Origin of the sequence: Haloarcula amylolytica JCM 13557, assembly GCF_000336615.1 — an archaeon.
Classification (GTDB): domain Archaea; phylum Halobacteriota; class Halobacteria; order Halobacteriales; family Haloarculaceae; genus Haloarcula; species Haloarcula amylolytica.
The window spans coordinates 221,856-268,215 of record NZ_AOLW01000010.1 but is presented as its reverse complement, the minus strand read 5'-3'; the positions used below and the strand labels follow the sequence as shown (position 1 = coordinate 268,215).

Genomic DNA, 46,360 nt, shown 5'->3' with positions numbered 1-46,360 from the left:
CCCCCGAGTGCGGGCTGGAGCGCCGTTTCGAGTTCGTCCAGCGAAGCGCCGTCGCCGAACTCCCTGCTGACGCCTCGCAGGACGCGTTTCACCAGCACGCTGTTCTCGTCACCCCACTCGGCTACCGCGGAGAGCCACGCGTCGGGGTCGGTCCCGTCCGGCTCCTCGCCGATCAGCGTCTCGACGGTGTCCCGAATCTGCTCTGGATCGATCTTGCCTATCGACTCGAAGCGGATCTGTACCTCGGTCAGGTTCGTCTTGTTTCTGACCGCTCGGCCGATCTCCTCCGGTTCGGTAATGTACTCGTCGTCCCGCCGGAGTGCGATCTCGTTGGCCGTTGCGAGCGTGATCAGCAGTGCCGAGATCGACTCCTGGGGCGTCCCGCGATACGCGCCGCCACGCTGGACAGTCTGGGTAAGCACGTCTTCCGCACGAAGCGACTGGGTGTCCGCGTACTCGTCGAGGAATTCCTGACACCGGCCGTCGGCGAGTTCGGCGCGGTCTGTATCTACCCCGAGCGTGACAGCGTCCTCGCTCGTGAGCGGCCAGTCGGCGACACCGCGGAAGAACTGTGCCATCCGCTTGGCGTCGTCGACTTCCGTGATACCGTTCGTCAGGACGAACCGCGTTCCGCTGAACACGGACTGAACTTCCGTTTGAACGACCTGCTCGAATGCGTCCTCGTACCGCCCTCTCGTCCCGCCCGTCCGGACGTAGACGTCCGCTTCTTCGAGCTGCTCGCGAATCGTCGATTCGAGTGCCCGCTGTTCGTCGCGGTGATCGGACTCCAGGTCCGGATACGTGTCCGTCTCTTCCGAGAGCACTTCCTGCATCCCCATCACGTCCCGCAGGCGGTCGATTGTCGATTGCTGTAAACTGACGGCGACGAGGATATGCTCACCACCGTCACACCCCTCGTTTGTTGCCTGCCACGCAGCAACCTGGTCGCTGATCTCGGCGTCGCGGTTCGCGACCAGCCGAACACGAACAGCGTCGAACTCCGGCGTCGGTGCTTGCTCGATCGGATCCAGGACGGAGTAGCCGAACCGGAGCGGGACTTTGCGCTCTCCCTGGAAATCCACCTCGTGTCGACTGCCAGCAGAGAGCAGGCGATCGCTTCCCTCTCGGATGGAGTTCTCCAACTTGGCCGACAGCCGATGCGACGGAATCTGCTGTGCGCGAGTCTTCGCCCGCGTCAGGATGTCCTCCTGTTCCTCGGAGACCAGCAGGTACTCCTCGTCGCCGCGGTCGTTCGTCTCCGTCAGTACTTTCCGATCCTTGAGGAGGGCAGACAGCGCCGATTCGACATCGTCCCGGACGGACTCGAACGACTCGTCGGTCGACGTGACCATCAGTCGGGCGAGGTTCGCCGGCGTCGACGGCACCGCGGACCGAACCTGATTCAGCAGGTACAGCGCCTTTGCCACCCGAACTGAGAACGCGTTCTCGTCGCCGCCGGCCGATGGGACGAGTTTGTTCTCGACCATCTCCTGTACCCAGAGCGGGACGTACGTCGTCTCCTCGACCAGCAGGTCGTACAGTTCGTCCCATGTGACGAGAGCACCGACCCGCTTGTCGCCCCACTCGAACCGCGTGAACAGCGAGCGGACGAGGATGAGCAACGCCCGACCCTGCACGTACTCCTCTTCAGTCACGCGTCCACGCGGCATCAGTTGCTGAATCACCGTCCGGAGCAACCCGAGGTCGTACTCCCGGAACGGGTACGACTCGACCGCGTCCGGATCGGCCCCGGCGATATCTGTGTATGCGTCGAGTGTCAGGTCGGGCATCTCCCGGAGCGCGGTCTCGACGGCCTGTCCGCCCTCGACATCCTTCTGCAGCCACCGTTTCCGAACGATGATTTCGGTGTCGGCACCCTCCAACGGTTCCTGGGCACCGTACCACGGTTGCTCCGTGACTTCCGTATCGTCGAACTCGCCGTGGATACGCTCGATCGGATACTGTCCTGTCCCGATGACCGGGGGATTGGGCCCGACGCCGAGCTCGGTCAGCGCTTCCATCGTCTCCTGGAACTCCCTGTAGCGATGGCGGCCATCGCCGATGAACAGCGCCACCTCGTCGAGCCCGATCAGCAACTCCGTCTCGGTCTCCGGCGTGCTCAGCGACGCTTGCGCCGCTTCGACGCGGTCGACGAGCTCCTCGGGGTCGAACTCGTCGGGATCGACCTCCGCGATGGCGTCGTCGATCGACTGCTTGACCTCTGCCCGAGACGCGAACGGTGAGTCATCGAGCGTCGGAACGGCGTCGTAGAGCCAGCTCCGTAGCGACGCCCGCTCGTCGTACACATCCTCGAACGTCTGTCCGTCGTGCTCGACTTGCTGTAGCCGCTCCCAGCAGTCACCGTGGTTCATGTCGAGCTGCCACGCCCACTCGAGCAGCCAGTTCGGATCAGTCGGATAGCCGAGTTCGCGGCCGATCGCCTCGTAGATGAGATACGGGAGCGGCGGCTCCTGTGCTGCGTCCCGGTTGAGGAGGTTCAGGAACACGGGTTTCAGCCGGTCGACGTGCGAGTCAGCGACGCTCTGTCGGAACGACTGGAACCCCGGCCACCTGTTCGCCAGCTCTTCGCCGAGGTCGGTGAACTCCGATTCGGTATCGGCGGCGAACCCGATGAGTTTCAGGAGGTGTGTCTTCCCCGACCCGAACGTCGCGGAGATGTAGAGGAAACGCGGTTGCTCGTGTGGATACTTGTCGACGAGGTCCCCCAGCGTGGTGAGCACGTCGCGAGCGCTGTCGGTCTCGTAGAACTCGCGGACGTCGTTTTCGGCCTGCGCTCTGGCGTTTACCTTCTGGACCTCTTCGAGTTCGCGAGTCGGTGATTGCTGGAAGATGTCGTGAATATGTGTGTCGCTCATTGGAGATGCACCCCCTCAACCCGGCCTTCGATCTGGTGGGCCGGGTAGTAGTTACGCGATTCCTCGCCGAAGAAACTCAGCTTCCCACCGACGATATCTCCGGGGAACGGAATACCGATAGTGGACTGGACGTTGCGACGGTCGAGTTCGTCGAGGAGCTCCGACGCACGCGTGAACGGGTAGAGGCTGCCGAGATGCGTGAGGAGAACGACGTGTCGCTGCTCGCCCGGTGCCTCGATCCTATCGAGCATAATCCCGACCAGTTCTGCCGCTAGCCGGTCTTGCATCGTCTCGGTGATCGTCGCTGGTTGGCTGTGCTTCCCGAGGTCAACTGCGAGTTCGAAGACTTCTGTTTCGACGAACGCCTCGTCTAACCGGAGGATCTGGACGGTCCCGTCGTCCGGGAACTCCTCGGTTCGATGCGGGTTCGTCGCCCACTCGGTGAGCCGTTCGGCGACGCGTCGCTCGTACTTCGGCTGGACGGGAACGATGACGAACGGGTTTCGGATGCCCCGTCGCCCGTCGGCGAACTGTGCGACCCGGTCCGTGAAGTCCCGGAAGGGACGGTTGGTCGTCATCGGATGACCACCCCCGTCTCAGTCCGTTCGACACTGAGGTCGTGGTGTTCGACGAGCCGTTCCAGTTCGGAGTCAAGCGATCCGCGATCCGACGGGAGCACCCCGATCGCCGTGACGTCCGCGGGAGACTGCTCCCCAACGAGTGTCTGTAGCTCTTCGAACGTCGCTCGTAACTCGCCGATGTCGCTACCGGTAACCACGGCGAGAGGGTCGCTGTCGAGGAGTGTGTTCGTCGCTCGAATGAAGTCGTCAGCTTCGGCGTTGGTCGTTCCGCCAGTCACCGTCGACACTGCGTTCGAGACGTCAGCGTACCACGATGCGGCGCGGCGGAGCGGTGTGATGTATTCACTCTCGAAAGCCGGCCGAACGTTCGATTCGAACTCGCTCAGGGGCTGGATCCACGGATGCGCCTGTAACTCGTCGACGAACGCATCGACCCCGGTTTCTTCTCGGAACGAGTCCCACGCGGTCCCGATCGCGTCGTCGAGCGCTGGTGCGGTGGTTTGGGCGTCGTTGAACCGATCCCACCCATCGTGTGTCCACCACTCGCCCCCGTAGCCGTCGATACTCCCACGGAGCGTCTGGCTGGCCGTGTCACACTCCTCGGTCAGCCAGTCGTACGACTGCTGGGCGAGCGTTAGCTGCGCGTCGATTCGTGTGAGCGCGGGCAGGCGCAAACTCCACACCTCCTCGGCGTCGTCGTACCATCCCTGTGCGTCGTTGGTTGCTTCGACGACTGCCGCCCAGTCGGTATCGCGTGACTTGACGGCCTCTCTTCGGTCGATAGCGCTCTGCTGCTCGGCTTCGAGCGCCTCCGCGAACGACTCGATGAGGGTGCGAACGGCGCGCGTTTGGATGTCACTCTCGGCGACCAGTGTGACGTCTTCTACGAGACTCCCGAGTCGGCCCGCGAGCGTGTCGTTCGCGGACTGGAGCCTGACGATTCCGTCCGGTATGGTCTCCGTCGAGTCGATGAAGCCGCCCTCGCGGAGAATCCCTCGGACACCGCCACTCCCCGAAATCTTGAGACGCGTCGTCGTCAGTTTGTTCAGGTCGATGACGGCGTCGAGTTCGAGGGAGTCGCCCGTTTCGTCGACGGGCAGGAAGTCCCCCTTCCGGCAGAGCCCCCAGATAATCGCACACAGCGCGGGGCGAGCGTCCTCGTAGATCGGCTTCTTCTTCACGATGCCGTCGAGGATCGTCGCCATCGCGAGGTTCCCGCCGCGTTGCTTCAACTGTCGGCCGGTGAAGGCGCGTACGTTGTTCTGGATCGACCCGCCGTGCGTTTCGGGGTCTTCCGTCGCGACATCGATCTGCCGGGCCCACGCAGGGAGCGGGTCCTGGGCGGAGAGCCCCCGGAGCTCCTGTAAGTGTTCGTCGCCGACCTGCAACATTACGGGATGGAAGTCGTCGGGATAGGTGACGTCGAGATACTCCTCGACTCCCGAGCCCATTCCCCCGATCTGATCGCCGCGATCCTTGACGTCGAATGCCCCACTCTTGAGAGCCCCAACGAGCTTGCTCTGAACGCGAGCCGCGCGATCGGAGAGATCCCGTTCGACAGACTGTGGGAGCGTGTGGTCTCCGACGGCATCTCTGAGCGACCACCACTCGACGAGGCTATCTCGGAGGTCGTCGAGCCCGTCTTGACCGATCGTCCATTCGAGCGGGTCGCCGTCGTGGTCGACGTCTGTCGCCGCAGGTGAAATACCTCTGACGGCGACCTCGACATCGAGTGCGTCCGCAGCGTCGACGGTCGTATCGAGTTCTATCCCGTCGATACTGAACCCGTAGCGAACGGGGTACTGCTCGCCAGTCTCTCCGTACTCGGCCGACGTCGGGAGCGAGAGGTCGCGCACGATGTCCTCCCAGAGATACCCGTCCACGGCTTCGATGATGGACTGCCAGTCCGGGTTGTCGAGGTTCCGCTCTGCGGCTTCGATGATCTCGCGCTCTTCCGGATGCGTGAACGCGTACTTCGGCCCGGTTTCGTCGTGCGTCGGACGGATGAATTTCCGAAGCCGCTGGAGCGAGTCCTCGACGCGGTTCTCCATCTGGAACTGAGTCGGGCCGTCGAGGTCGCTCAACACGGCGACTGCGAGATTCCGCTCGGACATCGGAATCGTGTCCGGGATGTGCTGGAGGAGCAACACGGCCTTCGCGACAGCCACGTCGATCTCCTCCAGTTCGCCTGCCTCGTGTTGTTCCTCGATCTCCTCGATGACTCCCACGTCCTGTGGCGTAATGTCATCGAGTTCCGGCTCGATGAGGTCGTAGAAGTCGACAAGCGAAATGACGTGAGTCTCGTCGCCGGCCTCTAGCCACTCTTGCAGGAGGCCGTGAACGAGGGCCAGAATCGCCCGTGCGGTTCCCGAGAAAATCGACTTCGCCGGATCGTGGGCCTCCTGCCGGAGGTTCGAGAGAATTTCGAGAAACAGCGGTGGCTGATACGGGAGGAACGGATAGAACTCGATGAGACGCTCGCGATCGATGTTGTCGAGCGGCGGTTCGGTGTTCTGTTCGATACCGGAGTACACGAGCAGTGTCTCGGGCTCGTTGCTGGTACGGTCGAGGACGCGCTCCGTGTCCTCCCTCCCGGCTTCCGACTTTTTGAGTAGCCGTTGCGTCGATATTTCGCCGACGTGTCGGCTCGGCAGGCCAAACCGATGCGGGAACCGGTCCTTGACGATGCTGAAGTCGGCCCCGCGAGCCGCGAACTGCGGCTGGACGTCCTCGATTTTGGCCTGTGCTGTCGCCACCAGTTGGATGTCGCCGTCGCCGGTCTCGTCGACGCTCTCCGCGAGCGTCTGCAACTCGGTGAGGCGGTCGAAATCCGTCCCGATGAAGAGACTGACCTCGTCGAGCAACAGCACGAGTTTGACCGGGCGGCCGAGTTCCGATTCGCGATCGCTCCGCAACTGTTCGAGGCGCTCGACCATCGCCTGCGGGTCGAGATCCGACGGCATCAGGTCGTCTAGACCATCCGCCGTGCCGGTCTCCTGCTCGAAGAGTGTCGGGAGAACGGCATCGGCTAGAGCGTTGTACTGCTGCACGTCCTCCCAGTTGTACTTCTCGGGGCTGTCAACCGTACCCCGGAGTGCCGTGTGGGTGTTGGCGGTCCGGTCGTCCCACGCGTCGGTCGTCCGGTACCAGTCCTCGAAGAAGGCAACGTCGAGTTGCGAGGAGAGCCCTCCCTCTGCACCAGTGAGTCGTTCCGACGTGTGGGCGCTTCGGAGGACGATCTCGCTGAAGCTCAGTTTCTTCTGGCCCTGATGCTTCAGGAGGTTCACCGAGACCGGAATGACCTCGTATTCCTCGTGAATCGATGACCACGTTGACTCGAGCGTCTCTAGCGACCGACCGTCGGGTAGCCGTTCCCAGACATCGTCTCGCTGTCGCAGCCATTCGCTGTCAAGAAGTCCGCGGAGCACGCTGAGGAGGTGGCTCTTTCCGCTCCCGTAGTACCCGTAGAGCCAGTAGTTCGCGCCCGACCGCATATCCTCGGACCGACCGAGTAGCCGCGAGAAGAAGTCGGATATGAACTCCTCGGACTCCTCCGTTACGTGGTAGGTGTCGATCGATTCCAGCCGATGATCCCGACCGTCGTCTTCGCGGTCGATGCGCACGGACTCCTCGAAATCGCTCCCGACGTCGGCAGCGAACCAGCCCTCGTCCGTCACACTTCGCCCTCCCACGGTTCAGCCCAGCCGTACGTGTCATCGACCGGCTGGAGCCGCAACTCACCGTGAATCCCGCTCGCTTCCCAGTTCGGATCGTCGCTCACGCGTTCGGCCAGGGCGTCCCAGTACTGGTCCGACTGGAAGAGGTAGAGCCAGCCGGTCGGCTGGGAGAGCCAGTCGTCGCCGTGGATCTCCCACGAGTAGCCTGATGCGACGAGTAACGGCGTCGACCCGAGGTTTGGGATCTGTCCCTGCAAGGTCTGTTGTGTGTCGAGAACACCGATATCGCGCAGCACCGACCGGAGCCCCTCTCCCCACCGGCGCGTCGTCGATTCAGCATAGTCAAACTCGCTCCCGTCCTCGTAATGGAACTCGCTCAGGAGGCGCTCTATCGTCTCCTGCTCGAAGCCCAGCCCGTCGACACCGGACTCCTGCAGGCGGTCGACGTATCGATGCACCGTGTACTTCACGAGGGGGTCGTCTTCCAGCAAATAGAAATACAACACCTGCGCTTTGTCACGCACCGTCTCACACCGGTCGAGTACAGAGGGGAGCTGGACAATAGAGGGAAGTTCGCTGCCAGCGGTCTTGAACCGCGAACTGAGAGCTCGGTAAATGCCCTTCGAACTCCCACGCGTGCTGCGCTCGTCGAATCGCTCTTCGATCCACTTCTCTTCGACAACCGTCCAGTCCCGATGGTGGGCGTACAGTCGAGCGAGCGTCTCCGCTCTGTCAACGAGAAGCCCGCATCTAGTAAGAACCATCGTCACTTCGTCGTCAGAAAATGTCGAGTCGAGCGACGGTAGAGAAACACCCCTCCCGTCGGTGCGGAGAGTCATATATCATCTCGAACCGGCCACACCACTTAGTTGATAGGGAAAACCGAATCGGAGGCGTCCGGTAACCCGGGTGTTCGACCGTCGGTTAGCAGGGTACGTCTTCGGCTGGGTCAGGGGCGGTCTTGGATATCTGTAGCGCCCACACGCCGGACCGCTTCTGTTCTACGGCCACCCGTGGCGGTGCCGAGGTGAGATCTTCGAGGGCTCCGCTGACGTCGCCCGGACGGGTGTCTGTCACGAGATGGAGCGACTCGCCGGGAGCGAGCGCGCCGAACTCCGCGCGAACCTGTTCGATACGCGCCCGGTCGGGGACGCCGCGAAGGTCGAGCGCAGTCTCGGGAACCGTCACCGTCGTCCGGTCCGTAAAGGCTTCGCGTACGTCGTCGCCCAGGTCCCGGAAGGCTGCTGGGACGTCTCCCTCGGTCGAGCGAAGCGAGTCGTCGATGGGGAGCTCCGCGAGTACGTCCGTACTGAGGTCGGGGTCGCTGCCGAACGGCGCGTGGTCGTCGCCACAGGTGGGACAGGTGAACCCGGCCATGTTGACGACGGCTCCGAGTACCGGGACGCCCTCCTCGCGGAACAGCGCCGTCGAGCGCTCCGTATCACGGGCCGCGGTCGGAAACGGCGTCGTCACGAACACCGCGCCGTCGACGGGGAACGACTGCAGCGTCGTCAACACGATGTCGCCGGTCCCCGGCGGCAGATCGAGCACCAGCGTGTCGACGTCCCAGGCGGCGTCGGTCAGCAGTTCCTCGACGGCCTCGTGGGCCATCGCGCCGCGCCATGCCATCGGTTCGTCGTTGGCGATCAGGCCGACACTGACGACTTGCAGGCCGTCGACCTCGACCGGCTCGGCGCGGCCGTCCTCGGTCGAGCCGAGTGGCCCCTCGATGTCGAGTAACTCCGGCGTGTTCGGACCGTACACGTCGGCGTCGAACAGGCCGACCCGCTCGCCGGACGCGGCCAGTCCGCGCGCCAACTGGGTCGCCACGGTGGTCTTGCCGACGCCGCCTTTCGCACTGGCGACGGCGATGATTTGGTCCACGCCGGGCACGACGGTCCCGTGGTCCGGCTCTGCGATGTCCGTCTCTATGCGGACCGCCTCGACACCGCCACACTCTAGCACCGCCGCCCGCATCCGGTCGGCGAGCGCGTCCGCCGTGGCAGGGTCCATGCCGGACAGCGCCGTCTCCACGCTGACGGTCCCGTCAGTGGTAGCCACGGACGACACCAGCCCCGCGGCGATCACGTCCTCGTCACTCTCGGGCGTGGCCACAGTCCGAAGCGCGTCCCTGACAGCGTCTTCCGTTGGTTCGGGCTGCTCTCCGGACATTTACCACGTCTCCCCGTGTTCGGTTTCCGGTTCGGGACCATCGTCGTCGTCCATCAACGTGCCGCCGTAGGGGCGGTAGTCGATTTCGAACACGCTGTCGATACGCTCTATGAGGTCCTCGCGCCTGGCGATGATCTCAGTATCGAACTCCGCGGCTTCCAGGGCGTCGACGAGGCCGTCGTCGTCGAGCCGCCCGCCGCCGTAGGCGGCGGCGACGCCGTCCCGGAACGTGTCGGCGTTGCGCCGACACCGCAGCCCCTCGTCGATGTCCGTCTCCGCTTCGCTCCGGTCCCCGTCCAGCGGGACAGATTCGAAGTACTCGATGGCCCGCCGGTCGAACTCGGCCGCCTTCGAGAGCACTTCGGTGGCCTGCTCGACCGGGCTCAGCGCCGCCCAGGCGTCCCGTGCGGCGGGCGCGACCATCGTGTCGACGACATCATCCCAGGTCGTCGCTCGTTCGGGGTCCTCCAGCGCCTCGGCGACGAACGCGCCGACGTGGTCCTCCGGGATGGTCATGCCCAGCGACGACTCAAGACCGCCGCTATCGTCGTTCTCTGACTTGTTTTCGCCCTGTTCCGCTGCCGGTCCGGTCGAGTCGAGTTCGTATGGCATCGTCAGGTCCTGTCCTCCGGGTCGGTGTTCAGGTCGTGCCGGGGCTCGAACCCGGGCGCGCCGCCGGGGGCCGGCGACCCGCTCCCGGATCGGGCCGAGCCAAAGGAGCCGGCGGGGTCGTACCCGTCGACGGACTGCTCTGCAGGCGTGTCCGGTCCGCTTCCGGGAGCCGACGGCGGCCCGATTTCGACATCTAGCGCCTCGGGGTCGGTCCCGCGAGCGCTCGCGAGCGCCTGTTTGGCCGCGCGGGCGACGTCCTCGCTCTGGTCGGTGATACCGTGGGCTTCGAGGGCCTGCTCCGCGCGGTCGGTCGCGAGTTCGCCGAGGCTCTCGGCGGCTTTCGCCCGGGCGAAGGCGTTTGGCTCCCGGGCCAGCATCGCGGCCAGAATGCGTTCGGCCTCCGGTACGTCCTCGGCGACGCCGCCGAGGAACTGCGCGGCGTACTCACGGACCGCCGGATGGGGATCGGTCTTGATACACTCGACCAGCAGCGGCTGGTCGGCGTCGCCGCGCTTGCCCATCGCGATGACGGCGTTCCGTCGGACCCAACCGCTGTCGTCGTCCAGTGCCCCCCTTAGCTGGTCGGCGTCGCCGCCGGTCCGCGAGAGGGCGACGACGGCTTCGGCCCGAACCCACGGTTCGGGGTCGTCAAGCGCCTGCCGGACGACGGCCGGCGCGGCCCCGGCGACTCCGAGCGCCTCGACGGCGAACTGTCGTACTTCGGGGTCGTCGTCTTCCAGTGCGCGCTCTCCCAGCGCGTCAACCGTCTCCCGGTCGAGGCCGGACTCGGCCGCATCCACAAGTGCGATGGCGGCGTCCTGCCGGGTTCGGACCCGTGAGGCGTCGAGTGCGCTGCGGACCTCTGTCTCGGTCTCGCCCGGCGTCCGACCGCGTGCGCTCCAGTTCTCGTAGCTCATCGCGCCAGCCTCCAGTAGAGGACCGTCCAGCCGGCGACCGTTGCCGCGATGAGCGTCCCGAGCGACGTGTACAGCGGGTTGCTACTGCCGCCCGAACCGCCGTCGCCGCTACTGGAGTCGCCGCCGCTGGCGGCGCTACCTGAACTCGAACTGTCCCCGCTGCCGCCGCTCTCGGGTGCCGTGAGTTCGCCCGATTCGGTGTCGAGCGTGCTGTACTGCATCGTCAGCGACTTCTTGCCGTTGACCTCGTCGCTACTCCCGTTCCAGACGGCAAAGGCGAGGTACATCGTCTCGTTCTGGCGGAACGCCGCGTCGTGTTTGCCCTCGCCGGTGTGCTCTCGAACGAAGACGACGGACCACTCGTCGCCGTTGCGAGTCCCCTGTGCGTCCACGTTCTGCTGTGGGGCATTGCTCAGCGACCCGTAGCCGGCCGCGTAGTAGTTCTGGCCGTAGTTTTCGTACTGGCCCTGTGACAGCGGGTTCCCGGCCGCACGCCCCGGCCTGGTCTCTTCGTCCGGGTGCGGGTAGGCGTACATGTCCCCGCTCCATTCGGCCTTCTGGTCGGTCCCGTACTGCCACTGGGACCGCCAGTACCAGATGTTGACCGGGTCGCCGCCGGCCCCCATCGTGATGGGCGGTTTCTCGCCGCTGTGGAGCATCACGGCCGCCGCGTCGCTGTAGTTCTTCGGCGACCGGATGTTCGTGTCTTTCGTCGGGTCCGTCCAAGTCAGCCGGAAAGCGACGTGGGTGTCGTTGGTCAGCGCCTGTACCTCCATCTCGTCGATGCTCCCGCCGCCGTATGGCACGGCCATCTGCTGTTTCGACAGCGAGACGGTCCGTGACGGGGCCTCCGACCAGCGGTCGCTGTCGGCGGTCTGTGGGACCTCGTCGGTCGCGACAAGGGGTTGCTGGCCGCCGGTGACGGCCGCCGCGACGGCCATCTGTCCGGCCACCAGAAGCGCCATGACGACCGCCGTTGCTGTCGTCGCCCGGCGGGCCGCCTCGTAATCAAGCTTAACCATCGGCTCTCACCCCCGTTCCGGGCGAGACCGGGTCGGGATGGCTCGCCTCGTCGAACTCGATGAGGGCCGCCGCTAAGTCCGCGGCGGCGGCGTAGACGGCGCTCGCCTCGGGCACGTCTCGGTCGGAACTGCCGCCGCCGTTCACGGTCTCCCGGACCCGATGGGCGAACGCGGGGATGAAGTCGCCGAGATGCTCGTCCAGCACCGTCGCACCCGCTCGTGCGAGGCGAACGGCCGTCTCGTCGTCGCCGCCGTCGAGGGCGACCGCCCGCTGTGCGGCCAGCACCTGTAGCAGCTCCAGTTCGACGGTGACGTGGTCGTGGCGCTCGTCGAACTCGTCGCTGATTTCGAGGCCGAACTCCTCCAGCAGGCCGACGACCGTGGCGATGCGGCGCTGGCTCTCGTTGACCTCGTCGCCGGTGGTGTAGTGGGCCTCGTAGGGGACGACCGGGTAGGTCCCGCCGTCGCCCGGCAGGCCGAACAGCCGGTTGTACGCCGGTTCCAGCGAGTCGCGGTCGACACCGTCCAGCGCGTCCAGCAGTGCGTCGACTTCGGTTTCAAGGCCGAGTTCGGCCCCGGCCTGTCGAACGGCGTCCTGTACCTCATCGTCCTGCAGATCGGCGATGACGGCCTCGTCAGGGTACTGGAAGACCGTCGCGGCGAACCCGTACAGTGCAGCGCGTCGCGTGTGGTGGTGTGGCGTGTTGTTCATTGTACGCACCTCAGGGCTGGTTGGTCCACTGTTCGCCCTCGCGGACCTCCATGGGCTCCTCGATGGGCACGTCGACGACCTTCTCGCCGTTGCGGTCCCATCCCTTCACGCGGTTCTCCTTGACGTTGTAGGTCTCGATGAGCCGCGTCGTCGCGCCGAACAGCTGGAGGATGCCCAGCACCTCGTGGCTGGGGTTGCGAGCCCGCTCCTGGACGATGCGGACCGACTCCTCGTAGGTGTCGCCGGGCCACTCGTTTTCCTTGACCTCGGTGTTGGGCGTGAACATCTGGGTCAGGAACTCCGGCGGGACGTGGTAGGGGGGCATGTAGAACACCTGCGGCTGGGTCCCGAACTGCGGGTACAGCGGCAGGGCCACCTTCTCGTCGGAGTGGACGAGGTAGTTGATCGGCGAACGCCCCGACGCGGCGGAGGACTTGCCCCCCGCCGGCCCGGCGTCCGGCCCGCGGTTGATGTTGCCGTGGAGCCGCGTCTTCCCGATACAGGAGGAGACACACCGCGGGACGTTCCCCTCCTCGATGCGGGGGTAGCAGCCGACGGGCTTCTCGGTGACGCCCGTTTCGGGGTTGTACATCGGCTTGTGGTACGGACAGGCCTTCACGCAGCGGCGGTAGCCGCGACAGCGCTCCTGGTCCAGCAGGACGATGCCGTCCTCTTCGCGCTTGTAGATGGCTTTCCGCGGGCAGGCCGCCAGACAGGCGGGGTTCTTGCAGTGGTTACAGAGCCGCGGGAGGTAGAACTGCCAGATGTCGTGGTACTCGTCGTTCTCCAGGTCGGACTCGACGACCTCGCCTTCGGGGTACTCCCCGTGGACCTGGTCGTCGCCCAGCGCGGGGTACTCCCAGGCCTGCTTCTCGGCGATGTAGCCGCGGACCTTTTCGCCGTTCTCGGCGGCGTCGAAGATGGTCTGGTCAGCCTCCAGGTCGTCGAGCAACCGCATGTCCCAGCCCATCGGGTAGCCGCCGTAGGGCTCGGTCTCGACGTTCATCCACCACATATACTCCTCGCCCTCGCCGCTGGTCCAGGTGGACTTACAGGCAAACGAGCAGGTGTTGCAGTTGATACACCGGTTCGTGTTGATGACCATCCCCCAGTGGTAGTCCCGCTCCTCCTCGCGGTGTTCGTATGGATAACTGTGCTCACGGCCGAGTTGTGGGTTGTACGTTTGTGCCATCAGTCGTCGCCTCCTGGGGTCGATGTCCCGGTACTACCAGAGCCGCTGCCGCTGGGCTGCAGTGACCCGCCGATGTAGTCCTCGACGAGGTCGTCCCGGCGGGCGTCGCCGGGCCACCAGTCCGCTTCCTCGTACTTCTCGACATCCACGAGGTCGTCCCGGTTGGTCCCCGTCGGGGCCCACACCGTCTCCTCGTAACCGTGTTCCAGTTCCGCCCCGTGCCAGGCGATGTCCTCGTCGACGATGTCGGAGACGTTCGGGTCGCCGAACACCGCCTTGTGGACGAGGTCGTCGGTCTCCTGCAGCGGGTCGAGCCAGATGTTGGTAATCGTGTTGTACCCCTTGACGCCGTCCTCGTCGGCCTCGTCGTCGGGGAAGTGCTGGGGCCACCAGCCGTGCCACAGCGTCAACTGCCCCATGTCGCCGGCTGACCGCGGACGCTGGCGCTCGCTGACCATCGCTCTGACGACGAGGTCGCCGCGCTTGCCGGTGATACGGACGTAGTCGCCGTTCTCCACGTCGATGTTCTCGGCGTCGCTGGGATGCATCTCGACGAACGCCTCACCGAGCGGCGCGACGTCTTCGGACTCGCCGTCGCCGGTGGGGAACGAGAAGTCGTCGACGAGGCGGTCGGTCCCCTCCGGATCGCCGCTGACGCTGCCGAAGTCACGCGAGGCCCAGATGAGGTTCCAGTCGGTCATCCCCCACGAGGAGTGGGTCCGGTACTTCGGGTGTGGGGTGTTGTAGTAGAACTGGTTGCCCTCGTCGTGATACAGCGGGTTCTCCTCGTCCTTGGCCTCGTCCCACTTCTTGTTCACGCCGTAGGGAGTCCCCTCGACGCTCTCGACGTGGTCGATGTCGTCCCGGCCGAGTTCGATGAACCGGTCTTCCTCCTTGTGGAACTCCATCCGGCCGGTTTTCGTGTAGAACGGCCGGTCCTCGTGGACCTGCGAGTAGAACGGAATCCGCGGATAGGTCTTCAGGTCAAGCCGTTCGGGGCCGTCCTCCAGGTCCTCGACGTCGATGCTCTGGGTCGTCATCCCGCGGTCGAAGGTCTCCTGAATGTAGTTGGTCACGTCGCCGTCTTCCTCCAGGAACTCCTCGAAGTACGACCGGTAGGAGTCGACGTTTCGCTCCTCGGGCGGAATCTTCTCGTCCAGTTTCTCGGCCACCATCGCGACGGCTTCCCCGTCTTGTTTGGTGTCGTAGATGGGGTCCATCACGCCGTGGTCCATCTGGACGAAGGGGTTCTCCGGCCCGACTGTGATGTCGGGGTAGTCACACTCCAGCCAAGACGGCACGGGGAGCACGATGTCGGCGTGCCGGGCGGAGTAGGTCATATGCATGTCCGAGACGACGAACAGGTCGTTCTCGGTGTCGGGGTGCTTGACGAAGTTCTCAATGACGTGCTCCTGATGCTTGGTCTGGTTCAGGAGGTTGCAGTTCATCGTCCACAGGATCGACGGCTTGGACATCGTGTACGACCCCGCGTTCTCCGGCATCACCGGCTCCTCGGCGTCGCCCTGCGGGACGAGGTCCATCTCGCGGTCGAAGTCGCCGCGAATCTCGTGGGGATCGAGTTTCTCGCCGCCGAAGAAGGCGAAGGCGTAGCCCGGATACATCCCGTGGGCGGCGTTGCCGTCCGGGTTGACGTAGTGGGGGTAGCCGTCCAGCAGTTCGATCTTGTACTGGCCGGAGTAGTTGTAGTATCCCTGGCCGGCGTCGCCGATGTTGCCAAGCATCGCCTGGACGAGGAACACCGCCCGCTGGAGCGCGTCGTTGGAGTGGAACCAGTGGTTGATCCCTTCGCCGGTGAACCACTGACCCTTCTCGGCGTCGGCGAACTCCCGCGCCGTCTGGGCGAGCTTGTCCGCCGGAATCGTGGTGATGTCCTCGACCGTCTCCGGATCGTAGTTCTCGATGATGTTGTCCCGCTGGCGGGCGAAGTCGCTCCTGACGGCAACGGTCGAGCCGTCGGTCAGTGCCACCTCGCTGTCGACGTCTAGCTGCGGCGTGGTCGGCATCTCCTCGCCGACCTCCTCGCGGGTCATCGCTACGGGCTGGCCGTCCTCACCCAGCACCACGAAGTCGCCCCAGTCGTTGTGCTCGTGCTGCTCGTCGAGGTCCTCCGCGGGCGGTTCGACGTCCTCGAACACCTCGTGTGCGCGAAGGTATTTGCCCGTGTCCTCCCGGATGAGTAGGGGAAGACTCGTGAACTTCCGCATGAACTCGGCGTCGTACAGTTCCTCGGCCATGATGACGTGGGCCATGCCAAGGGCGAACGCCGGGTCGCTCCCGGGGCGGATCGGGAGCCACCGGTCGCACTTCTGGACCGTCGGCGAGTAGTCGGGGTAGACGCCGACCATCTTCCCACCGCGTTCGCGGGTCTCCTGCAAGAAGTGGTTGTCCGCGAGTTTGTTGTGGATGAGGTTCTTCCCTTGAATGATGGTATAATCGGCCTTCCGCCAGGCGACGGCGTCGGAGTCGGAGGTCTGATACCCCGTTGTGATGACGTGGCCCGGCGGCAGGTCGGCGTACCAGTCGTACTCGGTCCATTCACAGCCGCCGAAGATGGACGCCAGTCGGCGGCCCGAGCCGTGCCGGGTGAACAGCCCGTCGCATTTGATGGCGTTGAAGATGTGGAACCGCTTGTTGTCTTCCAAGTTCGCCATCTTCTCGGCGATGAGGTCGATGGCCTCGTCCCAGGAGACGCGCTCGAACTCGTCCTCGCCGCGGCCCTCGGGGTTGGGGTCCTCGGGGTCCCACCCCTTGCGGACCATCGGGTACTTGATGCGCGATGGCTCGAACGTCCGGCGGTGCAGGGAGAGCCCCTTCATACAGCCACGGGGGTTCCAGTGCTGACTGACGCCGGCGTCCTCGTAGCCCGACGGGCCGACCGAGGGCTCCTCGTTGTGATACACCTGCTCGGCCCGTATCGGGACCCCGTTTTTCATGTAGAAGTTCAGCGCACACGACTGGGTGCAGTTGGGGTGACACACCGTCCAGTCCACCTCGTCGTAGGCGTAGATGTCGTGGTACACCTGCTCCCAGTCCCGGTTCGGATAGGACTTGAGCGGGTTGTCCACGCTCGTTATGGGTTCCGTGGACTGTGTCGCGCCCCATGCTCCTTCGGCGAGCGCACCGACCGTCCCAGCGCCCGCTGCGGTCAGGAAGTCGCGCCGTGACAGCTTCACCGGACATCACTCCGTTGGACAGCGCGTATCTGCATGTCGGGTACCCACGGCTATTGCTAAATGAACAATACCACAGGTTCCCAATTGGTGAGACGGGGCACGAAGATATTCGGCGAAAAAGGGTCCAAGGACGGGCTTCTGTTTTCAATACTTTACTGTCGGCTGTAAGTCTGTAAAGAATTTCGCCACCCGGGGTGGCGAATATCTTAAAATAGTTACAGCCAACAGTATTGACTTGTCGAAGACTATCGGTACCTACTCCGGGAGATAAAAATCGGATTTCGATTGTCTGTGCGGAGACGTGTTCCTGAGTTGAGCGATCTTGGACGGGTTCCGATGGCGGACGATGACGACGTCGTAGGCGTCGTCCGAGGCGATCGACCCGCCGACACTGCTGATGCTCGTGACGAGATGGCCGGCGTTTTCGCTCCCGATGAATACCATTGATGCGTCTTCTCTCTTGGCCATCTTGCGGATGGCTTTCGCCACCGACCCGGCCGGCGCGTACCGATCCACGACTGTATGTCGGAAATCCGAACTCGGACACAGATCCGTCATCTGCTCGTGCAGCGAGGTGACGACTGTCTCCAGATCGAATTCTTCGTTCGGCCCGATCCAGCCGTGTTCCCGGGCGTACTCGGCATTCCCCTTTCGAATGACACTGACGGCCAACACGTCCTCTTCGAAGACAGTGCCGAACTCCGTCGCCCGAACGAGTGCTGCCTCGGCCAGTTCGGAGCCGTCGAACGGCACAACGAGTGTCATACGCTGATTACCGGAGCCGTAGACAAGTAACATACCGTCCGTTCTTACGACGCGAGAAGACAGCCCGCAATCGAAGAGCCAGTACTGCACCCAGACCCGAGACACGCAGAACGGTAGTCCATCAACTCCCGAGGGATAACCGTTCGTCGCCCATTCGCTTGCCTTGCGCAACGAGACGCTCTCCGTAGTCGGTCCGGGCGTCGTCCCATGACGCCAGCGCATCTCCGAGCGAACTGTGGCGGTCGAGAGCGGCTTTTAGTTCAACGGCGTCGCTGGCCGCCTTCGCAGTACCAGCGGCAGTGTGTGGACGGGCGACGAACGCCGCATCACCGAGCAGACAGACCCTATCGACTGTCATCTGGGGGGTCTTGAGGTCGTAAATCGCCTGCACGAAGGGGGCTGCTGTTGTTGCCACGAGGTCGGCAAACACGGGCGGCAGTATCTCTGTCGCCCGCCCACGCTGGCGCGTTTCGACCGGGTTTTGGAGGTGCCCCGGCGACACGCTGAACTGCTGGCTCGCTCCTGTCGTGTCAGTGAAAATAATATCCCGCTCGCGCCCGCGGAGTGTGTCGTACCAGACCCAGTTGAGACGGCGGTCACCGGGAGCCGTGCTTCCGTCGCCGCCGGGGATACAGTACGCGAGGATGAGCGTCCGCTCCCCTTGATAAAACGTGAAACGGCCGTCGAACGCGTCGATGACTGCGTCCGAAACGTCAGTCTCCGGGACGACACCACGCCACGCGACGTAGTCGGCAAACTCCGGTTCGGTCTCGGGAAACAGTTGCGCACGGGCCGTCGACTGCCCGCCGTCGGCAGCGACAACCAGATCGGCCGCCGTCCGGTCCCCATCGGCGAACCGAACTGCGCCGTCTGTGGCCCTGAGACCGGTGACAGTCCGGCCGGTGTGGTACCGGTCGTCCGGGAACGCCGCCCGCAATTGACGGTAGACCGCGTCCCACGAGGTGAACACCATCGAATCCGATGTCGACGTCCGTACATCGCCGTCAGCAGTCAGAAACCGCCGCTCACTGGCTCGGGTGGTGATGGTCGCCGGGTCGACGATGTCGTGGCGTGAGAGGAACTGTCGGATCGACTGCTGGGCGACGATGCCGCCGCCGCGACTTCGGAGGTCGCCGGCCGATTGCTCGGCGACCGTCACGTCGTGGCCTGCATTGTCGAGAGCGATGCCGGTAAACAGGCCGCCCATCGACCCGCCGGAGATGGTGACGGACAGGGAATCGGATGGTTCGTTGGCGAGGTCCTGTGACACGGCCCCTCTCAGCGCTTGCCGTACGAAAGGCCTCTGGTCCACCGACCGATGACAGTATCGCTCCCGAACACCAGCCCCGAGAGGCGCTCCTGAAGTTCCCCTGTCGCTTCCGCTGTAACTCATCATACTACGAAGTCCCAGTGGTTGCTTCGCACCGAGTCGGACTATTAATGTCAGCCGACACTAAACACGACGTATGCGAGTCGCGGCAGTCGGAATCGGTGGTGCCGGGGGACGGATCGTCGAGCGGCTGTGGCAGGACAACGAACGCCGCGAGACGACGTATCTCGGCGCGGCCTGTGCCGTCGATACGGACACCGAAGCGCTCGACGAACTCGACGCACTTCCGGACGACCGGCGGCATGCCTTCGGACTCTCCGAAACAAACGGGGCCGGAACGAACGGGGACCGGACGAACGGTACTGCCGCCATCGAAGACGAACGGCTCGAAGTGCGCCGGCCGATAGACCAACTGGTAACGAGCGATATCGACGCTCTCGTCCTCGTGGCCGGACTTGCGGGCGGGACGGGCAGTGGCGCTACGGCCAACATTGCCGACGCCCTCAGAGAGATTTACACGATCCCGGTCTACTGCCTGTCGGTACTACCAGCCGGCAGGGACGACGAAGCAGCCGCCAACACCATCCAAGCACTTCGAGCGCTGGAAGCGACCGTCGACGGGCAGATACTGTTCGACAACGAAGCGTGGCTCGGAAGCGGACAGACGGTCGAGACGGCCGCCGAGACGCTGAACGAGACTGTCGTGACACGGCTGGGTGCCCTATTCGCAGCGGGTGAGGCGACGGCATCCGACGCAGTCGGCCAGAGTGTCGTCGACGCCAGCGAAATAATCAACACCCTCTCGGACTCGGGTTTCACTACGCTTGGCTACGCCAGTCAGGACCTGCAAGCGGACGATGGCGGCAGTGACGGGACAGTCATAGACCAGCTCAAGAACCGTTTTCTCGGCGACAACTCGGACGACGTCGACGAAATCGAGGCATACAACGCCGTCGAGACGACACTTCGCCGCGCTGTACGCGGCAAACTGACGGCCCAGTGCGAGCTGGATTCGGTTGATAGAGCCCTTGCCGTGTTTGCCGGACCGCCCGCGTGGTTGATCCGGGATGCCGTTACCGACGGGCGGCGATGGCTCACGGAGGAACTCCAGTCACCGGAGGTGCGGAGCGGCGATATGCCGACGCCAGACCGGGACACGTTGTCTGTCCTGGTCGTACTTAGCGGCGTCACAGAACTGCCGCGGCTGGTGGAACTCAAAACGCTGGTCGACGAATCGGAATGAGACGGCCCGTTAGATTCTCGTGGGACTGGAGCCAGACCGTCTGAAGTGCGGAAAAAACGAGACAAAGCGGATTATACTCAAATAGATTTATAAGTGACAGTTTTCAACGAAACCATACGATGACACGGACTGTCATATCATACGAAGACGGCCACGTCTACGAGTTCTCCCCGAATATGGAACCGCTGTATACGGCTTCCGACGGCGAGCCGATCACGTTTGAAACCATCGATAGCCTGAACAAAGCCGTTCAGTCAGACGCTGATCTGATGGATGCGATCCCTGAAGAAGTGAATGCGGCTACAGGGCCGGTTGCTGTCGAGGGAGCCACACCCGGCGATGTCCTCAAGGTTGAGATCGAAGACGTCCGAGTCACCGAGGATCTGGGTCGCGTAATTACGGCACCGGGGTTTGGACTCCTTCAAGATCACGAGGACATCGAACACCCAGCGACGCGCGTGACGGAGATAACCGACGGCGGGGAGTCACTCTCGTTCAAGGATATGGAGGTACCAGTTGACCCCGTCATCGGGACCATTGGCGTGGCAACGTCCGAGGAATCGATGTCGACCCTGACGCCACACGACCACGGCGGAAATCTCGATACCACGGATATGACCACTGGGACGACGGCCTACTTTCCGGTGTTCCAGGACGGTGCGATGTTAGCGATGGGTGACTCGAAGGCCGCGATGGCAGACGGCGAAATGTGTGGCACTGGTGCCGAAATCGGAACCGAGATCGACGTCACCGTCTCAGTAATCTCGGATGCCGCTGTCGACCTTGAGCGCCCACTCGTCGACACCGGTGACGCGTGGAAGACGATTGCAAGTGCCGAAACGATGGAAGATGCGGTCAAGACGGCAAACGAGGACCTCATCGGATTGCTCGCTGCCGAACACGAGTACACGCTGACCGACGCCTACCTCTTTTCGAGCCTCGTTGGTGGCCTCGAAATCAGCCAAGTCGTCGACCCACTCGTTACTGTGCGAAACTCCATTCCGCGCGAATACCTCCCAGATCCATTCTAACTATCGCGGCGAAGCTGTCAGTTCTGTTGGCACTTAGCGGGACGACAATTTCAACGGGGACACTCATCTGGATAGTGGATCTCTGCTCGTCCTGCTGCCGGCATTCCGCAAATTGGTGGCTCTGAATCTGGCGTACACCGCTGAACGAACGCACGACCTCCCAGAATCGACAGCTTCTGCTATCGGCCACCTGCCAAGAAGCCACAAACGGTATCCACTTCTATGCCCCGCTGGAATCGGCTCCGAAAGATGTCGATCCGGTTGCTCCACTACTCAGACATTGAGAACGCTTGCGACGACCCCGTGCGGATGGGTCGGCTTGCCGGAACGATCCAGTCAATCCGCGGGGAGGATACTGTAGTCGCTGGCACCGGCGACAACACTGCACCGGGTGTCCTCGCCCATTACTACGAGGGGCATCAAGCGATGCCGTTTTTCCGGGCAGTGAGTACCGACGTCGAGACGGTAGGGAACCACGATTTCGACTTCGGGACTGCTCCCATTCTGGACGTGGTCTCGAAGAGTCCACAGGAGTGGGTCGTCGCGAACGTTTACGAAGGCGAGAGTGAGGGCGCCCGTGGCGCTCCCTTCGCTGGATTAGACGGGACGACAGTCTTGCATCGAGATGGCCGGCGAGTCGGATTCGTCGGCGTAGTCGATCCCGCGACTCCCCGGATTGCTTCCGGCGCGTCAGAGCTGAACGTGACCAATCCTGTCGAGAGCGTGCGGAAAGCGGTCAGCGAACTCGGCAACAGTGTCGATCATTTCGTCGTCCTCGCACACTTGCGAGACGACGTAGAGACCGACGTTGCGGCCGTTCAGGGCGTCGACGCGGTCCTCGGCGGCCACGTCCACAGGGAGCGCCACGAGGCTGTCGACGGAACACTGGTTGTCCGCCCCGGAGCGAACGGGCAGGTGGTCTGGGAAGTCGAACTCTTCGACGGGGACCGCTCGCCGATTGCCACCCGTCATTCGACATCCGAGGGACCTATCGACGAGTCCGTGGCCGACATGACCCGCGAACGGCTGGCCGATGTCGGTCTGCTGGAGACTGTTGCCACTGTCGACGATCCGATCCATCGAGGCCTCGACGAGCGAACCCGCGGCGAGAGCCGCGTTGGCAACCTCGTGGCTGACGCCTATCGCTGGGCGGCCGATACTGACGTCAGCTTCGTCCACAATGGCGGCCTTCGAACGGGGCGACCCCTGTCCGGCGAGGTCACTGCTGGCGAGGTGGCCAGCGTACACCCCTTCGGCGGTACGGTAGAAGTCCTCGGCGTCTCCGGTGAACAACTACGAACCCTCTTGCAGGCGGCCTTCCGTCCCCACCGCGAGGACGGACGGCTCTGGCACGGCGACGTCAGCGGGATGACCGTCGAGTACGATTCCGAGGCTGGACGGCTAATCGGTGTGGCTGTCAACGGCCAGAGTCTCGAAGCCGGTCGAGAGTACAGACTTGCCACCAACTCCTACGTCGTCTACAGCGATGACTGGCCGATTCCACACGAGGCAACCATCGACTCGTTCGGTCTCCCGTTCGAGACCGTCGCAGACTACGCTCGCGAAGAGGGCATCACTGTCCGGGTGGGTGGCCGACTCCAGGACTGCTGACCGGGTCCCGCCACGGATGGCCTTCTGCAACTGTCTCCTTCAGGTACTGACCGTTCCAGAACTACCCTGTCGTAGTAGCCAACAGTACTTGCTATCGACGGGCCTTGTTTCGACGCGGTGCAGGTCGGCCGAGCCGGTAGCTATCGGAAAAACGAAATCGACCAGAGACTCCCACAGACCGGTCCTGTTCAGTCGACACAGACACCACCCCACGTTATTGGAGACATCTAAACAGGGCCGTATATAGTATTACGAGTCACGGTGGACGGTTCATAGTAGTCAGTATACATATTATAAATGTTCAAACACGTCATCAGTATGCGTTCCAGTGTAGCATGAGCACACTCTCGGCTGATACGGAGAGTTGGTTATCGTTTGGTAAACAGGACATGATGGTGTTCATACTCGTTATGTCCCTTACCGGGTTGCAGAACGCGTTCACAGAAATCATGCCCGAGTTCACGGTCGGACCGCTAGAACTGGGGGTTGGTGGCTTCATCTTTATCCCGATCGTGCTGGTGCTACTTTTCAGGACCTACTGGGCTGCAGTAGCCGTTCCTGTTGGCGAAATCGTATTCGGAGAAATACTGCTCGGTGAGTTCGATGGACTGGGTGCCATGGAGGGATTGCTCCTCATCCCGGTCTGCTATTATTTCGCCGCGAAGCTGCTTCAGGACCCGGAAAACACCACACAGTTGGCAATTGTCGTGTTTCTGGCTGAGGCACTCGAAGAGTTCTTCGCTACGTTCATCGATATTGGGAAGGTGTATGTCGGGGTTGAAGAATTGGAAGCCGTACCCGGCCTCCCCGAGAGCATTATCGTGCTCGAAGGGGTCGACTTCCTCACACAGATGCTAATCACGGGGACTCTTTTCGGCGTAATCCCCGCACTGTATCTCTACCCCAAACTCCACGGTAAAGTCGAACCGCTGCTCGGTATGGAACCGTTTGAGGGTGAACGCGGCGGGTCGATGTGGCGTGGCTTTTCGCCGAAGGCGCTGTTGGCGGTGCTTATCGCCTTCCCGCTCGCCTTCGTTGCCGAAGCTGCCAGCGAAGTCGGTGGGGCGGTCAACGTAGTCTGGGAGCCGGAATTCCTCGCGACGTTCGGCCAGAGTTACATCGCAGTTCCGATCGTCGTCTCCGCTATCGTCGCCACCATCGTCTGGTACCGCGCAACGCAAACGGCGTAAGATGATGACAGCGACACACGACTCTCAAATTGCCGTTGACGAACTGCAGTTCCGGTATCCCGGTGCTGACGAAGCTGTGTTGACCGGGGCGGAGCTGACGATAGAGCCCGGCGAGTTCGTCGCCATCATCGGTGGGAACGGTTCCGGCAAGACGACGCTGTGTAAGTCGTTTAACGGAATCATCCCGCATTTTTACGAGGGTGATATGCGAGGACAAGTTACCGTCGCTGGACACGATGTCTCCGAGAGCTCTGTTGCAGAGCTCTCACAGCACGTCGGCTACGTGTTCCAGGAGTTCGATAACCAGCTCGTCAGTCCGACTGTATTCGAGGAAGTCGCTTTCGCCCCGATGAACTATGGACACGAGGACTACCGCGAACGAGTCCACCGGACACTAGATCTGCTCGATTTGAGCGGACTGGAAGACCGCTTCGTCTGGGAACTCTCCGGCGGGCAAAAACACTTGGTTGCGCTGGCGGCAGCGTTATCGCTAGACCCAGACATCCTCGTCGTCGACGAACCGGCGGCACAACTGGACCCAGTCAACGCTCGGGAGACCTACGACCGTCTCGCCACGCTCAACGAAACCCACGGGAAAACCGTGGTCACTATCGAACATCAGACAGAGTTCATCGCCGAATACTGCGATAGCGTCGTCCTCGTCGAGGACGGTATTGTCCGTTGGAAATTACCGGTCGAGACGGCCCTCAATCAGCTGGAAGTCCTCAGAGGACAGGATGTCCATCCCCCACAGGTCACGCGGATCGCCGAGCGCGTCCTCGATGATGCTCGCCCGCTCCCGGTGACGCTCGCGGACGGCCTCGATCTATTCACCGATTACGGCGACACCACTGTGGCTCGAACTGACGGACCACCGGAGGTGAACCGGAAAGGGAAGCCTGTCATCTCCTTCAACAACGTCTCGCAGTCGTACGATACACTCCGAAGCGGGACAAAAGACGTTCTCGATACCCTCTCACTGGAGGTCTACCCAGACGAGCGGGTCGTCCTCGTCGGCAGCAACGGCGCTGGGAAATCCACGCTCATGCAACTGGTGACTGGCTTGGAGACGCCCGACGAAGGGACGGTCACCGTCGGCGGAACAGACACTGGAGATGTGCTCCCGGAGCAACTGGCCGAGGAGGTCGTCTACGTCAAGCAGAACCCCGAAGAGATGTTTATCGACGATACTGTCCGGGCTGATGTCGCTCACTACCTCGATGATAGGGGCTACCCGAACGTCGAGCAGCGAGTCGACGAGGTGATCGAATTCCTCGACTTGGAAGATCTGCAGTCCCGGGACGGCCGCCTGCTCAGCGTCGGCCAACAGCGCCGGGCGTCACTGGCTATCGGGCTTGCGACGAACCCGTCGATTATCCTGCTCGACGAACCAACCGGCAGTCTCGACCTCGCGAGTCGCGAGGAGGTCGGTCGAACCATCGACCGGGCGGGCGACCGTGTCGAGACGGTCGTGATTGCGACACACGACCTCGAGCTCGCGGCATCGTGGGCGACTCGTGTCGTCGTGCTCGACGACGGTGACATCATCGCTGACGGCCCGCCGAGTGACGTGTTTGCTGACCTTGCCGCTCTCGAACGAGCGAACCTTCACCCACCGCAAGTGGTCCGCCTGGGGACAGAACTCGGCCTCAGTCCCGCACCGCTCACGGTCGAGGCGTTCACGGACCGACTGAACACGGCAAGTCCGCCGGACGAGACATCGAAACCGACCGTGGAGGAGCAGTGATGACGACACTCGATGCGCTTCGTGATGCCACGTCTGTCGAGGCGATCAAGGCTGACTTGCTTCGGACGGCCTACGAGAACGAGGGTTCGTTCCTCCACCGCTTGGACCCCAGAGTCCTGTTACTCTGGTACGTCGTCTTCCTGTTCGTCCCGTGGCTGTTCTACGACACGACCATCCTTCTCGGACTGCTAGCGTTCGTGTCGGTGCTCGCAGTACTTTCACGGGTCAGCCTGTTCCTCGTCGGACTGATGGCGTTTACCGTGGCAACGACGTTAGGATCGTACGCTGTCGTGACTGTCTTCACGGGTGATCCCGTTGCGGCAATTCGAGCGTTAGTTCCGTACACGCTGAAGTTAACGATCATCTCCGTGTCGAGTTTGGCGGTGTTCTCGAGCATGGGTCCGAAGACCCTCTCTCAGGGTCTCAGAAGTCTCGGGATTCCACGACAGTTCACGTTCCTCATCACGTACGGCTACCGGATGCTCCCAGTGTTGTTTGAGGAGTACCACGATCTGGTGAACTCGTTCCGGTTACGGAGTACGGCTCCCGACTCACCCGGGCGATTCCGCTGGCGGCACTACGTCTACCTGCTGAAGCTATCGGTGCGTGCGTTCTATCCGATGATCTTCAACGTGGCAAAGCGAAGTCGCGTCACCGTCGAGGCCATGGAAGCCCGGGGATTCTCGCACTCACTAGCCGACGAGGCGAGTACGGAGCTTCGGCTTGCGGACATGCAGATTCGACCCGTCGATGTCGGGTTCTTCGCCGGTTCTCTGCTCGTCGTTACCGGACTCGCGCTTCTTCTGTGATGTCCTCCGCGCCGTTGACTGTTGCCTTACCGCGTTCTCATTCTCTTACTAGCGTATCAAAAGGGACTCCAGTGTACCCTTTGACAGTCTGGCACTGTCTACAGTATATTGAGGGATACATATCGGGTGTAACTGCTCCATAGGGCTCTTAGCGGTCTTTTTGACATGACGGACTGAGTGAGTGATATGAGCCTGATTACGGGAAACTCGCTCGAATCGAAACTGCTGGAGACGATTATTCTCGGCCGAGCAAAGATTCCGGACGACCCCGATCCAGGGAACTATGTCGTCGTCGACGTCGCGCAGTTCTCGACGACGGTCCCGGAACTGTTTGCGAATGGCGCGGAGTACATCTACATTACCGAGGAACGGGGGAACGAACCAGCATTCAAGGCTGAACATCCAGACGCGAAAATCGGCGGGAGTTCCGGCCCGGACTATCGGGGCGAAGAAGGATACGACTTCTTCAATTCACCGAGCTTCGTTCAGGATATTGACGTCGCCGGTCGGCCGACTGCGATGACCTCGACCAACGGTGGGAACGCGGTCACGGATATCCGCTTAGCAGGCGGTGACGACGTCGATATCTACGTTGGTGGGTTGACTAACGGGAAAGCGGTCGCCGACTATCTCGCAGACAGCGACCGCGAGATCTATTTCGTTGCCGCCGGCTCGAGAGGGAAACCCTCGCCTGAGGACCTCGTTGGCGCGCTGTATATTGCTCGGCAACTGCACGGGAAGCCACTGACACCGGAGCAACGCGATATCTATCGGGAAGTCGTTCAGTTCGCGAAGGGGCCGAAGTACGAGGAGAAACCACAGATCAAGCGTACGGACCTCTACGAGTACACACTCGCGTTCGACAGCCGTGACGTCGTTCCGAAACTGGACGGGCAACGACTCTATGACGTGAGTGGCGAGAGCGAGATCTGATGCGGACCGATATCCACACGCACACCACGTACTCGGATGGGTCGGATCTCGACGCAATGGTTACCGCGGCCGAACAGGCTGGCTTGTCTGCACTCGGGCTGACTGATCACTGTATCGTCACTGAAGACGACTTCGGGCGACGTGCGAGATACGACCTCGTCGAAACGTATCAACAACGCCGGGAGGACATTCGTGCTGCCAGAGACACGACTGCCCTCCAACTGTACGATGCTGCCGAAGTAAGCTACGTCGAAGGCACCGAGTCGCGTATTGCGTCGTTTCTCGACACCGCCGACTTCGCATACACTATCGGGAGCGTCCACTTCGCCGACCAGTACGACTACACCAGTGGGACACAGTACGTTACTGCGTCCGCAACGCAACGCCGGAGGGCCGTCGAGCGGTACTACGATGCGGTCGTTGCGCTCATCGAATCTGAACTCTTCGACGTAGTCGGGCACCTCGACCTCCCAGAGCGCATTCCAACGTTGCGACGGCACACAATTCGAGCGGATTACGACCGGGTCGCACGAGCGCTTGCTGACTCCGAGACAGTCCCTGAGGTAAACGCCGGTCGCGTCCATCGCTCGCTCGGCCGGGTACATCCCGACCCAGCGATGCTAGATCTGTTTACCGAGTATGGAATCCAGTTCGTCCTCGGATCGGACAGCCACACGCCTGCAGAACTCTCGCAGCGAGTCCCCGAACTACGAACACTGACTGAAACACTAGACCGGTCACCTGTTGCTGCTGTACTACGCGATAATCAACAGTACCGTGATTTTTGAGCAACCTATAGTAGCCATTGAAAATCAATGCATACCTGCTCGCACGACGGCAGTGCGATCAGTGTGTACATCGTTTCAATTGTTACTATAGCGACTGTTCGAATGCCGTGAACACAGCGAATATCTCACTGCGATAGTGGCTATATATAGGTTTTAGTGGCCAGCCCCTATGATGATATCTTGTGTATTCCGCCCTCCAGGAGTACCATCGCACACTCCCACGACATAGCGCCCGAACTGTGGCTATGACCTGCTCGCCCCGTCACATTCATCTGAATAAACAGTTCAGTCCCCAATTACTTGAGCTTCTCACAGACACTTGGCTGCCGTTAGCCATCAAATTTTCCGGAGGAGACTGGTAGCATGGCCAACGATTCAGGGCTTCGTGTTACTGGTCCAGATACTCTGGGTGGCGCAGTACTGTACCTCGTTGTCGGTATCGCTATCGCTAGCTACGGGGGATTCGATTACGTTCAGCAGACTGAAGCAGTTCGAAACTCGGTTGAAGTGGACGCGAACATTACGGAACTCGGTATCGAAACGGATAGCGGAACATCGTCAAATCCGGGCGTAAAGTACGAACCGAACGTCGAATTTGAATACACCTATAATGGAACTACATACACCGGGACAAAACTATACCCAGCGAATATTGAGCGGAACTATGAGAGACGGTCAGCAGCCGAATCAGCGATCGACTCTTACGAACAGGGGACACAGACAACTGCATACGTGTCTCCAGACGAGCCAGAAGATGCGTTTTTGAAAAACAAAACGTCGAACGCACCGATCATCGCTATTGGACTTGGCGGATTATTCACCCTCTTTGCAGCCTTCTCTGTCGTGAAGAAGCTCTGAGTCCCCTTCCGTTGTTCGGCTGTCCGTGTCGTTACTGGACATCATGTGTGATCTGCCCGAATACGTTTAACTAAACACGACTGTTCTATTCGCGCACAGCTTAAAGTGTAAATAGAGCTATATCTAACCAGTATGGTGGAAGAGTCCGGCCCGAAAGGAAAAGAGGAGGGTCAGTCGGCAGCACAGTCGACGTTCACGCTAAATCGGCGGACGCTACTTCAGTCAACCCTTGTTGGAAGTGCGATATTGGGGGGAGTCGGTCTGGCCACACCAGTTGCCAGACAGGTGCAGTCCGACGAGAAGGGTTCTGGAGATAGCAACAATCGCTCAGCGGGCTTTCCGCCGAGTGGCATCACTGAGTATGGACGGAAAGTCACCCTCGGAAACGGGGAGGTGCGAACATTCACGAGTGAAACACCGTCAGGAGAGCCGAGGTATCACGGAGTCGAGTTCGACCACACGGCACTCGAGGGGCTTCCAAGCGAGACAGAGATAAGTGAGGTAAACGATCCTGTGGAGACTGATAAGTATCGGTTTAGTGGACAGGCGGCAACGATCCATTTCAAACAGTCACTCCAGTTCTTTGTGCCGTTCCCAGATGCGGCTGGCACGCCGTTTACCTTCTTGGGACTCAACTGGAATCCGGACGGCCATTTCGGTGGCAAAGGAGCGTGGGAGAAGCCACACTTCGATATCCACTTTCATACGCGTGACCCTGCAACAGTGGATAACGTCGAGGGGCCTCAGCTTCCGCCGTACGATATCAAAACAGCGGACGGAATCGAGACAAATTTCGACTTCGCTCAACTTCCAGAAGGGTATGCGCGATCACCTCCGCCCGTCGCTGACGAGCGGTATATCACAGACATGGGTGAACACGTAGCTCCCAACGATGCGCCTGAACTCCCAAGTGGCCCCGACGACCGAGGTGATCCTACTAGCTTCAGCAACACACTCATTCAAGGGTTTATCGGTGACACAGAGGGGTCACAGTTGGCGTTCGTGGAACCGATGCTCACCCGAGAGTTCCTGAGCGATTTCCGAGGCAGCAAAACGTATGACGTCCCACAACCGGCCGAATATCCACACGAACAGCAGCACCCACACGAGTACAGTGTCCGGGATATCCCGTCGCAAAACAAGACCGTAGTCGCTATTCAGAGTTTCAAACATGTATCTGACTGAGCAGCAGGATCGTCTTAGTTGAGCACACTCGCTCAAATTGAATTCTCCACGCAGTGCGGCTCGTTGCGCCACGCAGTTTGACAGAATACGCAAATACGGTGGCCACGAGGCGCACCGTGATATTAGCACTATCTGACAAGTCGTTTAGTAACTATTCTGTATGCAACACGTCCCCTCGGCAACCGTCGATGTGACTGAACACGCGACGCTCACAAACATAGAGTTGAACTTTCAGTATAGTAGCCATTGGAAATCAATGCACACCTGATCGCATGGCGGCAGTGCGATCAGTGTGTACATCGGTTCAATTGGTACTATAGAACCACTACAGCGAGTGTTCATCCCACTGGGAGAGCGAATCGCTCTCGTTTCGTCGGGCGACCGAGTCTATCCCTCCACAGGCAAGATTAGAGTTGAGCGTGGGGTGACTGAGGATGCGCCGCCCTGACGGCGCAGACAAGCGACCCGAAGCAGAGCCGACAGGGACGGTCTGCCAACGACGAAGACACCGGGGGCTAATCGTCAGGTGATGTCGGGGGAGTGGTGGCTGGATCGGCTTCGGGGATATCTACCCCAACAGCAAACAGTTATATTCTCCAGCAAGCGTACTGAACAGATATACTCGGCAGGGTCTGCCATCCGGACGCGGTCGTCGGCGGGGTCCGTCGTGGGGAATTACATGGAAGGAACGGTTCGAGAAGTCACGCCTGGCGAATTGTGCGACGCGGTCGACCCGTGTGAGGTTACACTCGTCCTCGGGGCACCCAGTGTCGGAAAGTCACATCACCTGCGGCGGGTCGGTCCGTCCGTCGAGCGGCTCGCAGAAACAACAGCTATCGACGACGACGAACTCGTGGTCGTCGACGATTTTGTCTCGGCGGTTTTGCACCTCGGCGGCGACCGGGACAGGCTGAATGGCCTGTTCGATCGTTCCGGGGGTGCAGTAATCGTGACGCGGCCACGGAGCCTCGACTGGCTCTGCCGACACGGTCACCTCGCGCCCGTTTCGTTCCACGACCGAGTCGATTCCGTGCTCGTGGTTCGGACGCCCCCCGAAGAGAGCCACGATGCAATCACCGAAATCCGCGAACTCACCAGCCAGCGACGTCCACCAAAACTGGGTGACGGGGAGCGCACGTCCCTCGTCGAACGCGTCACCTATCCAGGCTATGACTTCGAGGACGAGCGGCTTCAGCAACAGATCGGGACCGTCGAGGAGACAGTCACGCCCGCAGCTTTCCTCTCGCTCTCGCAGTATGGGTCCGAAACGGTTCTGGCCGGTCCCGATGTCAGGGCGGTGGTTACCGACCGCGACATCACGGTCGAACCGTTTGACGAGGGCGCCCTCGACCTCATCGCGTCCCTTTATCCCTGTGCCGAGGATGGCAGTTGTAGCTCGGTCGAAATGTCGCCTGCGGTCGCCACCGCACTCGCTCTCGTCGCGAGGTCGCTGGCAGATGACGACACGGAGTGGCTCGAACCGTTCGTTCGACATCGGCCGCTGGCCGGGGCTGCCGAAGCCCTCGAAATCGCCGTCGATCTCCCGCCGGGGACGGTCGAGCGGCTTCGGGTGTTCGGGTCCGAACCGATGCGAGCGAGGATCAGTCAGCGCCTGACGGCTCAGTCCGAAACGGAGACAGCCATCGCCGACGCGAGTGCCCCAATCGATGCGGCTCTGGCAGCCATGCGAGCAATCGGGTCGTCGCTGGACGACGCCGCGATGGAGCCCGACGAGTACGGAACCGATCCCCTCGTCGGTTCCTGGCACTGGAACGGACTAACAGCGTTAGACGCGGCTGCGGCGGACCGAGAGTTCCCGAACTCGGACAAGAACTCTGCAGCCGACGGGGACGTTGCTGGGGTCGGCGTCGACGAGGTCGTCGACGCACTCGATGGCGGGCTCGTGCTCCTGTCGGGACCGAAAGCCAGCGGGAAGCGACGGCTCACAGCGAGCGTTGCGACGGCACTTACGATGCGGGGAGCGACGGTCAGACTCTCCGACCTCCGTCAGCCAAACCACAGCAGGGTGGGAATCGACGCCACGCCCAACGCAGTCGTAGTCGCGACGTACGGGGCCGAGCCAGCACGGATCGTGAGCGACGCTGGCGTTCGGGCGCTCGCTGACTGGGTCGAGGCAGGGGTCTGTTCCGGTGCAGTGCTGCTCTGTGATAACGACCGACGGGAGCATCTGGATGCCCTCGCCGACCGGACTGGCTGTGACGACGTCGAGGCCTGGTGCGACCGTATCGAGTTCGACCTTGGAGACGCTGACCTGACGGCCGATCGGAGGCCAGAGGCGGTCGCCGAGGATCTGCTGTCCGCGCTGGAGTGGCCCGAAAATCGAACCCCTTCCCGTCGGTCACTCGCGGTCGATTCGGTCGCGGGCCAGAGTACGCTGGCAGCGATCGCTGGCATGCCCGACAGTGCTCTCGATGCGGCCTTCGTCGGGCAGGCCGTTGCCGAGGCCGTCGCTGTCGTCGCACGGACCGCCCAGCCGAGCGCCGCACGGGAGTGGCTGCTCTTGGTCGACAACCTCGTCGGAGACGTCGCAGGGAACCGCTGTGACACGGACGCGGCGATCAGGTACCGGGGAACGGTCGCGGGCACTGCTATGGCGACTGTGGCGAGCGAGCACCCGACAGCCGACGCGTGGGTCGAGGCCATTGCAGTTCGTGCGCTGGCACTGACCAACGAGACCGCGACTCCCCACGGTCGGGACTCGGTCGGTGGCGACGTCGAACCTATCGTGACCGCCGTCACGACGGCCCTGTCGACGCTTGCCCGACCAGAAGCCGGAGGAGAGCCGAATCAGGGGGCACTCGCGACGGTCGACCATCTGCTCCACGAGATGGTGGACGGGAACGCCATCGATCCCGAACCCGGCCTGTATCCGCTCTGTCGGATCTACGGGAAGACTGTCGGACGGCTCGTAGAACGAGCCGAGGAGTCGGCGAGTGCCGAGGCGGTGCTCGCACCGGTGATCGCGCTCGTCGACCAGACAGCGTCCGAGTACGAGGACGGTCACGCGTCCGTCCTCCTCGGCAACGTGTTCGGATCGATGCTCGGGGCCCTCGGGAGTGTGGAGATGCCGACCGACGACCTCCCCGTCTGGATTGACGCGGTCGACGCTGCTGCGAGAGACGTGGCCACGTCGCTCCAGCACGACGAGAACCGGGCCGAGCTGTTACACGTCGCGTCCGTGAGCGCAATCGGCTTCTGGGTGTTCGACCACAACTGTCCGGCGGACCGATTCGAGCCGTGGCTGGTGGCGACCGGCGAACAACTCTGTCGGAGCACGGCCGAGTCGTCGTTCGTCGAGCACCCCGAATCCTTCGTGGTCGACACGTACAGCTGGGCAATCTGGCACGTCGTTCACTACCGCGACCTCGACCGTGCCGAGCGACTGTTCGAGAAGTGTCACCGGCTGGTCGATACGATCGCTGACTCGGAGGTCCCCGACGACGAGTGGGAGTGCCGTGCGTCACTCCACGCCGGCGCGCTCGCGACCCTAGCCATCGTGGAACAGGGAGACGTGGCCAAGTCGGGCCCCTACGGCAAAGGAGCCCTCAGACTCCCGAATTCGCCAGGGTTCGCGGACTGGATCGACCGCTACGACGCGACCGTGACCCGCGGAGTAGCGGGCGATGCACCGACAGCAGTGGTCGAGCCGTACCTTCGGGCGGTCTACCGTGGGGCGCTCTCGACGCAGGTCCGGGGATACGACACCGAGCCTGACGACGGGATTTCGCCACACAGCGAGAGTATGTGGTTCGACAGCCTGACAGAGCGCATTGAGGACCTGGCAGCCACGGGTGACCTAGTCTCGGATCCGGTCGCGTTCCTGCGTTCGGTCTACGGCGACGCAGCTACAGGGTGGGCCGCAGAGGGCGAGGCGAACCTGGCCGGAGAGTGGCTTGGGTCGCTCGTCCGGGCGTTCCGCGGAGCGCGAGAAGGGATCGAGGGACCGAGCAAGACGGAGTGGTTCGACGCGTTCGCGGAAGCGGACGCGGCCGTTCTCCTGGCAGTGCTGACTCGGACTGACGCCGGCGGGCGAACGCACGATCGCCTGGTGGAGTCGGTACTCTCCCAGATCGAAACCACCGCAACGGCGACGGAGTACCCACTGCAGCCCGTACACTACGTCGCTTCGGTCTTCGGGACCGCACTGGCGCTGGCAGTCGAGGCCGACCCTGCGGAAGTTCGCTTCGGCGTGACCGAAGTCGTCGCCGCCGAACAGCGAACTGACTTCGCGTGGGTCGGGATGGCGCGGGCGAGTGTCCTCGAACGGGTGTATGCGGCGGCTCTCGCCGAAGTCGGGCAGACGAATGCCGACCACGACAACACCGAGGCGTGGCTGGCCGTCTGCTCGGAGCGGATGGAAGCAACTGCGACGCGGGAACTCCCCGACGATCCCGCCGGTTTCGTTGCGGGAGTCTACACCCGGGCGTACGTCGAGGCAGTCGAAGCCGAGACGCCAGCGTGGCGCCGGCGTCTCGATGCCGCCCTCCGGGCGTTCGCCTTGGAGAGCCACGTCGAGGACCCGGCGACGTTTCTCGAAGGAGTCTACGCCGACGTCGTAGTCGCGGGAACGACGCAGAGCCAACTAGCCGCCGAGGTCGAGGCGTGTGTCGAGGCCGTGTCTCAGTCCGTCGAGCGTGCGAGTGAGGAGAACGTCTTCCGGGCCGACGATGCCGTGGTACGAACCTTCTCGCGGGCCGTCGACAGGCTCCCGACGGGTAATCCCCGAGCACAGGCAGACTGTACCCACTTGCTCGGTCGGGCACTCCGGGCGACCGGGGGCGAGACCCTCGAAGCGGCCGTCTTCGGCGGCGACCGTCCGACCGGGGACTACTCGGAGTGACCCACTGGCAGAATCCACCGTATGGCAACCTACTACGTCCTCTCGAGTCCAGACCACAATCCCGACAGCAACCACAGTTCCGAGTGGCCGAAGGAACTCGGACTGTCATTCGACGACCGTGAGATCTGACTCTTTCAGGGAAAAGGGCACGGTCTCGGCGGTGCCGTCTACGACTTCGAGGACTTCCGCCTCGACGAGTGGGCCGAGTTCGTCGACGCCTGCGCCGGCGACTGGCTCCGCGAGGAACTATCCAGACACGAGTCGCTGACTGCTATCGACGAGGCGGACTTCGTCCGGACGCTAAACCGACACGCCACGTTCGCAACGGAAGAGCACTGACGAAACTGGTGGGACCGCTATGCTCATTCGTCGTCCGTTTTCCCTGGCCAGACCGTCGGCCTGATCCGTCTGTCATCGTACGCTGAGAGGTCGGCGCGGACGGTCTCGACCAAGTCCGTGGCCGAGGACTCGCCGTCTTCGATTGCAGTGACCTCCGCGGGCGTCAAGCGCACGGAGACATCGCGCTCTACCGGTCCGCCGAGGAGGAAGGTGAGAATCCACTCGCCGTCGCGGGCCAGCAGGACGTAGGAGTAGGGCTGCCGATCGAGGACTCGCATTGGTCGGTCGAGGAGCAACGCGGGCTAAACAGTTCCGACAGGGCGAAGCCTCTTACGGCCGTTCGTCCCCCGTATCGGTATGTCTCTCCTCGAATTCGACGTGACTGCTCGCGGCGGTGCGCGATGACTGACGGTCCGACGGTGACCAACGCTGGGAGCAGGCGTACCAGTCCGGTGTCGGAGATTCCTTCGAAGCAGTAATCACTCCTCCGGAGCGAGATCTACCGCCCGCATATACGCGTCAAGCTGCTCGGCCAGTGCCCGGGCGAACGCTTCGTCATTGATGTCGGTCTCCATCTCGACCAATTCGACCGACTCAGCCAGATTTGTTTTGAGTGCCTCGAACAGGGCTGTGTCGGCGTCGGGATCATGGAAATCCGCTCCCTCGACGTCGAGCATCGAAACACCTCCAAGTGGAATATATAGGGCGGTTGGTCCGTTCGCTGCTGAGAGCTTCTTCGCGATGACCTCGCCCAGATCAGCGTTCTCCTCGGCCGTTGTCCGCATCAGCGTTACCTGTGGGTTGTGGATGTGGAAGTGCCGCCCCTCGAACTCCTCGGGGACGGAGTCTCGTGGCCCGAAGTTGACCATGTCCAGCGCGCCCGTCGAGACGACCTGTGGCGTGCCCGTCTCCGCGGCGGCGTCCAGCCTGTCGGGGCCAGCAGCAAGCACACCCCCTACAAGCTCGTCGGCCCACTCCGTCGTCGTCACGTCCAACACGCCGTCGATGACGCCTTGTCTCACGAGGGCCTCCATCGCCTTCCCACCGGTCCCAGTCGCATGGAAGATGATCGTCTCGTAGCCTCGTTCTTCGAGATACTCCCGAGCCGTCTGGACGCACTGTGTGGTGACACCGAACATCGAGATCCCGATAGTGGGGCGGTCTTCAACTTCGATGTCTGGCTGGTTCGTGACCATCCCGACCATCGCGAGGGCAGCATTAGCAATTACCTTCCGGGAGAGTTGGTTGAGTCCCTCAATATCAGCCACCGAATACAACATCATCACGTCAGTGGCACCGACATACGGTTCAATGTCGCCGGAGGCCATCGTCGAGACCATCACTTTCGGGACACCAACCGGCAGCGCCCGCATCGCCGTGGTCGCGATCGAGGTGTTACCCGAACCGCCGAGTCCGAGCACACCGTCGAGGTCGCCAGCATCGTGTAGCTGCTGGACGATCGCCGCTGCGCCCTTGCCCATCGCTTCGATCGCCTCACCGCGGTCGGCATCGTCCCGGAGGTGCCCCAGCGTGGTGCCGCCCGCTTCGGCGACCGCACTCGCAGTAGTGTCCGGATCGATCTCCGGGTCGCCCACCACGCCCGTGTCGATGATGTGTACGTCAACGCCTTGCGCGCGAAGGACATCTCGGGCGAAACCTATCTCTTCGCCTTTCGTATCGAGCGTCCCAACGATTGTGACGGCCATACTCACTCCTCCACGTTCTCGGGTGTCGGCAGTTCGCCCGGCGGGACGATCTCACACTCAGGAAGATCCCGGAGTACCTCTTCAGGACCCGGTGGTGCGTAGACCGCGAGCAGTAACAACGGTTCCCAGCTGGTGTTGACGGTTCCGTGTTCGACGCCTTCAGGAACGAACACCATCTCGCCGGCCGAGATATCGCGTGTCTGATCGGCGACCTCTTGTTCACCCTCGCCCTGGATGACGAAGAGGATCTCGTCGCTGTCAGGGTGCGCGTGGCGCTCATGGCCCTTTCCGGGTTCGAGTTTGACGACGCCAGCGCTGAAGCGCTCGCCACCCGTCACGTCAGGCGTGCTCAGCCACTTCAGGACGCCCCAATCGAAGAGCTGACTTTCGACGTCATCAGGAGTTATGAAGTATTCGCTATCAGTCATCTTAGAGACTAATCTCCTTGAATTCGCGGGCCTGTGCTTCGATTGCCTCCTCAGTTGGGAGGCGTTCGATGCTCGACGCACCGAAGAATCCGACGACACCCTCGGTGTGTTCCAGTACGTACTGGGCATCGTCGGGCCATGCGATCGGGCCGCCGTGACAGATCACCAGTACGTCCTCGTTTACCTCTTTTGCGGCGTCGTGATGAGCTTGAACGCGCTCGGCTGCGGCATCGAGATCTAGTGCCGTCTCGGCACCAATATCCCCAGATGTAGTCAGTCCCATATGTGAGACGACCACGTCCGCTCCGGCCTCGGTCATCTCGCGAGCCTGCTCCTCGCTGAAGACGTATGGGCAGGTGAGCATTCCTTGCTCGGCCGCTTCTTGGATCATGTCGACTTCTTTGTCGTAGCCCATCCCCGTTTCCTCGAGATTCTGTCTGAACCCGCTGTCCTCGTCGATGAGACCCACCGTCGGGAAGTTCTGGACGCCCGAGAACCCACGTCGTTTCAGGTTCTCGATGAACACATCCATCTGTCGGAACGGGTCGGTCCCGTTGACGCCGGCGAGAACTGGCGTGTCCTCGACGACTGGAAGCACTTCGTGGCCCATCTCGACGACGATCTCGTTGGCGTCACCGTAAGGAAGGAGGCCAGCCAGCGACCCCCGACCGTTCATCCGATAGCGACCGGAATTGTAGATGATCAGTAGATCGACGCCACCGCGCTCGGCGAACTTCGCCGAGATACCGGTCCCTGCACCTGCGCCGACGATTGGATCGCCGCCCGATACTGTTTCCTGAAGTCGATCAAGGGACTCCTGCCGTGTGAATTCCATACGTCAGATACAACCATTTCATAATATAGTAATTAATTTTTTGATGATTGCGAGGGGTTGCCACGACACATAATATTACCAATGCTCATAGGGAACCCTCGTCAAACCCAATCGTGGACGGCTTTGCGACTGCGTTGGACACCCCGATCTTCGAGTACTTCGATGGTATTCGACAACAAAAGTCCCGCAACGTGGGATTGTATACCCGATTCCATCGCCGAACGCCCCTGATGGAGCGGAATATGGTGTCCACACGGGGTATGGCGACTGCTTTCACGATTGTATCTGGGATGGGCGTTCCTCTGGCCGAAACGGGCGTGGGGGCCCCCACTAATCGGCCGATTAGTGCGTCTCGATCTCCAGATCAAAGTCGTCGGGAGTTGCCGTTTCGATGGCGGGGAGTCGACGGAGCCGTGGCCGTAGGAGGACGTAGACGGCAGTAAAGCCGAAGCCGCTCGCGGCCAGCGCCATCGTCGTCGTGGTCCCCAACGCTTCAGCAACTCCTCCACCAACGAGTGAGCCAAGCGGGAGCGTCGCTCCCGAGGCGGTTCCCTTCGTCGCAGAGACGCGTCCAAGTAGGTCAGTCGGGAACACGCGCTGGTTCAGCGTTGCGGTGAGCACGCCCGATACGCCAGCAAGAATCCACGCGAGACCGAACAGCGTGATAGTCAGTGCAGTCGTTGGCGCAAACACCGCCACGATCCAGCATACTGCACCAAGCCCCTGGGAGACGAGTACCGTGCCGTAGGACTCCCCCCAAACTCTGTGTGAACCCTATTCTTATCTACTGATGGTCCAGCACAAGCTTACGGAGATCCCCCTTCGATAGCGGTTCAACTGACACCACCTCCCCAATAGCAGAATAAAATAGGCTTGTGGTTACCTCTCGGTCCGGATACTCACTGGCGAGTACGTGATAATACACGCTCAGTTGCTTGCGATACTCGTCTTGTGCCCGTCGGCTTCGGTCAGTCTTGTAGTCGATTATCTCGACTCGATCGGGCGTGATGTGGACCAGGTCGACGATACCGGTAATCGACACTCGCCGGCCGTCGATCTCAAGCGGCAGGATAGCGTCTGCTTCGACATGCAACTCCCCACCCAGCCCATCCAGCAGCGACTGGATGCGCTCTTCGTGCGGATTCGATGGCGAGACCGACTCGCCCAGCACGTAGGCCTCGGCGAAGTCGTGTACCTGTGAGCCAAAGTCTACACCACTTGCTTCATCAGCGTCGGCCTCACCGGCATTGGCCTCCGATTCAGTAAACACGGAGTCATCCATCAGTGAATGTGGACTGTAGCCAACCGGACCATCGGGTGTGGCAATGCTGAACGGCAGCTGTGTCTGGACTGACTCGTCGGGCTGGCTCGCTTCAATCTCTGTCGCCCCCTCGGTAAGTTCGACTGGCAGCTCAGAGAGGAACGTATTTGGATCGGCCCCACTGGCAAAAACGACGTGGCTCTCGGCTCGGGTGATGGCCACATACAGGAGCCGGCGTTCTTCGTCGTAGTCATCGGGGAGACACTGCCGCAGGACATCGTAGCGCCAGTTATCGTAGACGTGTGGATACCGGCCTTCGTCAGCGAATGTTTTGCGCTGTCGGAGCCCCGTCGCCTCGTCGTACTGCAGCACACCACTGGTCCGACCACGCGGCGGGAACCGCCCGTCGTTCATATTGGCCAGGATGACGATCGGATACTCCAGACCCTTGGCGCCGTGGATCGTCTGGACCGTCACCGAATCCGTATCAGTAGTGGTGTTGATCGCGTGGGTACTTCCCTGGTCTATTGCGCGTTCGATAAACTGGATCAGGTCCCCGCGAGTGAGCGTTGTGGCGTCGTGGACGGACTGGATATGCGCGAGCAATTCCCGTGCATAATCATCAGCAAGCCCGTAGCGATCGAAGACGCGTCGGGCCAGCGAACTTACCGCCTCAAGCTCTCGAAGCGCTTCGCGAAACTCGGTCATCGCTGGCGGGTAGCTCTCCCGATCCAGCTGGGCATTGATCTCATCAAGCGTGTAGCCGGCCCGCTCTAGAACAACGGCCCAGCCACGGTCGCCATCGGATTCGACGATCCGCAGCCACGCCAGCAGTAGCTTCGCGGGGTCACTGCGGTACAGTTCGACCTCCCCGTCGTAGGCCATCGGGAGCCCGTGCTCCTCGGCTGCAGTCAGTAGCTCCCGTCCGTAATCGCGTGTCCTGGTCAGGACTGCAATATCACCGTGGCTCGGGGTTGTGGGATTACCGTTCTCGTCCTCAATCCGGTAGTCGTCGCTATCGACAATCGACTGGATCCTGGCCAGTACCGCCTCGTGTTCGTCCTCATGGTGAACAGCCTCAATGTTGGTCTCGTCGAAGGTGGCATTCGAGGACAGCGGGTCGACGTCGACGGGCTCGTCGATGGCTTCAGAGCTCGTCGCTGGCGTGGTCAGTGCATTGGTCGAGAAGTCCAGCAGTGTCTGTGTCGACCGGTAGTTCTCCGTCAGCTCGATGTACGTGATCCCATCCGTCCCGAATTCGACCCGCTCGGAATCGGCGTTCAACTCGCTCCGGAATCGCTTCAGCCGGGTATCGAACTCCGCGATGTTCTCGACGGCGGCGTACTGGAACGAGTAGATGCTCTGTTTCCAGTCGCCCACGACACAGAGATTGTCCGTCTCAGCGAGCAGCAGCGCCAGCTTGAACTGAATCTCACTGGAGTCCTGGAACTCATCGACCATCACGTACTCGAACCCGACGCGGTCACGCAGCGCTGGCTCCTCGCACAGTGCCACGAAAGCAAACAGCTGGAGGAACCCGAAGTTCAGGTAGTTCCGTTCCAGAGCGAACTCCAGATACTCGAAGTAACAGTCGTGAACGAATGCCAGTAGCTCATTCCGATCCTCTTCAAAGACCTCGCGAGCGACGCTCTCGTCGAGTTCCTTGGTCCCCCGGCCACCCCGAAGCTCCGATTTGGAAGGGGCGGACTGCCGGTAGGTTTTGTTCGTCCCGAACCGCGAGAGATCGTCCCGGAGCGGGGATTGCTTGCGTCCGTCGTTGCGGGCCTGATTTTGGGCATCGAAATACTGCTTGAACAGCTCGTAGTCACCCTGCAAGTGTTGTGCCCCATCTCGATACCAGCCGTCCGCGGTCGGGAAGATACCCTTCGCAGCGAGTTCGTTAATGAGCGAGAGCGGCTCGGTAGGCTCCGAGAGTACCCGAAAGATGTCGTTGTACTCAGGATGGCGATCCCGGAACTGCCCGAAGAACTCACGGAATAGCTCGTCCTCGAGTTGGCTATCCTCAAGGATCTGGGTTCCTCCAGTGATCCGGTCATCAATTCCCAAATGTGTCGGGGCGCGATAGCCGTGCTCGTCGAGCAGGTCGTGACAGTACGAGTGGAACGTCTGGATCGGTGCGTCGGCCAGCTCACGCATTCCGTACGAACAGTGTTCGACGATGCGCTCACGCATCTCGGTGGCCGCACTGCGGGTGAAGGTAACCAGCAGGATGTCCTCGGGCTCGACGTCGGGCTGGTCGACGATGTTCGCATACCGGCGTGTGATGGCGAAGGTCTTGCCGGTGCCAGCACCGGCGTCGACATGGTAGATCCCCTCGGTCTCATCGATCAGTTGTTGCTGAGCCTCGTTCGGGGTGCGGTCGTCACTCATCGGTTTTCCTCCAGGAACATGTCGCGATGGTCGATCCGTCGATAGTTGGGTTCGCCACCCAGTCCCTCAATCGGGAATCGCTCCTCACCAGCGCGGTACCGATTAATCTCGGTCAGTCGGTCGGCGACGAATTCCTCGAACTGGTCGATATCGTCTTTGAAGAAGTTGCGCTTCCGGACGCCGTTGAGTTCCCGAACCGCCTGATCGGCCCCCTTCTCGGCATCGACGTCGTCGCTGGTTTCCTGCCGGACGGCCTCGGCAAATCGGTCGGCGAAGTCAGACTCCCGTAACGCCGACCGATCCGTCGTGTCCGGGAACGTGAGGTCTGTCATGATCTCGCTGTAGGTCCCGAAACCAAGCTCCTCGAAGGTCGCCACACAGTCCTTGTAGCCATCCAGGAGGACCTCATACGCTGGGTGCGTCCCGACGAACTCGTCGAACGACTGCGGATAGTAGGAGACTGTCGTCAGCGTCTCATCTATATCCGCGTCGCCGGTGATCGCATCGTCGAGCGTTTCGAGGAAGTGGAAAAAGGAAAAGGAGAGCGCCTCGCCGGGCTGGTGTGTACGGAACTGTGCCAGGTAGGCGATTGCCTGATAGTTGACTGTCTCGTTGGGTGGGTCCATCGCAGCCTGTTTACAGACGTCGTAGGCTGACTTCTTCGACCCGCTCTTGTAATCGAGCAGGGCTGTGGGTCCCTCCACGAGGTCGATTTTCCCGTTGATACCGAGGTCCGGATTGGTGAACTGGCGTTCGGTCAGTGGTGAGTCAACGGGGCGGTCGAAATACGATGCGAAGAAGTTCTCATCGGGCTCCCCGGCCGGGGGCAGATCGGCAGGTGCCGTCGGTGGATTGGCATCCAGATATTCGACGATGGTTTCCAGCCCGATCCGATACTGGCGTCGGCGTAACACCCGGTCCGTCTCAGGGTAGAAGGGTTTGGCTTCTTCGAGCATGACATCGACCACCTCCGAGAGCGTGTCTGCGTCGATGACCTCGGGATAGTTGACGTAGAACTCCGCGAAGTCATGGAACAAATTCCCCTCGCGGAAATAGTCCTTGTCGGGGGAATCGACCAGCCGGCTGAAAAGATACTCCCGTGGGCTGTTGACGAAATTGTTGAGACTGGTCTGGCTGATCGTTTCGATGGGTGCCGACTCGACCGGGGGCTCGACGGACGTTTTCGCAAAGCCATCACGGTCACCATCGACCGTCCGTTCATACCTGACTGATTCGAGGTCGCTGAACCGCTCGAATGGCTCTTCGAGGAGTTCCTCGAAGTAGAGACACGGCGTCACCGGTTGGCCCCCAGCGGTATCCTCGACCAGATAGTACTGGTCGCTGCCGCTCTGGATTAGTCGCTGAAAGCGGCGGATATACCGATCGAACTGTGCCTCCGTGTCGACCCAGGGGCGCTGTGGAGCGCTATTGGTCCAGCCCTCGTCAAGTCCGAGAAAGAACACGGCCTGTCGGTCGACGTAGCCGGCAGATTTGGCATCTGCGAGTAACACGCCCTCGTTTTCTCTGTCCACTGGAACCTCGTAGAAATCCAGATAGAAGGCGAGATCACTAACCCGCGATTCGGTGATCACAGTGTCGTGGAGCCCGAGCGACTCGAGTTCGTCCCGAAGACGGTCCAGTGTTCGGCTGGCTTTCGATTCGTAGGCCGTGAGGAGCGAGCCAAAGGTCCGGTCCCCGATCGACTCACACACCTCCGTAATCCACGCGGTTGCTGGCAGGTCGGTCGCTGCCAGGCGTTTCTCACTGTGCTCGATATCGACATCGGTCCCAAGTCGTGACAGTATCGGGGCGACATCGCTGACAGTCGTCTCGGAGCCACGATAGGCGACGCGCAAGAGCCGCAGTACCGCTCGCACATCGAGGTCATCGATGAATCCCGGTCCTCCATAGTAGGGAATATCTGCAGCTTCGAGCGCAGATTCGACCAGTGGAGAGTACTGGCTCGAACTATCCAGCACCACTGCGACATTATCAGCCGACTCCTCGTCGATGGTATCCACGACCGCGTCGACGATCGCCGATGGGGACCTGAAGATGTTGAACGCCGGGTAGTCGAAGGCGTCGTCAGTCAACAGGGGATACGTGTCATACTCCGCTGGTAGGATCGATCGTTCGAGCTCAGTGAACTCCGGGAGCCCAACGACGGCAACCGACTGGTCCGCGTCAACCGTGAACTCTGTCAGCTGTTGTGACGTCGACTGGCGTGCGGCGAGCCTGTCTACCACAGTGCGCGTAACGGGATCGTCGTAGGTTGGATACTCCAGGATCCCCGCGGCCTGTCCGTGGTGCTCCCAGCACTGGAGGACGTTCCCGATAGTGTAGGACAGCGCTTTCCACGAGTCGTCGACAGTGTCGGCGAGTTCCAGAAACGCCGTCCGGTCCTCGGCCTGCTCGCGACGCCCAGCGGCCAGTCGGCGTGGAGTGGTTGCAAACGTCCCGAACTGTGGCCGGTCGAGTCGGCGGTTGAGGGCGCTCGCAAGCGGGGCGTCAGGAACTAGGACGAGATCATAGTCGGCGACCGATGTATACAGATCCGCAAGTGATCTTGCACGCTGAATAGGCACACTGGTAGGAGTATAACCAGTGGCAAAAAGATGGCTCCATTTCAGCGGTTATTCAGCGTCCACGTTCCTGGTTCGCCAGTCCGAAAAGGGCGCAAAAATATCAGTTTCGTCAAAGCGTTCGATACACGGGACCTCGTAGGGGTGCAACTCGACAACCCGGTCGCGAAGATCGGGATACCGGTCGGCTGTCGTCTTCGCCAGGAGGATTGTCTCAGCATCGGTATGGACTTCGCCTTCCCACCGATATATCGAGTCACAGGCCACGCGGTTCACACACGCAGCAAGTCGTTCCTCAACGAGTGTCTGCGCGATCTCCGTTGCAGCGTCTTGTGGAGCTGTGATATAGATCGTCGACATCAGTTACTGCATTGGGATACACGTCTATCAGAACTCCCGCTGCTCGACTTGCGACAGAGTTAGACCGACAGAGGAAGCGTCGCCACGCGGACAGCAAATACCCTCTGACGCTCGCAGCAGTTGAACCACTACGCTCGGTCTTGCCAGTGCGGCATCCCCACAGACGCTTCTGAATTGGGACGGTGTACCGTCCACAGAATCGTAGATGTGATAGCACCGGAACATCGGTGTTCCTTGACCTCCTCCCACGCCTTCAGGCGTGGGATTCCCGCGGCACCGCACCGCTAGGTTGGGAGTTTCAGGTTTGTAGCCAGGTCGGCATGACCGGACTCCTGGCGGGGCCAAGCCGCCGTTACTCCTATCCCCGGTATGGGATTCAGAGTTACCGTGTGTCGGAATCCACAGCCAGCGGCCCGAAAAGGTGGACGTAGCGTGGCCCGAATCCCGATATTATCCGTTTATCTGGGCGGCTGATCCGCCTCGGTGTGGTCATGCATACAGTGTCACTGGTNGCTGAGTGAGGCTACAGGCGAAGCTGCCGGGTTGTCGGCTTCATCCACACCCCTGAAGGGGTGGGCTTTCGCCTTGCTCCCGCTGTAAGCACTGCATGAGCGACCGTAGGGAGCGGAGAAGCGCGCAACGAGGCCCTCGACCGGAGCCGGCCGGGGCTTTCTGGCTCTTTGAGGAAACACAACGAAAACGAGATCCGCCGTCAGTCCTGAACGGAGAGCACGCTGGGGTAGTCGGAGATGAGCCCGTCGACGCCGGCCCGGACCAGTTCGCGGGCCTGATACCACGTACTGACCGTCCAGACGTTCAGGTCCCGGTCTTCGTCGGCAGCGACTTCGGCGAGGTCGATGTCGCTCAGGTCGGAGTCGGTGTAGTCGCTGTCGTTGAAGAAAGCCGTTCCCTGAACCATATGCTGGGGAACGTTCATCGCGTCACAGTCGTAGCGGCGGGTGATTTCCAGCCCCTCTTCGATGTCGTCCCAGAAGAGGAAGGCAACGGGGACCGAGTCGTCGTAGTCGCGGACGGTCGCGAGCGCAGCTTCGTAGAACGACGAGACGAGGATGTCGTTGTCGTACTCGCTAACGAGGTCGAGCGCGCGCTCGGTGTAGGGCCGCCACACCGCTCGCTGCGCTGATAGTTCCG

The 46,360-nt window shown here is 61.8% G+C and carries 32 protein-coding genes and 2 pseudogenes (1 of these 34 running past the window's edge); 11 read left to right on the top strand and 23 right to left on the bottom strand.

The window, feature by feature from the left end; genetic code table 11:
* From C442_RS04825 to C442_RS04765, 13 genes are all read right to left on the bottom strand, one after another.
* Positions 1 to 2,876, bottom strand: a 2,876-nt coding sequence (locus tag C442_RS04825) for a hypothetical protein (protein ID WP_008308281.1), incomplete at its 3' end; no start/stop codon positions are given.
* On the bottom strand, positions 2,873 to 3,454 hold the full coding sequence (locus C442_RS04820) for a BREX protein BrxB domain-containing protein (protein ID WP_008308280.1): 582 nt from the start codon (positions 3,452 to 3,454) through the stop codon (positions 2,873 to 2,875). The genes C442_RS04825 and C442_RS04820, both read right to left, overlap by 4 nt.
* Positions 3,451 to 7,134, bottom strand: coding sequence for a hypothetical protein (locus tag C442_RS04815; protein WP_008308279.1), 3,684 nt, complete (start codon positions 7,132 to 7,134; stop codon positions 3,451 to 3,453). Before C442_RS04815 ends, C442_RS04820 begins: the two co-directional genes overlap by 4 nt.
* A complete protein-coding gene (locus C442_RS04810) occupies positions 7,131 to 7,898 on the bottom strand; it encodes a hypothetical protein (RefSeq protein ID WP_008308278.1) in 768 nt (255 codons plus the stop codon). The genes C442_RS04815 and C442_RS04810 overlap by 4 nt, the downstream gene beginning before the upstream one ends.
* Before the next feature lie 160 nt (positions 7,899 to 8,058).
* Positions 8,059 to 9,306: a P-loop NTPase gene (locus C442_RS04805; protein WP_008308276.1), complete on the bottom strand. Its 1,248-nt coding sequence runs from the start codon at positions 9,304 to 9,306 to the stop codon at positions 8,059 to 8,061.
* Positions 9,307 to 9,918, bottom strand: coding sequence for a hypothetical protein (locus C442_RS04800; protein WP_008308274.1), 612 nt, complete (start codon positions 9,916 to 9,918; stop codon positions 9,307 to 9,309).
* Between the two features lie 2 nt (positions 9,919 to 9,920).
* Positions 9,921 to 10,835, bottom strand: coding sequence for a HEAT repeat domain-containing protein (locus tag C442_RS04795; RefSeq protein WP_008308273.1), 915 nt, complete (start codon positions 10,833 to 10,835; stop codon positions 9,921 to 9,923).
* On the bottom strand, positions 10,832 to 11,857 hold the full coding sequence (locus C442_RS04790; protein ID WP_008308271.1) for an ethylbenzene dehydrogenase-related protein: 1,026 nt from the start codon (positions 11,855 to 11,857) through the stop codon (positions 10,832 to 10,834). The genes C442_RS04795 and C442_RS04790 overlap by 4 nt, the downstream gene beginning before the upstream one ends.
* A complete protein-coding gene (locus C442_RS04785; protein ID WP_008308269.1) occupies positions 11,850 to 12,569 on the bottom strand; it encodes a TorD/DmsD family molecular chaperone in 720 nt (239 codons plus the stop codon). The genes C442_RS04790 and C442_RS04785 overlap by 8 nt, the downstream gene beginning before the upstream one ends.
* 10 nt (positions 12,570 to 12,579) lie before the next feature.
* Positions 12,580 to 13,761, bottom strand: coding sequence for a 4Fe-4S dicluster domain-containing protein (locus C442_RS04780; protein WP_008308267.1), 1,182 nt, complete (start codon positions 13,759 to 13,761; stop codon positions 12,580 to 12,582).
* Positions 13,761 to 16,955: a molybdopterin-dependent oxidoreductase gene (locus tag C442_RS04775; protein ID WP_008308265.1), complete on the bottom strand. Its 3,195-nt coding sequence runs from the start codon at positions 16,953 to 16,955 to the stop codon at positions 13,761 to 13,763. The genes C442_RS04780 and C442_RS04775 overlap by 1 nt, the downstream gene beginning before the upstream one ends.
* A 255-nt stretch (positions 16,956 to 17,210) precedes the next feature.
* Positions 17,211 to 17,720: a universal stress protein gene (locus tag C442_RS04770; RefSeq protein WP_049942820.1), complete on the bottom strand. Its 510-nt coding sequence runs from the start codon at positions 17,718 to 17,720 to the stop codon at positions 17,211 to 17,213.
* A gap of 121 nt (positions 17,721 to 17,841) precedes the next feature.
* Positions 17,842 to 18,990 carry an FAD binding domain-containing protein gene (locus C442_RS04765; protein WP_008308261.1) on the bottom strand — a complete coding sequence of 383 codons (1,149 nt, stop codon included), beginning with the start codon at positions 18,988 to 18,990 and terminating at the stop codon, positions 17,842 to 17,844.
* A gap of 196 nt (positions 18,991 to 19,186) precedes the next feature.
* On the opposite strand from C442_RS04765, the gene C442_RS04760 reads away from it, so the two are divergent.
* The 11 genes from C442_RS04760 to C442_RS04710 all read left to right on the top strand — a co-directional run bounded on the left by C442_RS04760 (position 19,187) and on the right by C442_RS04710 (position 35,306).
* The gene (locus tag C442_RS04760; RefSeq protein WP_008308259.1) at positions 19,187 to 20,293 is read left to right on the top strand and encodes a tubulin/FtsZ family protein; all 1,107 of its coding nucleotides are present in this window, start codon (positions 19,187 to 19,189) and stop codon (positions 20,291 to 20,293) included.
* 119 nt (positions 20,294 to 20,412) lie between these two features.
* Positions 20,413 to 21,324, top strand: coding sequence for an acetamidase/formamidase family protein (locus C442_RS04755; RefSeq protein ID WP_008308257.1), 912 nt, complete (start codon positions 20,413 to 20,415; stop codon positions 21,322 to 21,324).
* Between the two features lie 249 nt (positions 21,325 to 21,573).
* The gene (locus C442_RS04750; protein ID WP_049942819.1) at positions 21,574 to 22,935 is read left to right on the top strand and encodes a bifunctional metallophosphatase/5'-nucleotidase; all 1,362 of its coding nucleotides are present in this window, start codon (positions 21,574 to 21,576) and stop codon (positions 22,933 to 22,935) included.
* 335 nt (positions 22,936 to 23,270) lie between these two features.
* Positions 23,271 to 24,125 carry a hypothetical protein gene (locus C442_RS04745; RefSeq protein WP_049942818.1) on the top strand — a complete coding sequence of 285 codons (855 nt, stop codon included), beginning with the start codon at positions 23,271 to 23,273 and terminating at the stop codon, positions 24,123 to 24,125.
* A 1-nt stretch (position 24,126) separates the two neighbouring features.
* Positions 24,127 to 25,872, top strand: a complete 1,746-nt coding sequence (locus tag C442_RS04740) for an ABC transporter ATP-binding protein (RefSeq protein ID WP_008308252.1) — start codon at positions 24,127 to 24,129, stop codon at positions 25,870 to 25,872.
* On the top strand, positions 25,872 to 26,681 hold the full coding sequence (locus tag C442_RS04735; RefSeq protein ID WP_008308251.1) for an energy-coupling factor transporter transmembrane component T family protein: 810 nt from the start codon (positions 25,872 to 25,874) through the stop codon (positions 26,679 to 26,681). The genes C442_RS04740 and C442_RS04735 overlap by 1 nt, the downstream gene beginning before the upstream one ends.
* Before the next feature lie 186 nt (positions 26,682 to 26,867).
* Complete coding sequence (locus C442_RS04730) at positions 26,868 to 27,614, top strand: 2-phosphosulfolactate phosphatase (protein ID WP_008308250.1); 747 nt, start codon at positions 26,868 to 26,870, stop codon at positions 27,612 to 27,614.
* Positions 27,614 to 28,402, top strand: a complete 789-nt coding sequence (locus C442_RS04725) for a histidinol-phosphatase HisJ family protein (protein WP_008308249.1) — start codon at positions 27,614 to 27,616, stop codon at positions 28,400 to 28,402. The genes C442_RS04730 and C442_RS04725 overlap by 1 nt, the downstream gene beginning before the upstream one ends.
* 363 nt (positions 28,403 to 28,765) lie before the next feature.
* The gene (locus C442_RS04720) at positions 28,766 to 29,260 is read left to right on the top strand and encodes a DUF3592 domain-containing protein (protein ID WP_008308248.1); all 495 of its coding nucleotides are present in this window, start codon (positions 28,766 to 28,768) and stop codon (positions 29,258 to 29,260) included.
* Between the two features lie 132 nt (positions 29,261 to 29,392).
* The gene (locus tag C442_RS04715; RefSeq protein ID WP_008308247.1) at positions 29,393 to 30,445 is read left to right on the top strand and encodes a hypothetical protein; all 1,053 of its coding nucleotides are present in this window, start codon (positions 29,393 to 29,395) and stop codon (positions 30,443 to 30,445) included.
* Between the two features lie 679 nt (positions 30,446 to 31,124).
* Positions 31,125 to 35,306 carry a hypothetical protein gene (locus C442_RS04710; protein ID WP_008308246.1) on the top strand — a complete coding sequence of 1,394 codons (4,182 nt, stop codon included), beginning with the start codon at positions 31,125 to 31,127 and terminating at the stop codon, positions 35,304 to 35,306.
* 362 nt (positions 35,307 to 35,668) lie between these two features.
* Here the strand turns inward: C442_RS04710 and C442_RS04700 are convergent, their stop codons facing one another.
* The 10 genes and pseudogenes from C442_RS04700 to C442_RS04660 all read right to left on the bottom strand — a co-directional run.
* Positions 35,669 to 35,923, bottom strand: a complete 255-nt coding sequence (locus C442_RS04700) for a hypothetical protein (protein ID WP_008308242.1) — start codon at positions 35,921 to 35,923, stop codon at positions 35,669 to 35,671.
* 201 nt (positions 35,924 to 36,124) lie between these two features.
* A complete protein-coding gene (locus C442_RS04695; protein ID WP_008308240.1) occupies positions 36,125 to 37,351 on the bottom strand; it encodes a Tm-1-like ATP-binding domain-containing protein in 1,227 nt (408 codons plus the stop codon).
* A 2-nt stretch (positions 37,352 to 37,353) separates the two neighbouring features.
* Positions 37,354 to 37,779, bottom strand: a complete 426-nt coding sequence (locus tag C442_RS04690; protein ID WP_008308238.1) for a cupin domain-containing protein — start codon at positions 37,777 to 37,779, stop codon at positions 37,354 to 37,356.
* Between the two features lies 1 nt (position 37,780).
* Entirely contained in the window at positions 37,781 to 38,614 is an 834-nt protein-coding gene (locus tag C442_RS04685) for a phosphoenolpyruvate hydrolase family protein (protein WP_008308236.1), read from the bottom strand.
* Positions 38,615 to 38,718: 104 nt separating this feature from the next.
* Positions 38,719 to 38,829: pseudogene (locus tag C442_RS21435) on the bottom strand (IS6 family transposase); the annotation flags it as partial.
* A gap of 127 nt (positions 38,830 to 38,956) precedes the next feature.
* Positions 38,957 to 39,376, bottom strand: a pseudogene (locus tag C442_RS04680) (MFS transporter); the annotation flags it as partial.
* A gap of 22 nt (positions 39,377 to 39,398) precedes the next feature.
* Positions 39,399 to 42,266: a UvrD-helicase domain-containing protein gene (locus C442_RS04675; RefSeq protein WP_008308233.1), complete on the bottom strand. Its 2,868-nt coding sequence runs from the start codon at positions 42,264 to 42,266 to the stop codon at positions 39,399 to 39,401.
* Positions 42,263 to 44,851 (bottom strand): PD-(D/E)XK nuclease family protein, encoded by a 2,589-nt coding sequence (locus tag C442_RS04670; RefSeq protein WP_008308232.1) that lies wholly within the window; start codon positions 44,849 to 44,851, stop codon positions 42,263 to 42,265. The genes C442_RS04675 and C442_RS04670 overlap by 4 nt, the downstream gene beginning before the upstream one ends.
* Positions 44,852 to 44,899: 48 nt before the next feature.
* Complete coding sequence (gene cutA, locus C442_RS04665; protein WP_008308231.1) at positions 44,900 to 45,208, bottom strand: divalent-cation tolerance protein CutA; 309 nt, start codon at positions 45,206 to 45,208, stop codon at positions 44,900 to 44,902.
* A 712-nt stretch (positions 45,209 to 45,920) separates the two neighbouring features.
* Positions 45,921 to 46,360, bottom strand: partial view of a glycerophosphodiester phosphodiesterase gene (locus C442_RS04660; RefSeq protein WP_008308230.1) — the 3' portion only. It continues 562 nt past the right edge of the window; the window shows 440 of its 1,002 coding nt (coding positions 563-1,002); the start codon falls outside the window, past its right edge; it ends in the stop codon at positions 45,921 to 45,923.

Excerpts from the sequence above, each read along its gene's own strand:
- C442_RS04820 (WP_008308280.1), bottom strand. The coding sequence starts at position 3,454 with ATGACGACCAACCGTCCCTTCCGGGACTTCACGGACCGGGTCGCACAG.
- C442_RS04810 (WP_008308278.1), bottom strand. The coding sequence starts at position 7,898 with ATGGTTCTTACTAGATGCGGGCTTCTCGTTGACAGAGCGGAGACGCTC.
- C442_RS04805 (WP_008308276.1), bottom strand. The coding sequence starts at position 9,306 with ATGTCCGGAGAGCAGCCCGAACCAACGGAAGACGCTGTCAGGGACGCG.
- C442_RS04800 (WP_008308274.1), bottom strand. The coding sequence starts at position 9,918 with ATGCCATACGAACTCGACTCGACCGGACCGGCAGCGGAACAGGGCGAA.
- C442_RS04795 (WP_008308273.1), bottom strand. The coding sequence starts at position 10,835 with ATGAGCTACGAGAACTGGAGCGCACGCGGTCGGACGCCGGGCGAGACC.
- C442_RS04790 (WP_008308271.1), bottom strand. The coding sequence starts at position 11,857 with ATGGTTAAGCTTGATTACGAGGCGGCCCGCCGGGCGACGACAGCAACG.
- C442_RS04785 (WP_008308269.1), bottom strand. The coding sequence starts at position 12,569 with ATGAACAACACGCCACACCACCACACGCGACGCGCTGCACTGTACGGG.
- C442_RS04780 (WP_008308267.1), bottom strand. The coding sequence starts at position 13,761 with ATGGCACAAACGTACAACCCACAACTCGGCCGTGAGCACAGTTATCCA.
- C442_RS04770 (WP_049942820.1), bottom strand. The coding sequence starts at position 17,720 with ATGACACTCGTTGTGCCGTTCGACGGCTCCGAACTGGCCGAGGCAGCA.
- C442_RS04760 (WP_008308259.1), top strand. The coding sequence starts at position 19,187 with ATGCGAGTCGCGGCAGTCGGAATCGGTGGTGCCGGGGGACGGATCGTC.
- C442_RS04755 (WP_008308257.1), top strand. The coding sequence starts at position 20,413 with ATGACACGGACTGTCATATCATACGAAGACGGCCACGTCTACGAGTTC.
- C442_RS04750 (WP_049942819.1), top strand. The coding sequence starts at position 21,574 with ATGTCGATCCGGTTGCTCCACTACTCAGACATTGAGAACGCTTGCGAC.
- C442_RS04745 (WP_049942818.1), top strand. The coding sequence starts at position 23,271 with ATGAGCACACTCTCGGCTGATACGGAGAGTTGGTTATCGTTTGGTAAA.
- C442_RS04740 (WP_008308252.1), top strand. The coding sequence starts at position 24,127 with ATGATGACAGCGACACACGACTCTCAAATTGCCGTTGACGAACTGCAG.
- C442_RS04735 (WP_008308251.1), top strand. The coding sequence starts at position 25,872 with ATGACGACACTCGATGCGCTTCGTGATGCCACGTCTGTCGAGGCGATC.
- C442_RS04730 (WP_008308250.1), top strand. The coding sequence starts at position 26,868 with ATGAGCCTGATTACGGGAAACTCGCTCGAATCGAAACTGCTGGAGACG.
- C442_RS04725 (WP_008308249.1), top strand. The coding sequence starts at position 27,614 with ATGCGGACCGATATCCACACGCACACCACGTACTCGGATGGGTCGGAT.
- C442_RS04720 (WP_008308248.1), top strand. The coding sequence starts at position 28,766 with ATGGCCAACGATTCAGGGCTTCGTGTTACTGGTCCAGATACTCTGGGT.
- C442_RS04715 (WP_008308247.1), top strand. The coding sequence starts at position 29,393 with ATGGTGGAAGAGTCCGGCCCGAAAGGAAAAGAGGAGGGTCAGTCGGCA.
- C442_RS04710 (WP_008308246.1), top strand. The coding sequence starts at position 31,125 with ATGGAAGGAACGGTTCGAGAAGTCACGCCTGGCGAATTGTGCGACGCG.
- C442_RS04700 (WP_008308242.1), bottom strand. The coding sequence starts at position 35,923 with ATGCGAGTCCTCGATCGGCAGCCCTACTCCTACGTCCTGCTGGCCCGC.
- C442_RS04695 (WP_008308240.1), bottom strand. The coding sequence starts at position 37,351 with ATGGCCGTCACAATCGTTGGGACGCTCGATACGAAAGGCGAAGAGATA.
- C442_RS04690 (WP_008308238.1), bottom strand. The coding sequence starts at position 37,779 with ATGACTGATAGCGAATACTTCATAACTCCTGATGACGTCGAAAGTCAG.
- C442_RS04685 (WP_008308236.1), bottom strand. The coding sequence starts at position 38,614 with ATGGAATTCACACGGCAGGAGTCCCTTGATCGACTTCAGGAAACAGTA.
- C442_RS04675 (WP_008308233.1), bottom strand. The coding sequence starts at position 42,266 with ATGAGTGACGACCGCACCCCGAACGAGGCTCAGCAACAACTGATCGAT.
- cutA (WP_008308231.1), bottom strand. The coding sequence starts at position 45,208 with ATGTCGACGATCTATATCACAGCTCCACAAGACGCTGCAACGGAGATC.